The organism is Sunxiuqinia indica (genome assembly GCF_009847015.1).
Taxonomy (GTDB): domain Bacteria; phylum Bacteroidota; class Bacteroidia; order Bacteroidales; family Prolixibacteraceae; genus Sunxiuqinia; species Sunxiuqinia indica.
The window spans coordinates 1-57,671 of record NZ_WVEM01000018.1; the positions used below are offsets into that span (position 1 = coordinate 1).

At 39.6% G+C, this 57,671-nt stretch carries 46 protein-coding genes and 4 tRNA genes (1 of these 50 running past the window's edge); 18 read left to right on the forward strand and 32 right to left on the reverse strand.

The genetic code is table 11. The features are described from left to right. Window positions 1–118 precede the first annotated feature (118 nt). The 4 genes from GR929_RS19630 to GR929_RS19645 form a co-directional block, all read right to left on the reverse strand. Window positions 119–1,048, reverse strand: a complete 930-nt coding sequence (locus tag GR929_RS19630) for an AMP-binding protein (RefSeq protein WP_201301068.1) — start codon at window positions 1,046–1,048, stop codon at window positions 119–121. Window positions 1,049–1,441: 393 nt separating this feature from the next. Then, window positions 1,442–2,653 carry a sodium ion-translocating decarboxylase subunit beta gene (locus GR929_RS19635; protein WP_159523093.1) on the reverse strand — a complete coding sequence of 404 codons (1,212 nt, stop codon included), beginning with the start codon at window positions 2,651–2,653 and terminating at the stop codon, window positions 1,442–1,444. Between the two features lie 15 nt (window positions 2,654–2,668). Continuing rightward, window positions 2,669–4,576, reverse strand: coding sequence for a biotin/lipoyl-containing protein (locus tag GR929_RS19640; protein ID WP_159523095.1), 1,908 nt, complete (start codon window positions 4,574–4,576; stop codon window positions 2,669–2,671). Window positions 4,577–4,639: 63 nt separating this feature from the next. Continuing rightward, window positions 4,640–4,900 (reverse strand): OadG family protein, encoded by a 261-nt coding sequence (locus GR929_RS19645; RefSeq protein ID WP_159523097.1) that lies wholly within the window; start codon window positions 4,898–4,900, stop codon window positions 4,640–4,642. 637 nt (window positions 4,901–5,537) lie between these two features. Between GR929_RS19645 and GR929_RS19650 the strand changes: the two genes are divergently transcribed. Together GR929_RS19650 and GR929_RS19655 are read left to right on the forward strand one after the other, a co-directional pair. Beyond that, entirely contained in the window at window positions 5,538–6,686 is a 1,149-nt protein-coding gene (locus GR929_RS19650) for a Gfo/Idh/MocA family protein (RefSeq protein ID WP_235934499.1), read from the forward strand. A gap of 159 nt (window positions 6,687–6,845) precedes the next feature. Further along, complete coding sequence (locus GR929_RS19655) at window positions 6,846–7,061, forward strand: dodecin family protein (protein ID WP_159523099.1); 216 nt, start codon at window positions 6,846–6,848, stop codon at window positions 7,059–7,061. Between the two features lie 328 nt (window positions 7,062–7,389). Here the strand turns inward: GR929_RS19655 and GR929_RS19660 are convergent, their stop codons facing one another. From GR929_RS19660 to tamL, 21 genes are all read right to left on the reverse strand, one after another. Continuing rightward, window positions 7,390–7,707, reverse strand: a complete 318-nt coding sequence (locus GR929_RS19660; protein WP_159523101.1) for a DUF3467 domain-containing protein — start codon at window positions 7,705–7,707, stop codon at window positions 7,390–7,392. Window positions 7,708–7,718: 11 nt separating this feature from the next. After that, a complete protein-coding gene (rpoC, locus tag GR929_RS19665; protein ID WP_159523103.1) occupies window positions 7,719–11,987 on the reverse strand; it encodes a DNA-directed RNA polymerase subunit beta' in 4,269 nt (1,422 codons plus the stop codon). Between the two features lie 55 nt (window positions 11,988–12,042). Then, window positions 12,043–15,855 carry a DNA-directed RNA polymerase subunit beta gene (gene rpoB, locus GR929_RS19670; RefSeq protein WP_159523105.1) on the reverse strand — a complete coding sequence of 1,271 codons (3,813 nt, stop codon included), beginning with the start codon at window positions 15,853–15,855 and terminating at the stop codon, window positions 12,043–12,045. A 112-nt stretch (window positions 15,856–15,967) separates the two neighbouring features. After that, on the reverse strand, window positions 15,968–16,348 hold the full coding sequence (gene rplL, locus GR929_RS19675) for a 50S ribosomal protein L7/L12 (protein ID WP_159523107.1): 381 nt from the start codon (window positions 16,346–16,348) through the stop codon (window positions 15,968–15,970). 38 nt (window positions 16,349–16,386) lie between these two features. Then, a complete protein-coding gene (rplJ, locus tag GR929_RS19680; protein WP_159523109.1) occupies window positions 16,387–16,905 on the reverse strand; it encodes a 50S ribosomal protein L10 in 519 nt (172 codons plus the stop codon). 14 nt (window positions 16,906–16,919) lie between these two features. Continuing rightward, entirely contained in the window at window positions 16,920–17,615 is a 696-nt protein-coding gene (gene rplA / locus GR929_RS19685; protein ID WP_159523111.1) for a 50S ribosomal protein L1, read from the reverse strand. Between the two features lie 14 nt (window positions 17,616–17,629). Beyond that, entirely contained in the window at window positions 17,630–18,073 is a 444-nt protein-coding gene (gene rplK / locus GR929_RS19690; protein ID WP_159523113.1) for a 50S ribosomal protein L11, read from the reverse strand. A 22-nt stretch (window positions 18,074–18,095) separates the two neighbouring features. Further along, a complete protein-coding gene (nusG, locus tag GR929_RS19695; protein ID WP_159523115.1) occupies window positions 18,096–18,644 on the reverse strand; it encodes a transcription termination/antitermination protein NusG in 549 nt (182 codons plus the stop codon). 18 nt (window positions 18,645–18,662) lie between these two features. After that, window positions 18,663–18,854, reverse strand: a complete 192-nt coding sequence (secE, locus tag GR929_RS19700; RefSeq protein WP_235934501.1) for a preprotein translocase subunit SecE — start codon at window positions 18,852–18,854, stop codon at window positions 18,663–18,665. 140 nt (window positions 18,855–18,994) lie between these two features. Then, window positions 18,995–20,182 carry an elongation factor Tu gene (gene tuf, locus GR929_RS19705; RefSeq protein WP_159523119.1) on the reverse strand — a complete coding sequence of 396 codons (1,188 nt, stop codon included), beginning with the start codon at window positions 20,180–20,182 and terminating at the stop codon, window positions 18,995–18,997. Between the two features lie 44 nt (window positions 20,183–20,226). Continuing rightward, window positions 20,227–20,298: transfer RNA gene (locus tag GR929_RS19710), tRNA-Thr, on the reverse strand. Window positions 20,299–20,324: 26 nt separating this feature from the next. Further along, window positions 20,325–20,397, reverse strand: a tRNA-Gly gene (locus tag GR929_RS19715). Between the two features lie 83 nt (window positions 20,398–20,480). Further along, a tRNA-Tyr gene (locus GR929_RS19720) sits at window positions 20,481–20,563 on the reverse strand. Between the two features lie 23 nt (window positions 20,564–20,586). Further along, window positions 20,587–20,660 (reverse strand) — tRNA-Thr (locus GR929_RS19725). 175 nt (window positions 20,661–20,835) lie between these two features. Beyond that, a complete protein-coding gene (gene hpf / locus GR929_RS19730) occupies window positions 20,836–21,138 on the reverse strand; it encodes a ribosome hibernation-promoting factor, HPF/YfiA family (RefSeq protein ID WP_159523121.1) in 303 nt (100 codons plus the stop codon). Window positions 21,139–21,156: 18 nt separating this feature from the next. After that, on the reverse strand, window positions 21,157–22,041 hold the full coding sequence (locus tag GR929_RS19735) for a tyrosine-type recombinase/integrase (protein ID WP_159523123.1): 885 nt from the start codon (window positions 22,039–22,041) through the stop codon (window positions 21,157–21,159). Between the two features lie 48 nt (window positions 22,042–22,089). After that, the gene (gene rpsU, locus GR929_RS19740; protein ID WP_159523125.1) at window positions 22,090–22,281 is read right to left on the reverse strand and encodes a 30S ribosomal protein S21; all 192 of its coding nucleotides are present in this window, start codon (window positions 22,279–22,281) and stop codon (window positions 22,090–22,092) included. A gap of 136 nt (window positions 22,282–22,417) precedes the next feature. Beyond that, window positions 22,418–23,329, reverse strand: coding sequence for a helix-hairpin-helix domain-containing protein (locus GR929_RS19745; protein ID WP_159523127.1), 912 nt, complete (start codon window positions 23,327–23,329; stop codon window positions 22,418–22,420). 89 nt (window positions 23,330–23,418) lie between these two features. Continuing rightward, window positions 23,419–24,783: a sodium-dependent transporter gene (locus GR929_RS19750; RefSeq protein ID WP_159523129.1), complete on the reverse strand. Its 1,365-nt coding sequence runs from the start codon at window positions 24,781–24,783 to the stop codon at window positions 23,419–23,421. Window positions 24,784–24,947: 164 nt separating this feature from the next. Then, window positions 24,948–26,027, reverse strand: coding sequence for a class II fructose-bisphosphate aldolase (gene fbaA, locus GR929_RS19755; RefSeq protein WP_159523131.1), 1,080 nt, complete (start codon window positions 26,025–26,027; stop codon window positions 24,948–24,950). Window positions 26,028–26,146: 119 nt separating this feature from the next. After that, a complete protein-coding gene (gene tamL / locus GR929_RS19760; protein WP_159523133.1) occupies window positions 26,147–28,483 on the reverse strand; it encodes a translocation and assembly module lipoprotein TamL in 2,337 nt (778 codons plus the stop codon). A gap of 188 nt (window positions 28,484–28,671) precedes the next feature. Between tamL and GR929_RS19765 the strand changes: the two genes are divergently transcribed. From GR929_RS19765 to GR929_RS19780, 4 genes are all read left to right on the forward strand, one after another. After that, the gene (locus GR929_RS19765; protein ID WP_159523135.1) at window positions 28,672–29,439 is read left to right on the forward strand and encodes a TrmH family RNA methyltransferase; all 768 of its coding nucleotides are present in this window, start codon (window positions 28,672–28,674) and stop codon (window positions 29,437–29,439) included. A 1,388-nt stretch (window positions 29,440–30,827) separates the two neighbouring features. Further along, window positions 30,828–32,102 carry an SIR2 family protein gene (locus tag GR929_RS19770; RefSeq protein ID WP_159523137.1) on the forward strand — a complete coding sequence of 425 codons (1,275 nt, stop codon included), beginning with the start codon at window positions 30,828–30,830 and terminating at the stop codon, window positions 32,100–32,102. After that, entirely contained in the window at window positions 32,099–33,115 is a 1,017-nt protein-coding gene (locus GR929_RS19775; protein WP_159523139.1) for a virulence RhuM family protein, read from the forward strand. Before GR929_RS19770 ends, GR929_RS19775 begins: the two co-directional genes overlap by 4 nt. 407 nt (window positions 33,116–33,522) lie before the next feature. After that, window positions 33,523–34,476 carry a calcium/sodium antiporter gene (locus tag GR929_RS19780; RefSeq protein WP_159523141.1) on the forward strand — a complete coding sequence of 318 codons (954 nt, stop codon included), beginning with the start codon at window positions 33,523–33,525 and terminating at the stop codon, window positions 34,474–34,476. Window positions 34,477–34,633: 157 nt separating this feature from the next. Here the strand turns inward: GR929_RS19780 and GR929_RS19785 are convergent, their stop codons facing one another. From GR929_RS19785 to GR929_RS19800, 4 genes are all read right to left on the reverse strand, one after another. Beyond that, window positions 34,634–36,190, reverse strand: coding sequence for an NAD(P)/FAD-dependent oxidoreductase (locus GR929_RS19785; RefSeq protein WP_159523144.1), 1,557 nt, complete (start codon window positions 36,188–36,190; stop codon window positions 34,634–34,636). 92 nt (window positions 36,191–36,282) lie between these two features. Then, on the reverse strand, window positions 36,283–37,053 hold the full coding sequence (porT, locus tag GR929_RS19790) for a type IX secretion/gliding motility protein PorT/SprT (RefSeq protein ID WP_159523146.1): 771 nt from the start codon (window positions 37,051–37,053) through the stop codon (window positions 36,283–36,285). An 83-nt stretch (window positions 37,054–37,136) separates the two neighbouring features. Then, complete coding sequence (gene ubiE, locus GR929_RS19795) at window positions 37,137–37,859, reverse strand: bifunctional demethylmenaquinone methyltransferase/2-methoxy-6-polyprenyl-1,4-benzoquinol methylase UbiE (RefSeq protein ID WP_159523148.1); 723 nt, start codon at window positions 37,857–37,859, stop codon at window positions 37,137–37,139. Further along, window positions 37,856–38,896 carry an AIR synthase-related protein gene (locus GR929_RS19800; protein WP_159523150.1) on the reverse strand — a complete coding sequence of 347 codons (1,041 nt, stop codon included), beginning with the start codon at window positions 38,894–38,896 and terminating at the stop codon, window positions 37,856–37,858. The genes ubiE and GR929_RS19800 overlap by 4 nt, the downstream gene beginning before the upstream one ends. Before the next feature lie 106 nt (window positions 38,897–39,002). Between GR929_RS19800 and GR929_RS19805 the strand changes: the two genes are divergently transcribed. The 5 genes from GR929_RS19805 to GR929_RS19825 are packed head-to-tail and all read left to right on the forward strand — an operon-like array spanning window position 39,003 to window position 43,303. Beyond that, entirely contained in the window at window positions 39,003–39,761 is a 759-nt protein-coding gene (locus tag GR929_RS19805) for an SDR family NAD(P)-dependent oxidoreductase (RefSeq protein WP_159523152.1), read from the forward strand. 6 nt (window positions 39,762–39,767) lie between these two features. Beyond that, window positions 39,768–40,856 (forward strand): Ldh family oxidoreductase, encoded by a 1,089-nt coding sequence (locus tag GR929_RS19810; protein ID WP_159523154.1) that lies wholly within the window; start codon window positions 39,768–39,770, stop codon window positions 40,854–40,856. Beyond that, complete coding sequence (locus tag GR929_RS19815) at window positions 40,849–41,559, forward strand: glycosyltransferase family A protein (RefSeq protein ID WP_159523156.1); 711 nt, start codon at window positions 40,849–40,851, stop codon at window positions 41,557–41,559. Before GR929_RS19810 ends, GR929_RS19815 begins: the two co-directional genes overlap by 8 nt. Beyond that, window positions 41,559–42,599 carry a sensor histidine kinase gene (locus GR929_RS19820; protein ID WP_159523158.1) on the forward strand — a complete coding sequence of 347 codons (1,041 nt, stop codon included), beginning with the start codon at window positions 41,559–41,561 and terminating at the stop codon, window positions 42,597–42,599. The genes GR929_RS19815 and GR929_RS19820 overlap by 1 nt, the downstream gene beginning before the upstream one ends. Next, window positions 42,596–43,303 (forward strand): LytR/AlgR family response regulator transcription factor, encoded by a 708-nt coding sequence (locus GR929_RS19825; RefSeq protein WP_159523160.1) that lies wholly within the window; start codon window positions 42,596–42,598, stop codon window positions 43,301–43,303. The genes GR929_RS19820 and GR929_RS19825 overlap by 4 nt, the downstream gene beginning before the upstream one ends. A gap of 8 nt (window positions 43,304–43,311) precedes the next feature. Here GR929_RS19825 and GR929_RS19830 read toward each other — a convergent pair whose 3' ends face one another. Together GR929_RS19830 and GR929_RS19835 are read right to left on the reverse strand one after the other, a co-directional pair. Then, on the reverse strand, window positions 43,312–44,052 hold the full coding sequence (locus GR929_RS19830) for a nitroreductase family protein (protein ID WP_235934504.1): 741 nt from the start codon (window positions 44,050–44,052) through the stop codon (window positions 43,312–43,314). Window positions 44,053–44,133: 81 nt separating this feature from the next. Next, on the reverse strand, window positions 44,134–50,463 hold the full coding sequence (locus GR929_RS19835; protein ID WP_159523162.1) for an Ig-like domain-containing protein: 6,330 nt from the start codon (window positions 50,461–50,463) through the stop codon (window positions 44,134–44,136). Between the two features lie 385 nt (window positions 50,464–50,848). Here GR929_RS19835 and GR929_RS19840 point away from each other — a divergent pair, with 385 nt between their 5' ends. Both GR929_RS19840 and gap read left to right on the forward strand, forming a co-directional pair. Next, window positions 50,849–51,070, forward strand: coding sequence for a hypothetical protein (locus GR929_RS19840; RefSeq protein ID WP_159523164.1), 222 nt, complete (start codon window positions 50,849–50,851; stop codon window positions 51,068–51,070). 702 nt (window positions 51,071–51,772) lie between these two features. Then, window positions 51,773–52,780 (forward strand): type I glyceraldehyde-3-phosphate dehydrogenase, encoded by a 1,008-nt coding sequence (gene gap, locus GR929_RS19845; RefSeq protein ID WP_159523166.1) that lies wholly within the window; start codon window positions 51,773–51,775, stop codon window positions 52,778–52,780. A gap of 109 nt (window positions 52,781–52,889) precedes the next feature. On the opposite strand, the gene GR929_RS19850 is transcribed toward gap, so the two are convergent. Beyond that, window positions 52,890–54,137, reverse strand: a complete 1,248-nt coding sequence (locus tag GR929_RS19850) for an ABC transporter permease (RefSeq protein ID WP_159523168.1) — start codon at window positions 54,135–54,137, stop codon at window positions 52,890–52,892. Window positions 54,138–54,458: 321 nt separating this feature from the next. Here GR929_RS19850 and GR929_RS19855 point away from each other — a divergent pair, with 321 nt between their 5' ends. The 5 genes from GR929_RS19855 to GR929_RS19875 form a co-directional block, all read left to right on the forward strand. Further along, window positions 54,459–54,986, forward strand: coding sequence for an IS1096 element passenger TnpR family protein (locus tag GR929_RS19855; RefSeq protein WP_159523170.1), 528 nt, complete (start codon window positions 54,459–54,461; stop codon window positions 54,984–54,986). Window positions 54,987–55,045: 59 nt separating this feature from the next. Next, window positions 55,046–55,951 carry a tRNA (adenosine(37)-N6)-dimethylallyltransferase MiaA gene (gene miaA / locus GR929_RS19860; RefSeq protein WP_159523172.1) on the forward strand — a complete coding sequence of 302 codons (906 nt, stop codon included), beginning with the start codon at window positions 55,046–55,048 and terminating at the stop codon, window positions 55,949–55,951. Beyond that, window positions 55,948–56,412 (forward strand): NUDIX domain-containing protein, encoded by a 465-nt coding sequence (locus tag GR929_RS19865; RefSeq protein WP_159523174.1) that lies wholly within the window; start codon window positions 55,948–55,950, stop codon window positions 56,410–56,412. The genes miaA and GR929_RS19865 overlap by 4 nt, the downstream gene beginning before the upstream one ends. 106 nt (window positions 56,413–56,518) lie before the next feature. Then, the gene (locus tag GR929_RS19870) at window positions 56,519–57,667 is read left to right on the forward strand and encodes a glycosyltransferase (RefSeq protein WP_159523176.1); all 1,149 of its coding nucleotides are present in this window, start codon (window positions 56,519–56,521) and stop codon (window positions 57,665–57,667) included. Continuing rightward, window positions 57,664–57,671, forward strand: the start of a protein-coding gene (locus GR929_RS19875) for a D-sedoheptulose-7-phosphate isomerase (protein WP_159523178.1). It continues 580 nt past the right edge of the window; 8 of the gene's 588 nt are visible here — the first part of the coding sequence; the start codon lies at window positions 57,664–57,666; the stop codon falls past the right edge of the window. Before GR929_RS19870 ends, GR929_RS19875 begins: the two co-directional genes overlap by 4 nt.

Genomic DNA, 57,671 nt, shown 5'->3' on the forward strand with positions numbered 1-57,671 from the left:
AACTTCAAAGGATTACTTCGGAAAATCAAAGAAGAAGTTCTTTGGCTTAAAATTTTACTGGAAATAATCATTAGACAAAAACAATTATTTCCAGTAAATATTAGTTCATAAGGATTAACTATTTAGAAAAATCTTCACGGATCATATATCGATAAACCGTTGGGGGTGCGCAAAACGTATTAATTTTATACTCACTAATCACCCTCAGCATATCCGCTGGGCTAAACTTTTCGTGATCGTAAACAAACACGGCTCCACCTGCCAACCATTGTCCGTAGAGTTTCCCCCAAACAGCTTTTCCCCATCCGGTATCAGCCACGGTCAGGTGCAAATCATTTTCTTCGATACAGTGCCAATACGATGCGGTAGTGATATGACCCAAAGGATAGGTAAAATCATGTGCCACCATTTTCGGATTACCGGTAGTTCCCGATGTAAAATAGAGCAATGAAATATCCGTATTTTTTGAAGGGCATTCCGCTGGTTGAAACGGAGAAGCCTGCTCAATCCCTGTTGTAAAGTTCTTCCACCCCTCTCCGCCTTGAGGCCCAATAGAGATTCGCGTTTCCACCGTTGGAGATTCGTTCATGGCCAGATCAACTTCTTTTAGAACACCTTTATCATCAACAGCCACAATCGCCTTAATCCCGGCTGCATTATTTCGATAAACAATATCTTTCTTTTTTAACAGGTGAGTTGCTGGAATGCAGGTTGCTCCCAGCTTATGCAATGCAATAATCGAAAACCAAAACTCAAATCTTCGTTTCAAAATCAGCATCACCTTGTCGCCAGGCCCAATACCCTGAGATTGGAAATAAGAAGCTGTCTGATCGCTATATTCTTTCAAATCTGCAAACGTAAAATTCCGGTGTTCACCCCCATCGTTTGTCCATACCAAAGCTATTTTGTTTGGCTCAATGCGGGCGTATTCGTCAACAACGTCATATCCAAAGTTAAAATTAACCGGAATTTGAATTTCCAGATTATTGTTAAAGTCTGAGAGCGTGTCGAAGCCTGTTTTTTTTAAAAATTTCTCACTCAATATCATACTAACGTATTAAAAGGCACTACAATGGATTCCTCTACCCTCCCTTTTCAAATCTCAAAATCACACACACGCGCGTGAAATCAATTTCAGCAAAAATAACACATTAAAACACCTGTCAAATGCACAATTACTGGCAATATCTTGATATTCTCAGTTCATCAAATTCTACGAAAGGGAAAGTCGAGAAATCATTTACTTTAAGGTTGCCCAAATTTAACAATTATATCCAGAATTAAACCTCGAAATTATCTACTGTAAAGGAAGCCAATAAGAACAAAAGTGTTAATCACTCAAATTCAATCCCTTAAAATAAACTTGCTACTTTTTAGACTAAATAAAAGAGGCTGTCCAAAAACAAATGGGCAGCCTCTTCTCTTCGTTCAGTAATTATTTCTATCCCAAAAACGAGATCAAAACTCCAGCAGCAACGGCCGAACCAATTACTCCTGAAATATTACTGGCCATACAATATTGTAGAACGTGATTCTTTGAATCGTACTTCAGTGCAATTTCATTGGCTACACGAGATGCCATTGGAACAGCACTTAATCCGGTAGCTCCAATTAGCGGATTAATCTTTTTCTTTGCAATCAGGTTATAAACTTTGACAGCAAAGATTCCTCCTGCAATTGAGATCGCAAAAGCAATAAAGCCACCTACGATGATCATAATCGTCTGCGTATTCAAGAATACCTCAGCCGACATCGTCGCTCCCACAGTAAGCCCAAGGAAGATGGTTGCTGTGTTCATAATCGAACCTGTTGCTGCATCTGACAAACGAGCAACAGTTACCCCGACTTCTTTTATTAGGTTACCAAAAAGCAACATGCCGAGCAGTGGCACGGAGGATGGCACAAATATGGAGATCACAATTCCCAACACAATAGGGAACGCGATTTTCACGGATTTTAAGTTCTTAATCTTCTGCTTGGCAGGATATAATTTATCCATTTCCTTCATGTTTATTCGCAATTCCTTTTCGGAACATAATACCCGGGTAACCAGAGGAACAATTACGGGCACTAAAGCCATGTACGAATACGCGGCAATTGCAATAGGCCCCAATAAGTGAGGCGCAAGCATAATTGTTGTATAGATTGCCGTTGGGCCATCAGCACCACCAATAATACCCAGCGAAGCTGCTTCAGCAGGAGTAAACCCAATCGCAATGGCAGTGATTAATACTGAAAAAATTCCTATTTGAGCTGCAGCTCCAAAGAAAGCCAGACGCAGGTTTCTCAACATCGGCCCAAAGTCGGTTAAAGCGCCGACTCCCATAAAAATAATAGGTGGTAAAAATCCCGTTTTTATCAGCGAATAATACAGGAAATTCATAATTCCATGATCGTGGGCAATCTCAAAAAGGTTTTTATAGTGATGTTCATCAATTTGGATATTCTCTGCTGAAACAACTGCCATACCTCCTCCAGGAAGGTTTGCTAAAATTAATCCGAACGCAATTGGTATTAACAACAGAGGCTCATACTTTTTCTTTATACCCAGGTATAAAAGCAAAGCTCCGATTACTAACATCAAGATTGTTCCGGGTCCATTAACAATCTCCTGGATGGCAGTCATTTGATAGAGTTTCTCTATTATAGACATATTCAGGATTTTCTGTTATTGGATTTTTATTAAAACGTCGTCTTCTTCAACTTCGGAACCAGTGGCAAATGCAACTTCAACTACTTTACCTGACACATCTGATTTTATAGCGTTGAAAGTCTTCATTGCTTCAACGTAACCAACCAAATCACCGACTTTAATCTCATCGCCGACTTTAATAGCCGTTTCCGAGCTTTCTTTTGTCAGATAGAATTTGCCTTCAAGTGGTGCCAAAATCTCTTTTGCGTTTCCATTAACGGTTGGTGCGGGCGCCGAAGCAGGTGCTTTTTCGGTCGACGCAGGCGCAGCCGATTCAACTGTTCCATTCTCCCCATAGGCAACTGACACTTTGAATTTCTCACCGTCAACGTCCACAATCATTGATGATGGATTAAAATTAGTCGGAGCTGCCGCAGCAGGTACTTCTTCTTTTTTCGTTCCTTCCAACAAGCCTGCTCCTTCTTCACGTTTTTTAGCCAAATCAGCTTCAAAAGCCTTTTTAGCTTCACCTGACTTATAAGCACGATATTGCTCCGGATGCATAGCTAATTCGAATAACTCTTCGTCGTCCTGACCGTAATCCCATCCCTTTTCATCCATTTCCTTGCGGAATGTATCTAGTGCATCAGGATATAAGCTTTGTGGTTTATCTGTAAATTCTTCTTTGCCATTTTCTTTAGCCAGGGCTTTCAACTCAGGAGCAAGTTTCCCAGGTAATTTTCCTCCTCTACCCATCAACATATCCCAAATATTATCAGCAATCATACTCCAGCGTTCTTTGCCTTTTTCCAATTGCATAACATTCATCATGGCCAAATTCTTCACATACTGGCTATATGGAGTTACCAACGGTGGATATCCAACCATTGGCCAAATATGCTCAACTTCGTGAAACAGTTTAACTAACAAGTCATCCTGTGTCAACGTAGGTTTATTATTCTTTGTTTTCCACTTGTTGATGCTCGATAGGTTGCTTTCCAAATCGGCCATTAACGATCCCATCATTCCTCCCGGCAAACCAGGGCCAATAAGCAAGGAGTTCATGAAGCGATTCTTTGGATTGATGTAGTATCCCAGGAAATCCTCGATGAAACTCTGAGTTAAACCTCTAACTTTCATGTAAGCGTCCATGTTAATTTTGGGAACATCAAATCCTGCATCTTCCAACATCGCATGAACGGCCAACAAGTCAACGTGCCCGGTACCCCATGAAAGTGGCTCCATGGCAACATCAACATATTCAACACCGGCACGACAAACTTCAAGAATAGAAGCCAGTGCGAAACCTGGACCTGAATGAGAGTGATATTGAAGCGGAGTATCTGGATGAAGTTTTTTAATTCCTGTAACAATTTTACCTAACCATGCCGGACGTCCGATACCTGCCATATCTTTCAAACAGATTTCATCAGCTCCACCTTTAATTAAGGTATCGGCAAGCTTCACGTAGTATTCAACTGTGTGTACTTTCGAATAGGTTAAACTCAACGCTGCCTGCGCTATCATCCCGCCTTCTTTGGCATACTTGATCGAGTCTAAAATATTACGAGGATCATTTAAACCACAAAACGGACGGGTAATATCTGTGCCCTGTGCTTTTTTCACCTTGTACATCATTTTTCGAACATCAGCCGGAACAGGGCTCATTCGAAGACCGTTCAACGAACGATCTAACATGTGAGTTTGAATACCGGCATCGTTGAAAGGTTGTGTCCATTTGCGGACAGCATTATTTGGGTTTTCACCAAAAAGCAGGTTGATTTGCTCAAAGCCACCACCATTTGTCTCCACTCGGTCAAAACATCCCATTTCAATAATGTGTGGTGCTACTTTTACTAATTGATCTACGCGTGGCAGGTATTTTCCTGACGACTGCCACATATCGCGATAAACCAATGAAAATTTGATTTTTCTCTTTTCCATAAGGCTATAATAATTTTATATGGTTTTTTATTGGGTTGCTAGAAAGTTTGGATTGAAAAACGCTTAAAGCTTTTCAATTTTTGTAACGTGTCCTTTCCCTTCGGTAACTGTCTTTACAGCTGAAACAATAGCTACGACTTTTTTGCGATTGAAGTCAGTAGCCTGGCTGGCTACTTGTTGAACTTTCTTACTTACTTCTTCGGGGAGGTATTTATTGACAAAACGTATAATCAAATTACCGATTAAAACAACTAACGACAGAATTAGAAACACAGTAATCATTCCTATTCCCATCAATTGCAATGCAAATCCTAAGTCACTCATCTTTTCAATATTTTTTTAAAAAATTCTTCCCATGATATGGATCGATAACAATGATACCAATTTTTTAACCGAACAAAAATGTTTAAAAATATATGCGAAATACAATTATTAATTAATTAACATTGATTTTTATCATTTCGAAATCCATCAATACATGTAGACATACAACCAAACAACAAACATTCTCAAATCCCAATAGCAAAGCCGAAACCAAGGGATTTTATCATTTAATAGATTTCAGAAAATAATAGTTTTTTATCGCTTTTTAGACCTGTTTTTTTCAGCCTCCATAAAGTTAAACTTATCCACGACAAATACATTGAATATCGTCACTCTTCTTTTAGGACTGTTCTTGCTTTACGAACCAAAATGCTTTATTCTTATGATTTAATCTCTATTTTTAGAGAACTTAAAACTTAACTATTCACTATCAATCTAATTAAATACTCTATTTGAAAAATCAGACGAAACGTTCGATTTCACGAAGACGTTTTCTTAACACGGCAGCCATTGGAATGGCCGGCATTACTTTTTTTCTTCAATAAATGCGTGTACATCACAAACTGCGGCAGATGACAGTATTCGCCTTGGCTTTATTGGTATGGGACGACAATCTATATTCCTTTTAAATGGATTCATGCAAGTTCCGAAAGTTCGTGTTGTTGCAGGGTGCGACGTTTACGGACGCAAACGTCAGCGTTTTGAAAACATCGTAAATGAATTCAACACAAATAATAGCATTGAAGAGGAAGTAAAAACCTACGAGAGATACGAAGATTTACTTCAGCGTGACGACATTGATGCCGTTGTAATTGCTGTACCCGACCATGCCCATGCAATGATAGCCATTGCTGCTTGCCAAGCAGGAAAAGATGTTTATTTGGAAAAGCCAATGACCTTTACCATTAAAGAAGGACAGGAGCTAAAACGAGTAGTTCGCGAAACGAACCGGATCTTAGGCATTGGAAGCCAGCAACGGTCAGACCCTAGATTTCAGCATGCTGTTAAAATGGTTCAGTCCGGCAGGTTAGGAAAAATGCAAAAAGTAAATGCCTATGTTGGTGCTCCGCCAACACCTTACGATCTACCGAAGGAATCTGTTCCGGAAGATTTAAATTGGAATCGTTGGTTGGGACCACTACCTGACGATATTCATTTCAATAATGAGTTGAATCCACCAATTTCGCTTGATCCGGTCGAAAATGAAAAAATATGGGGTGCTTGGCGCTGGTACAAAGAAATGGGTGGCGGCTTCACAACCGACTGGGGAGCTCATATGTTTGACATTGCTCAATGGGGACTCGGAATGGATCGAAGCGGACCGATAGAAATATCTCCGATAGGTGATGGCACTGAATTCATGATGTTTAAATATGCAGATGGGGTTGTTATGACCTCGGAACCATTTGATGAGAAATTAACCAAAGGGGTGAAGTTTTGGGGTGAAGATGGGTGGATTGAGGTATCACGTGGTCACTATTTGGCTTCTGATGACTCATTATTACCTCCCGAATCAGCAAGCGCCGTTGATGATGACACTCCCTATGAGACTAAAATTCCTCATCAAATCAACTTCATCGAAGCTGTCAAAAACCGGGTTGACCCAATCGTTCCGGTAGAAATTGGACACAGTTCGTGTACCGTTTGTACATTAGGCAATATTGCCTGTGACCTAAAACGCACAATTAAATGGAATCCCGAAACTGAAACCTTTGTAGATGATGAAGATGGAGAGGCAACTGCTAAATTGCATTACCATTATCGTGATGGATGGAATTTACTGTAGTGTTTAAATATTTCTTTCTTGAAGCTGTCTTGCATAAGGCAGCTTTTTTTTACGCAAAAAAAAAAAAATCGAACCTATTATCAAGCACAAAGTTTTACGAAACCACAGGTCATAATTGAGAGTACATAAAAGAAAACCACAAATAAAAAGGAGGTAATTATGTCTGAAAGCGTTTATAAAATTGTAGAACTGGTTGGCACCAGCAGTGAATCATGGGAAAAAGCAGCTGCAAATGCTATTTCCAAAGCAGCTGGATCGCTACGTGAATTGCGTATAGCAGAGGTATCCGCTATGGATATGCACATCAACGACGGCAAAATTGAAAGCTATCGTACTAAAGTGAAGGTGTCGTTCAAGTTTGACGGACATCATTAAAAATCACAACAGATCTAAAAATCTGCTTACAGGATGGAAGAACAACTTTCATCCTGTAAGCATACGGAGAGAAAAATGAAGCTAAAAATCAGTTCTCAACCATCCACAAGTAGTGCGAATAATTTAGTGTCATGTTTCGAGTCTTTAACAATTTGTGATAGAAGCGAAACCGAATATATCAAATAGGTCCGTGACCTTAAGCCTTTAATGTAATTCCGTATTGCAGATCTTGTCAAAGATTAACAAAAGCCCTCGATTTCCAACAGTTAAAGGCAAAAAAAAGCCGCTTCGAAAAAATCGAAACGGCTTTAAATATTATAAGTAAGAATTAAGCTTCAGCTGTTGGTCCTCCAAAGTTCATCGGTGGAACCATTGGATTGCCACCGCTAACTTTTATTGACCCATGTTGTTTCTCAAACTTGTCAACATTGTCCTGCAAAGCTAACAAAAGACGTTTTGCATGTTCCGGAGTGAGAATCACCCTGGATTTAACGTTCGCCTTTGGAACTCCCGGCATTATGCGTACAAAGTCGAGAACAAACTCTGAACTGGAGTGAGTAATAATAGCCAGGTTCGAGTATGTTCCCTGAGCCACTTCTTCACTCAACTCAATGTTCATCTGATTTTTATTCTTATTTTCTGACATAATTAATTCTCCTAATTTTGACGTTCAGTTTCCTTCACATCAACGATTCGATCATACTCTTCGCGAGATCCAACTACCAAATTCTTGTATTCTTTCAATCCAGTACCTGCAGGAATCAGGTGACCACAAATAACGTTTTCTTTCAATCCGTCTAAGTAATCAACTTTTCCCTGAATAGCTGCCTCGTTCAATACTTTGGTTGTTTCCTGGAATGATGCAGCAGACAACCAACTGCGTGTTTGAAGTGCGGCACGTGTAATACCTTGGAGAATTTGACTTGATGTTGCTGGAATCGCATCACGAGATTCAACTATTTTCTTGTCTTTACGACGTAGAACTGAGTTTTCATCTCGTAAACGACGTGCAGTAACAATCTGCCCAGCACGCAACTCCGAATCACCCGGATCAACGACAACTTTCTTGGCGTAAATCCAGTCATTTTCATGAGCGAATTCGTTCTTGTCAACAATTTGTTTCTCGAGGAAGCGAGTATCACCAGAATCAATGATTTCAACTTTACGCATCATTTGACGAATAATCACCTCATAGTGCTTATCGTTAATACGCACACCCTGCATCCGGTAAACGTCCTGTACTTCGTTCAAAATATAATCCTGAACAGCAGTAGGTCCTTTAATCGCCAGGATGTCAGAAGGCGTAATTGCACCATCAGACAATGAAATACCAGCTCGAATGTAATCATTCTCTTGCACCAGAATCTGTTTAGAGAGTGGTACCAGATATTTTTTCACTTCGCCGCCTCGTGATGTTACGATAATTTCGCGGTTACCACGTTTAATTTTACCGAATGAGATCTCTCCATCAATTTCAGAAACAACAGCTGGGTTAGATGGGTTACGAGCCTCAAACAACTCGGTTACACGTGGAAGACCACCGGTAATATCACCTGCTTTTCCAGAAGCGCGAGGTATTTTAACCAATACCTGACCGGCTGTAATGGTATCTCCATCACTTACTGAAATGTGTCCGCCTACCGGCAAGTTATAAGTACGAATCACGTCACCACTTTCGTCAAGGACTTTTAATGATGGGTTTTTCGTTTTATCACGGGTTTCAATAATTACTTTCTCTTTATAACCGGTTTGTTCATCCGACTCTTCGCGGAAAGTAACTCCGTCGATCAAAGCTTCGAATGCAACTTTACCTTTAAATTCAGAAATAATCACCCCGTTATATGGATCCCATTCACAAATCTTTTGTCCTTTAGTTACTTCTTGTCCATTCTCGATGTACAATTTCGAACCATAAGGAATGCTATGATTTGACAGTGGGATTCGAGTATTTTTATCAATAATTTTCAATTCTGCCAAACGTCCGATCACGATTGAGGTCTTATCTCCGGTTTCGTCCTTCGTTTCCACTGTACGAAGCTCTTCGATTTCAGCAATACCGTCGTAACGAGATTCAACCATCGACTGAGATGAGATGTTACCAGCAATACCACCAACGTGGAAGGTACGAAGCGTCAGCTGAGTACCAGGCTCGCCGATCGACTGTGCAGCAATTACACCGACAGCTTCACCGCGTTGAGCAAGATTACCTGTTGCCAAATTTCGTCCGTAACATTTACTACAGACACCATTTTTGGCCTCACATGTTAATACTGAACGAATTTCAACACTCTCAATTGGTGAGTCTTCAATTTTCTGCGAAATTTCTTCAGATATTATCTCTCCTGAAGAAATAATTAAATCTCCGGTAAGAGGATGATAAACATCGTGAACCGTAGTCCGACCGATAACACGCTCAGAAAGCGATGCGACAATTTCTTCGTTATTCTTGATAGCAGAAGCGATCAGTCCACGCAACGTGCCACAATCTTCATCGGCCACAATCACATCCTGCGAAACATCGACCAAACGACGAGTCAGATACCCTGCATCGGCTGTTTTCAGGGCGGTATCCGCCAAACCTTTACGAGCACCGTGAGTAGAAATAAAGTACTCCAATACGGAAAGGCCTTCTTTGAAGTTTGCCAAAATCGGATTCTCAATAATCTGCGCTCCTGTAGAACCGGACTTTTGAGGTTTTGCCATCAATCCACGCATTCCACAAAGCTGACGAATCTGCTCTTTAGAACCACGGGCACCGGAGTCAAGCATCATATACACAGAGTTGAAACCCTGTCTATCGGTACTCAACGTTTTCATTACCGAGCTAGTCAGCTTGGCATTGGCATGGGTCCAGACATCAATCACCTGATTGTATCTTTCATTATTGGTAATGAATCCCATGTTATAGTTGGCCATCACTTCTTCGACTTCCTGATAACCGGCTTCAACAATACCAACTTTATCTTCCGGAATAATAACGTCGTTTAGGTTGAACGACAGACCACCATGATAAGCAGCCTTATAACCCAAATCTTTCATATCATCCAGAAATCGCACAGTAGTCGCGTTTCCAGCTTTTTTGAAAATATCGGAAATAATTGTACGTAATGACTTCTTTGTCAACAACTCGTTGATATAACCAGCTTCACGAGGAACCACCTGATTAAATAACACACGTCCTACAGTGGTTTCAACGATATGTTTGAAGTACTCACCATTATCATCAACATCTTCCACTTTTACTTTAATAATGGTGTGCTTTTCTAAACGGCCTTCGTTGTAGGCAATAATAACTTCCTCTGATGAGTAAAAAGTCATTCCTTCACCGATAGCACCCTCACGTGGTTTTGTCATATAATACAGACCCAAAACCATATCCTGAGAAGGTACGGTAATCGGAGCACCATTCGCAGGGTTTAGTAAGTTATGAGAAGCCAACATCAACAATTGTGTTTCCAAAATTGCAGCATTTCCCAATGGCAAGTGAACCGCCATCTGGTCACCATCGAAGTCGGCATTGAAACCGCTACAAACCAATGGGTGTAGCTGAATCGCCTTTCCTTCGATCAATACAGGTTGGAATGCCTGTATTGACAAACGGTGAAGGGTGGGTGCACGGTTAAGCATTACCGGGTGTCCTTTCAATACGTTTTCAAGGATATCCCAAACCACCGGATCTTTACGATCGACAATCTTTTTAGCAGACTTAACGGTTTTTACAATGCCACGTTCAATCAACTTACGAATAATGAACGGTTTGTAAAGCTCTGCAGCCATATCTTTTGGAAGACCACACTCATGCAATTTCAACGTTGGTCCTACAACGATTACTGAACGAGCAGAATAGTCAACACGCTTACCCAACAAGTTTTGACGGAAACGCCCTTGCTTACCTTTCAACGAATCAGAAAGTGATTTCAAGGCACGGTTATTTTCCGTTTTAACGGCGTTCGATTTACGCGAGTTGTCAAATAATGAATCAACTGCTTCCTGAAGCATCCTTTTCTCATTACGAAGAATTACTTCGGGCGCTTTAATTTCGATTAATCGTTTCAACCGGTTATTACGGATAATAACACGACGGTATAGGTCATTCAAATCGGAAGTAGCAAAACGGCCACCATCCAATGGCACCAACGGACGTAAATCCGGTGGAATTACTGGAACAACTTTTACAATCATCCATTCCGGACGGTTGATATTTTTGCTCGCACGGAAAGCTTCAACAACCTGCAAACGTTTTAATGCTTCGTTTTTACGTTGTTGTGATGTTTCGGTGCTGGCTTTATGTCTTAAATCATACGAAAGTTCATCCAGCTCGATACGCTCAAGCAAACCATAAAGGGCTTCAGCTCCCATTTTGGCAATGAACTTATTTGGATCGTCATCATCCAAATATTGATTTTCTTTTGGAAGCGTATCCAAAATATCCAGATACTCTTCTTCCGTTAAGAAATCCAATTTTTTAATTCCATCCTGGCCTTTTATACCCGGTTGGATGACAACATATCTTTCGTAATAAATAATCGTATCTAGCTTCTTAGTTGGTAATCCAAGTAAGTAACCAATTTTGTTTGGTAATGATTTGAAGTACCAGATATGCGCCACAGGAACAACTAATGAGATGTGCCCCATGCGCTCGCGTCGTACTTTCTTTTCAGTTACTTCAACTCCACAACGGTCACATACGATCCCCTTGTAACGAATACGCTTATATTTACCACAATGACACTCATAGTCTTTTACGGGCCCGAAAATCCGCTCGCAGAACAAACCATCTCTCTCTGGTTTATAAGTTCTGTAGTTAATGGTTTCAGGTTTTAGTACCTCTCCGTGCGAACGTTCTAAGATCTCTTCAGGAGAAGAAAGACTAATCGCTATTTTGGCAAAATTACTTTTAACTTTATTGTCTTTTCTGAATGCCATATATCGATGTATATTTAAATCAAGTTAATAATAGGACTGCGGTGTAACCCAGAAATTAATCCAAGGTAACACTCAAACCAAGTCCACGTAATTCGTGGAGCAATACATTCAATGACTCAGGAATACCTGCTTGTGGCATTGGTTCTCCTTTTACAATTGATTCGTATGCTTTAGCACGACCCAGTACATCATCCGACTTCACGGTCAGAATTTCCTGAAGGATATGAGAAGCACCAAATGCTTCAAGTGCCCAGACTTCCATCTCTCCAAAACGCTGCCCTCCAAATTGTGCTTTACCACCAAGAGGCTGCTGCGTAATTAATGAGTATGGTCCAATAGAACGGGCATGCATTTTATCTTCAACCATGTGCCCCAGTTTCAACATATAGATAATTCCTACAGTTGCTGGCTGGTCGAATCGTTCTCCGGTTTCCCCATCATGCAAATATGCTTTTCCGTAAGCTGGCACACCTGCTTTGTCGGTATATGCAGTAACTTCTTCAAGACTTGCACCATCGAAAATCGGCGTGGCAAATTTCAATCCTAGTTCTTTTCCCGCCCATCCAAGAACAGTTTCGTAAATCTGTCCAAGGTTCATCCGCGATGGTACACCTAATGGATTCAGAACAATATCAACAGGAGTACCATCAGCAAGGAAAGGCATATCTTCATCACGAACAATACGTGATACAATCCCCTTGTTACCATGTCGTCCTGCCATTTTATCTCCAATTTGCAGTTTACGTTTTTTCGCAACGTACACTTTTGCCAATTGAATAATTCCGGCTGGAAGCTCATCTCCAATGGTTACGTTGTAACGTTTACGACGAGCAACGGCCTCATGCTCCTTATATTTTTGGATATAATTAACAATTAGTCTGAAAATCAAATCATTTTTCGACTGATCGGTAGTCCACTTGCTTGGGTTAACTGTCAAGAAGTCTATTTCCTGAATTTGTTTCAAGGTGAACTTAACACCTTTCGCAATAATATCACCACCGTAATAATCTTTTACACCCTGGCTGGTTTTACCATTCACCATGCTGAAAAGCTTATCTTCCAGTTTCGCTCGCAATGCACTTACTGCGCGTTCAAGTTCTTCATCAATTTGATCAAGCAATGGCTTAGTAGCCGCTTTACCTTTTTTATCTTTTACAACTCGCGAGAATAGTTTTTTATCGATAACAACGCCTTTTAATGACGGAGAAGCTTTCAACGAAGCATCTTTTACGTCACCGGCTTTGTCTCCGAAGATAGCACGAAGCAATTTTTCTTCGGGTGAAGGATCTGATTCTCCTTTTGGAGTAATCTTACCAATCATGATATCTCCCGGCTTAACATTCGCACCAACACGAATCAAACCAGCTTCATCCAGGTTGCGAGTGGCCTCTTCGCTAACATTTGGTATATCGGAAGTAAATTCTTCAACACCACGTTTTGTATCACGAACTTCAAGGGAATACTCATCTACGTGAATTGAAGTAAAAATATCTTCGCGAACTACTCGCTCCGAAATCACAATTGCATCCTCGTAGTTATATCCCTGCCATGGCATAAAGGCAACTTTCAGGTTACGTCCTAAAGCTAATTCACCACCTTGGGTAGCATATCCTTCAGTTAGTACCTGGCCTTTAGTTACACGCTGTCCTTTACCTACAATTGGCTTAAGATCAAGCGTTGATCCCTGGTTCGTTTTTTGATATTTTGGTAATTTGTAAGAAACGACTTCCGGCTCGAAACTAACGAACTTCTCATCATCGCTCATATCATACCGAACAATCACTTCATTCGCATCAACATACTCAATTACTCCTTCACCTTTAGCTGAAACGAGAACGCGTGAATCCCGAGCAGCACTACCTTCCAAACCTGTTCCTACAATAGGAGCTTCAGGTCTCAATAATGGCACTGCCTGGCGCATCATATTCGATCCCATCAATGCACGGTTCGCATCATCATGCTCCAGGAAAGTAATCAACGAAGCTGCAACTGATGCAATCTGGTTAGGGCCAACGTCCATCAACTGAACTTCTTCTTTTTCAACAACAGGATAGTCACCTTCAAGACGTGATTTTACTTTCTGATTGACAAAGTAACCTTCGTCATCAATCGGTGCATTCGCCTGTGCAATTACTTTTCCTTCTTCCTCTTCCGCTGTCAGGTAAACAACACCATCTTCTGATAAATCAACTTGTCCGTTCTCGACCTTACGATACGGAGTAGAAATAAATCCGAGGTCAGTTACTTTAGCAAAAACGCATAATGAAGAAATCAAACCGATGTTTGGTCCCTCTGGAGTTTCAATCGGACAAAGACGTCCGTAGTGAGTAAAGTGAACGTCACGCACCTCGAAACCTGCACGCTCACGCGACAGACCTCCAGGTCCCAGAGCAGACATACGACGTTTGTGTGTCATCTCCGCCAATGGATTCGTTTGATCCATAAACTGAGAAAGGGCATTGGTTCCGAAAAATGAATTAATAACCGATGACAAGGTTTTTGAATTGATCAAATCAATTGGAGTAAAAACCTCATTATCTCGAACATTCATTCGCTCACGAATAGTCCGGGCCATACGTGCTAATCCAACACCAAATTGGTTATACATCTGTTCGCCAACTGTACGAACACGACGGTTACTCAAGTGGTCAATATCATCAACATCCGTTTTAGCATTAACCAGCTTGATTAAATATTTGATAATCTCTATAATATCTTCCTTGGTCAGTACCTGAGTATCCATCTCAATATTCAAGCCCAACTTCTTGTTGATACGGTAACGTCCTACTTCTCCTAAGTCGTAACGCTTTTCAGAGAAAAATAATTTATCAATTACATCGCGTGCAGTCGCTTCGTCTGGTGGTTCAGCGTTACGCAACTGGCGATAAATATGCAAAACAGCTTCTTTCTCCGAGTTACACGGATCTTTTTGAAGCGTATTATATATAATTGCAAAGTCTTGCAGATTCTGATCTTCTTTATGCAACAAAATTGTTTTGGTGCCTGAATCCAGAATTTCTTCAATATGATCATTTTCAATGACGGTTTCGCGGTCGATGACCACTTCATTCCGCTCGATCGAAACAACCTCTCCGGTATCTTCATCAACAAAGTCTTCAACCCAGGTTTTCAAAACACGGGCGGCTAACTTTCTTCCTACTACTTTCTTTACACCGGATTTGGATACCTTAATTTCATCAGCCAATCCGAATATTTCAAGAATATCTTTATCGCTTTCGTATCCAATGGCCCGCAACAATGTAGTTACAGGTAATTTCTTTTTACGGTCGATATAAGCAAACATCACCGAATTGATGTCGGTTGCAAACTCGATCCATGACCCTTTAAATGGAATAATACGTGCCGAATAAAGCTTTGTACCGTTAGCGTGCAAACTTTGCCCGAAGAAAACCCCCGGAGAACGATGTAGCTGTGAAACAACAACACGTTCGGCTCCGTTAATAACGAAAGTTCCTCTTTCTGTCATGTAAGGAACAGTTCCCAAATACACATCCTGAATAACCGTGTCGAAATCTTCGTGTTCAGGATCAGTACAGTACAACTTTAATTTTGCCTTAAGCGGAACGCTAAAGGTTAAACCTCGTTCAATACATTCTTCAATCGCGTACCTTGGCGGGTCAACCTGGTAGTCTAGAAATTCAAGAACGAAATTATTTCGAGTATCCGTGATTGGAAAGTTTTCTTCGAAAACCTTGTATAGGCCTTCAACGGTTCTGTTTTCAGGAGTTGTTACCAACTGAAAGAAATCGATGAATGACTTTACTTGAACTTCCAGGAAATCAGGATAATCAAATTTAGTTTTTGTGGAAGAGAAACTAATTCTCTGATTTTCAGTATTTAACGACATGTATCAACAAAATTAAGTGAACTTAATACATCAATATACAAAAAGGCTTAGAACCCCACTTATGTGAGGTTCTAAACCATTATTCAGACCATTCTTAAAGGTCTTAAGTCTCTTATTTAAGTTCAACTTCAGCTCCAGCTTCTTCTAACTGACTTTTTAATGCTTCTGCTTCGTCTTTTGAAACTTTTTCTTTGATTGCTTTAGGTGCTTCGTCTACAACAGCTTTCGCTTCCTTAAGACCTAAGCCTGTCAATTCTTTAACTAACTTCACAACTGCAAGTTTTGAACCACCAGCTGCTTTTAAGATTACGTCGAATTCTGTTTGCTCTGCAGCTCCAGCTTCTTCACCACCACCAGCGGCAGGTCCAGCTACAGCTACAGCAGCTGCTGCAGGTTCGATTCCATATTCTTCTTTTAAAATGTCAGCTAATTCATTGACGTCTTTTACAGTCAAGTTTACTAACTCTTCTGCAAGTGCTTTTAAATCTGCCATTTCTTCTTAATTTTTATGCTATAAAATTGTAACTAAATTTATTCTTTTTCTGAAAGTGTCTGAAGGATTCCATGAATTTTGTTTCCTCCTGATTGCAATTGACCAATAACTGTTTTCATTGGTGATTGTAACAGGGCAACCAAATCTCCAAGTAATTCATCCTTAGACTTAATTGTTGATAATGCTTCTAATTGGTTTTCGCCAACATAAACTGATTCTTCAACATAAGCCGCCTTCAATAATGGCTTTTTATGTACTTTTGAAAATTCTTTGATCAGTTTAGCGGGAGTATTTCCAACTTCACAAAACATGATTGAAGTACTACCTTTGAGAGAGTCGAAAAGCTCGTCTGTATTCTTCTCAGAATTTTCTAACGCTTTTCTTAATAGTGTATTCTTAACTACAACCAGCTTTACATCTTTGGTAAAACATAGGCGCCTTAAACTACTAGAGTCTTCTGCATTAAGGTCAGCAATATCCGCCAGGTAAAAGTGATTGTAAGAATTGATCTGCTCAGTCAGATTGTCAATAATCGTTAATTTTTCTGATCTTTTCATCTTGCAATATTTTACTAGTCAGTAACTGACTTTAATTCGACTTGAATTCCAGGACTCATTGTGCTTGACAGGGAAATACTTTTTACGTAAGTACCTTTCGCTGCAGTCGGTTTCAATTTGATAATGGTGTTGATAAACTCATGGGCATTTTCAACAATTTTATCAGCAGTAAAGGAAACTTTACCAATTGAAGTGTGAATAATACCAAATTTATCTACTTTAAAATCAATTTTACCTTGTTTAACTTCACCGACAGCTTTGCCAATATCCATAGTCACGGTTCCGCTCTTTGGATTAGGCATCAAGCCTCTGGGTCCTAAAACCCGACCTAACGGGCCAACCTTTCCCATAACTGGAGGCATGGTAATTACCACATCGAAATCAGTCCATCCGCCTTTGATTTTCTCGATGTACTCATCAAGACCAACAAAGTCAGCACCAGCTTCTTTGGCTTCTGCCTCTTTGTCAGGCGTAACCAACGCTAATACACGGACTTCTTTACCAGTTCCATGGGGTAAGGATACAACGCCTCGAACCATCTGATTGGCTTTTCTCGGGTCTACTCCTAAACGGACATCAATATCAACTGACGCATCAAACTTTGTAAAAGTAATTTCCTTCAGCAAAGATGCAGCATCAGATAGTGAATATATTTTATCCTTTTCAAGTTTCTCCTGAGCAAGCTTTCTATTTTTTGTAATTCTGCCCATTTTTAAAATTTTAATTAGTTATTTGATGGAAATTGACCTGTTACGTTAATTCCCATGCTTCTGGCAGTACCAGCAACCATTTTCATAGCAGATTCCACTGTGAAACAGTTTAAATCAGACATTTTAGATTCTGCAATCTTTTTTACCTGATCCCAGCTTACTTTACCCACTTTTTTAACATGTGGTTCAGCTGATCCTGATTTCAATTTAGCGGCTTCTAGCAATTGAATGGCCACTGGGGGTTGTTTAATTACAAAATCAAACGATTTATCCGCATAAACAGTAATAATTACAGGAAGCACCTTACCAGCCTGGTCTTGTGTCCGCCCGTTAAACTGTTTGCAGAACTGCATGATATTAACCCCTTTGGCACCTAATGCTGGTCCTACCGGAGGTGAAGGGTTAGCTGCACCCCCCTTAATTTGTAACTTAATTAATCCAGCAACTTCTTTAGCCATAATAAAATCAATAAAAATTTAACTACTCCTTTTCAACTTGCATAAAGCTAAGTTCCAAGGGTGTTTTACGTCCAAAAATTTTGACCATCACTTTCAACTTCTTCTTCTCCTCATTGATTTCTTCAATGATTCCGTTGAATCCGTTAAAAGGACCATCAGTAACTTTCACAGTTTCACCAACAACATAAGGAATGTTCATTTCCTCATCATTTTCAGCCATTTCATCAACCCTTCCTAAGATACGGTTAACTTCAGTCTGACGCATTGGTACAGGATCTCCTCCTTTGGTGTCACCTAAGAATCCGATCACGTTGGTAATACTTTTCAACATGTGTGGAATCTCACCTACCAGAGCAGCCTCTAACAAAAGATAACCAGGAAAGAAGTTACGCTCTTTGCTCACCTTTTTCCCGTTACGGATTTGATAGACCTTTTCAGTTGGAATTAGTACCTGTGAAACATACTCTTGAAGCCCAGCATTTGCAATTTCGCTTTCGATATATTCTTTTACCTTCTTTTCTTTCCCACCAATAGTCCTAAGAACATACCATTTTTTTACAATTTCGCTCATGTAGATTCTCCAATCGTATTAATAAAATAAACTGTACACAAAGTTCATAATGTTCTCAAAAGAGATGTCCATTACGAATACAACAAGTGCTATAATAAAGGAAGCAACCATAACGATAAATGCACTGTTTTGCAACTCTTTCCAAGTTGGCCAAGAAACTTTATGAACAAGCTCATTATAAGCTTCTTCTAAGTATAATTTAAGTTTCATCAATATTGTGTTTTAAGTTGTCAGATGGCAGGAAATCGAACCTACTTTATAAAAGCATAAAAAACTCCCTATTGAGTTTCATCCGTAAAGAGTCCCGAACCCTTCGGTCCGGGACATCCTACTCTTATTTCTTTCTTGTATTATTCTACAATTTCAGTTACCTGACCGGCACCTACAGTACGTCCACCTTCGCGGATTGCAAAACGTAGACCAGTATTCAATGCCACTGGGTAAATCAAGCTTACGTTGATTGTTACGTTATCGCCAGGCATTACCATTTCACGTCCTTCTTCCAAGGTAATCTCTCCAGTTACGTCAAGCGTACGCAAGTAAAATTGAGGACGGTATTTATTATGAAATGGAGTGTGACGTCCACCTTCTTCTTTTTTCAATACATAAACCTCAGCTTTAAACTTTGTGTGAGGAGTGATTGAACCTGGTTTAGCCAAAATCTGTCCACGTTTGATTTCTTTTTTGTCAACACCACGAAGCAACAAACCAACGTTGTCACCAGCTTGACCATCATCCAAAATCTTACGAAACATCTCAACACCAGTACAAACAGTTTTACGACCTTCAGCACCTAAACCAATCAACTGAAGCTCATCACCAGTATGAACAACACCTGTTTCGATACGGCCGGTAGCTACAGTACCACGACCTGTAATTGAGAATACATCCTCAACCGGCATCAAAAATGGCTTATCAATATCACGAGGAGGAAGCGGAATCCAAGTATCACAAGCATCCATCAATTCAAGAACTTTTTCTTCCCATTGTGGTTCTCCATTAAGAGCACCAAGAGCAGAACCTTGGATAACAGGAGCGTTGTCACCGTCGAATTCATAGAAATCCAATAATTCACGAATCTCCATTTCAACTAATTCCAACAATTCTGGGTCTTCCACCATGTCAACTTTGTTCATGAAAACAACCAATCTTGGCACGTTTACCTGACGAGCTAACAAAATGTGTTCGCGTGTTTGTGGCATAGGACCATCAGTTGCAGCTACTACAATAATAGCTCCGTCCATCTGAGCAGCACCAGTTACCATATTCTTAACGTAATCGGCGTGACCCGGACAATCTACGTGTGCATAGTGACGCGTAGCAGTTTGATACTCAACGTGAGCAGTATTAATAGTAATACCACGTTCTTTTTCTTCAGGAGCACTGTCGATTGAATCAAATGATTTAATCTCAGAAAAACCTTTTTTTGCTAATACTGTTGTAATAGCAGCTGTCAGGGTAGTTTTACCATGGTCAACGTGGCCAATAGTACCAATGTTCACATGGTCTTTATCCCTATTAAAATGTTCTTTAGCCATAACTCGTAATTATTAATTATCTTTTTTCTATTTATTTATCAGTGAGCCGAGGACGAGAATTGAACTCGTGACCTCATCCTTACCAAGGATGCGCTCTACCCCTGAGCTACCCCGGCAACGAATAATTTCGTTTTAAAAATTGAGCGGGAGACGAGATTCAAACTCGCGACCCTTAGCTTGGAAGGCTAATGCTCTATCAGCTGAGCTACTCCCGCAAAAAACCCCGTAAATATCAGCTTCCTATTTCAGAATTCCAAATTAAAACCACTGTTATTCGGAAACTATATTAAAAGAGTTGTGGGGAGAGCAGGATTCGAACCTACGAAGACATAAGTCAGCAGAGTTACAGTCTGCCCCAGTTGGCCGCTTTGGTATCTCCCCAACAATATTTTTAGAACGTTATGAGCCGAATCTCAGATTCGAACTGAGGACCCCGAGATTACAAATCACGTGCTCTGGCCAACTGAGCTAATTCGGCAACATTTTCTCCCCATTTTTTTGGTCAAATCAAAACCCCGGCAAACGATCAATTTCGTATGTTTACTGAGGTTTATCATATCCAAGCTCTGACTAACCAGAGACTTGCCCAAAAAGGGTTTGCAAATGTATGAATATTTTTAAAAAACTCACAAGAATTAAAGCTTTTTTTGAAATTATTTTTCCTTCTTCTTTTCTTTGAATTTAGTAAGTTGTTTACGAATGGCATCAGCAGCTAAATCAATAGCTTCCTCAAAAGTCGCAGCTTCTTTTTTAGCAAACAAATATCCATTAGAAGGTATCGAAAGCTTGATCTCTGCCATCTTATTATCGACCGCCTCAGGTTTGGTCACCTTCAAAATTAATTCTGCTGATATAATTCCCTCAAAAAAGGTGTCCAGTTTATTTAGCTTTTTATTCGCAAAACTGACTAATTTCTGATCTGGTGTAAAATGAACTGCATTCAAATTAATGTTCATGTTTTTTCCTCCTTTAATTTAGGCTCTCGGATGAGCTTGTTTGTAAATGCTTTGAAGTTTGTCCGTTGTTGTATGAGTATAAACCTGGGTCGCAGCAAGATTACTATGTCCCAGCAGCTCTTTAACGGCATTCAGATCCGCTCCCCGATTCAACAAATGCGTTGCAAAGCTGTGTCGAAGTACGTGCGGACTCTTTTTTTCAAGTGTTGTTACCAATGTTAGGTACTTTTTTACGACTCGATAGACCAATTTCTCATAAACCTTCTTCCCCTTTTTCGTTGCAAAAAAATATGGCATTCCTTCGCCGAACTCCAATTCCCTCAAAACTAAATACTCTTCAATCAAAGTATTCAAGCTTCTTGGATAGGGTACAATTCTTTCCTTGTTGTTTTTTCCCAACACCTTTATCAGGTATTCCGAAAGAAAAATCTGCCCACGGGTTAAATTAACCAATTCTGAAAGTCGAATCCCAGTTCCATAAAACAGGCTCAGGATAAGCTTATCGCGAACTCCCTCAAAGTCTTTCGAAAAATAACCGTCATCCAACAAATGGTGCAAGCTATTCTCGTCAACAAAAATCGGGAGCTTTTTGGGAATCCGAGGTGTTATCACTCCATCAACAGGGCTTACCGGAATTATCTCTTGCCGAAGCAAGTATTTGTAAAAAGCTTTAAGCGAAGTAACTTTTCGAGTTACCGTTTTTGCTGTTAGCCCTTGACTCATTTGATAAACGACCCAGCTTCTGATCAATTTTGTATCTACCGTTTTAACATCAAAATCCCCGACCGTACTGAAGACAAACTCTTCAAACTGATCGAGGTCTTTCTCATATGCTACAACGGTATTCTTTGAACACCTTTTCTCGAATTTCAAGTATTTCAGAAATGATTCCCGATTTGACATTTAAAAACGTCTTTTTATTTATTGCAAAGGGAATCAGGCTAAAGTAATCTAGTCTTCTTCGCGTTGCAATTGTTCAATATAGATAGCCTTTTTCACTTCAGCTCTTCTTTCTACTGAAGGCTTCACATAGGCCTGTCTTCCACGTAACTCTTTGATTACGCCAGTTTTTTCAAACTTTCTCTTGAATCTCTTAAGGGCTCTTTCGATATTTTCGCCTTCTTTAACAGGAATAACGATCATATAATTTTAATTTTAAGCTGTTTAAATTTCGAGCCGCAAATTTATGAATTCTATGATAGTATTCAAATTAATCTAATAAAAAAATAAACATTTAAATCGTACTGCTCATAATCGGCTAGTAATTAAACAACTTCAATCAGTTTTTAGTTCTCAAATAGGGGGTGATTTTTTTGAAGTCTTCCTCATTCATCAAATTGTTTGATCGTATGGTTCTAACATCTTTAATAAATCCGTTTCTCGAACGGAAGTCTACAATGGCGTTTGCCTGATCCCAGCTTACGTATGGGTGTCCTGCAATCTCAGCAGCATCAGCAAAATTAACGTTTATCTTTCGAATGGTCGCGGTGTCTATTTTCAGATACGGAAGTATGTTATCAATAGTTTCCGGTTTCAAGCCATAAACTTCGTGAAGTTGCTCCAACGTATAAAAACCACCAAGAAGTTCACGGTACTTTACAATTCGTTTCGACAATACACTGCCAATACCACTTAACAATTTGAGGTCTTTTGCTGTTGCCGAATTTATTTCAAATGTTCTTTCAATCTCAACATTAGCTGGTGCTTCTTTTTCGACTATGCGGACCTCAGACTTCTCAGAAAAAAAGGAATTCGCATTCTCTTTTTTTGCAATTTGTTTCTTTTTAATGGAGACATAAGGATAAACTGCTTCAAAAATAGAATCATTCATCCCATATATTTTCCGGATATCTTCAGCTCGATAAAGGCGCCCTCCTTTTTTCCGATATTTCAGTAAATTCTGCCTAACTCTATTTGGTAAACGCAAACTATCCAACTGAATAGAATCGATCGTATTGGGATCAAACAGAAAAAGCTTTCCCGTTTCCGGTACTTCATATTTCTCCTTTTCCTCCAGCATCGCGATGAGCTGCTTAAACTTTTCAGGATCGGCTTCCCCGGGACTTTCGAAATAAAAGATAAGTTGATTGGCCAGTAGAAAAAATAAAATCAAAAATAGAAGGACAAACAAGCCACGTCGCTCATTTTTGGTAAACGTAAAATATTCCAGAATTATACGGTGTAGTTTCACTAGGATATTCTTTTGATCAGACTTTAGCGTTCTTCAGCTGAATAACAAAATCTTTTCAAAAGTTACAATAAAAATATTTAGAATAAAAGCTATATTTTCAGCAATCCTATTCCACTAAGAAACACAATGGCAATCGCAATGGGCGCAATAAACTTCACGAGAAAGATAAAACCAGAAAGCATTAATTCAGAGATGCTTCCTCCATTTTCAATCTCAGCTCGTATCTTTTTACGCCCAAATTTCCAGCCGATGAACAGCGAAATAAAAAGACCACCCAAGGGCAAAAGTAAGTTAGCCGAAATCCAATCCAACAGGTCGAAAAAGTTCAGATCGTAAAATGTATAATCTTTGAAAATACCCATCGACAAAGAACAAATGACACCCAACAAAGCAACTAGTGCTGTGGCAAAAATCGTTGCAATCTTTCTCTTCAATTTCAGTTCTTCGTGAAAATAAGCCACAACAACCTCTAAAATAGAAATTGATGACGTTAAGGCAGCAACCGTCAACAATAAAAAGAAAAGAATTGCAAAAATGTAACCGCCTGGCATTTGCTGAAAAACATTGGGAAGAGTTATAAACACAAGTCCCGGTCCGCTGCTGGGTTCAATCCCGAATGCAAACACCGCAGGGAAAATAGCCACGCCTGCTAAAATTGCAATCAGGGTATCAGCTATCGTAACTTTAACCGCAGTGTTGAGTAGATTATTCTTCTTGTCAATATAAGATCCATACGTGATGAGGGTTCCCATTCCTAAACTGAGTGAAAAGAATGCATGTCCTAATGCACTTAAAACCCCTTCGCCCGTTAATTTTGAGAAATCCGGATGAAACAAGAAACGTAAGCCTTCTCCTGCTCCCGGCAAAGTGACTGCCCGAATATTTAAAATGATGATAATTACCACTAAAACAGGCATCATTACTTTCACATTGCGCTCGATCCCATCTTTAATCCCGAGCATCACAATAGCGCCGGTTAGCACCATAAAGAGAAGTTGATACAAAACAGGCTGTACTGGAGATTCGATGAAGCTCGTAAACATGACAGCCAATTGATCCGGACTTTGATCTGCAAACCCATTTGAAAGCGCTGTGACGACATAATCAACACTCCAGCCGGCAACCACCCCATAAAATGCCAGAATCATAAAAGCAGCCCCAACACCTAGTATTCCAATATATTGCCAAAGAGATTTTGGAGCCAGCTTTTTAAAGGCTCCGAATGCATTGCGATGTGATTTACGTCCAATGATGAACTCGGAAAGCATGACTGGCAAGCCAATTGCTAAAATAAACCCGAGATAAACAAACAAAAAGGCCGCTCCACCATAAACTCCGGTTATGTAAGGAAATTTCCAAATATTACCCAGGCCTACAGCCGAACCCGCCGCTGCTGCTATTACTCCAAATGAACTAGAAAACTCTGCCCGACCTTTTTTCGACTGCTTTGACATAAACGATAAATAAAATGGAAGTATGTGTTTACTAATCTGATTAGCGGTAAAAATGCGAAATATTTCCTTTCACACAAAAAAAACAAGTGTATTGGCGATGGAAATTAATGATATAAAAAAAGACCCTCCAAAAATGAAGGGTCTTTACAACTATCTAATAAAAATTAGTTTCTTCCAATGCAGTTCAAATCTTCGAAAGCACTTTTCAATCGTGCAATCTCTGCCTCTTCGCCTTTACGAAGCCATACGCGTGGATCGTAATACTTTTTGTTTGGCTTTTCTTCCCCTTCAGGATTACCAATTTGAGCTTGCAAGTACGGACGATTAGCAGCTTCGAATTCACGAACGCCATCCCAATATGCCCACTGCGTATCAGTATCGATATTCATTTTGATTACACCGTATGAAATAGCTTCACGGATTTCGGCATTTGATGAACCAGATCCACCGTGGAAAACAAAATTCACAGGTTTTTCGCCCAAGCCTAATTTCTCAGAAATGTATTTTTGAGAAGCATCCAAAATAGCTGGTTTCAAAACTACATTACCAGGTTTGTAAACACCATGTACATTACCAAATGAAGCAGCAATAGTGAAATTAGGCGACACCTCGCTCAACTGCTCGTAAGCATAACAAACTTCTTCGGGCTGCGTGTAAAGCAATGCGTTATCAACATCAGAGTTATCAACTCCATCCTCTTCGCCACCAGTAATACCTAGTTCAATTTCCAGGGTCATACCGATTTTGCTCATTCTTTTCAAATACTCTTTACAGATTGCGATATTTTCTTCAAGAGGCTCTTCTGAAAGATCAAGCATGTGAGAAGAAAATAAAGGTTTACCTGTTTCAGCAAAATGCTTTTCACCGGCATCCAACAACCCATCAATCCAAGGAAGTAATTTTTTTGCAGCGTGGTCTGTGTGTAAAACAACTTTTACACCATAGGCTTCGGCCAACAGGTGAATTGCTTTAGCTCCGGCAACAGCTCCGGCAATTGGTGCTGCTTGTCCTTCTAATTTTAAACCTTTACCGGCAAAAAATTGTGCGCCACCATTCGAGAATTGAATAATTACCGGAGAGTCAACAACCTTAGCAGACTCTAACACTGCACTAATCGTACTTGACGTAGTTACATTAACTGCAGGCATTGCAAATTGCTTTTCTTTTGCAACTTTAAATAAATATTGCAAGTCGTCTCCGGTTACTACACCTGGCTTGATGTTATCAAAAAGTTTTTCGCTCATAGCTATTATTTTATTAAAAAATTAAACGGGATAATTTCAATTTGAAATCTTAATTATTTGATCGGCTGCAAATTTAAGAATAAAAAAACAAAAAACGGAGCGGCTATATTAATTGCAGGTTAAAACGGATAGCCAATAGCAAAGGTCAGGTTGAAATGCTCAGAAGAGATTGGATAATTCCCAATAATGGAACGTTTACCTGCTGGCAACGAAGGATCGCGAAGCTTCATTCCCAAGTCTAATCTGAAAATGAAATAGGTAAAGTCGAACCGAAGCCCCATTCCTGTTCCAACGGCAATTTGCTTATAAAAACTATCAAAATAAAACTGAGCGCCGGGGCGGTTATCCTTTTTATTGATGGCCCAAATATTTCCGGCATCCAGAAAGAATGCACCTTCAATTCGCCATACAAAGCGATAACGATATTCCAGATTGGCTTCCAGTTTAATATCTCCCGACTGGTTCGGATAAGCATTTCTCGGTGCATCGTAGGTTCCCGGGCCCAACGAACGAACCTGCCAAGCCCTAATACTGTTGGCTCCACCCGAAAAATACTTTTTCTCAAAAGGCAACACATCAAAATTGCCGTAAGGCATAGCAACTCCTATAAATGCACGTCCAACAACGGTATTGTAATCATCAATCATGTGCCCATACCGATACTCAAAATCACCTTTCAGATATTGAGCGTATCTCACTCCGAGCATTTCGTGATAGCTTGTTTCCACACCAAAAATGGTATCTACTGAAGTTTCTTTGGTGCGATTTAATAAATTCGAATAAGCAGAAAGCATATTACCGGCAGATTCAAACGACCATTTCATATAGTTGTAATCAGACCTTCGTTTCAGGTTTTGATTGTTGTTGACCTGCGTGTAGTTTAGTGCGAAAATCAGGTGGTCGGTAAAACTACTTTTGATGTATAAATCCCTAATCGAATTGATGAAGTCGTCGTTGAATTCGTATAAGTTTACAAAGTTGAAATCAAGAACATTCAGAAAATGCGACCGTACAGGCGACGACTTCCAGTTGTAGCCATATTTCAAATTAGTAATGGTTCGTGTATAGTCAGGCCGCCGTTGGTAATTAAACCCCAGGCTAAAAATTGTTTGAGGAACCTGATAGCTAAACAAACGACTGCGTTTAAGCGGATTTAAGAACTTCGGGAGTGTTAACGATCCTTCCAAACCAAATTCCCGGGTGTTAAAGTCCAGGTTTCCATCATCGCCAAAGCGTTGTTGTCTCTCAACCGCGCCCTTTAAATTTAGGTTAAATATCTCGGCACCCCGAAATAAATTACGGTGTTGGTAATTCAAATTTCCGGCTACTCCTAAATTTCCCGACGAGTTCGTACCTTCCAAGTCAACCGAAAAACCTTGCCGGGGTAGTGCAGTTAACTGAAAATTACTTTTCAATATGCCGACGGTATCATTCACAAGCGTATCAACCTCTTCGAAGCTAAGGTTCACAACCCGAAACTGCCGAAGCTGAACCAACGAGCGATAGGTTTTTTCGACGTTAGACAGCGAGTAGTAAGGATCATCCTCAATTCGATTGACATTGTAAAAAAGCTCGGGCTTGTGCTTCAGTTTATCGCGATATAAAAAAGTATAAGGTGGATCAAGCAAAGTATCCTGATCGGTTGTTTCTTTTGAACCGCCCAATGGTACCGACACAAAGTCAGGAGTAATCGAATATGATTCGACCCGATACTTTTTATGTGGTTGAATCGAGTCGACCTCATCCTCCAAATCGTTGTCGGCAACCTCAATAAGCAGATCTACCAACTTAGGGTTTCCTGTCAAACTCGTATCAGCCAGGTAAGTAATATAATTTTCTGAAAAATAGTAATAGCCAAAGTTCTTTAAGTGGTTGGCAATGCGGGTCCGTTCGTTGTTCAACACATCAACATCAAAAATATTCCCGCCGCCAATCAGCTGATCTGTCGTATCTCTTAAAATCAGGGACTCAATATTTTTATCCTGAATTTGATAGGTATAGTTTCGAATCCGGTAAGGAACTCCCGGTTCAATGTGGTAAGTAACGTTAACCTTTTGCTTTCTCTCTTTGTAACGAACGCTCGAGCTAACTTCAGCATCGTAATACCCTTTATTCTTTAAATAAAGTTTGAGCTGCTTTTTCGAACGCTCCATCATAAACTCGTCGTAAATTACCGGAGCTTCACCAATTCGCTTAAACCACCCTTCCTCTTTCTTTTCAGATGATAAATTATACAGACCAAGGTGAAATTTTATGAATCCTAATATTTTGAGGTTTTCCTTTTGACGAATCTGAGTCCGTAATTCTTCTTTATTGATTGACCGATTGTCAATTTCAACGTCGGTATCATTCAGTAAATACTTGCCGTCGGGAACAAATTTGGTGGAAGAACAAGAAAAGAAAGAGACTGTAATCAACAGTTCAATCAAAAATAAAAACAATTTTTCCTTTCTCATTTTTTCTATCTAAGTAGTGCGAATAATTTAGTGTCATGTTTCGAGTCTTTAACAATTTGTGATAGAAGCGAAACCGAAAACATCAAATAGGTCCGTGACCTTAACGCAGTTTACACAAAAATAAACACTATCGAACGCAAACAAATCGATTAGGCTTTTTATTTTTACAAAAATGTTTGCCAATCGCGATGCTAAGTAAAAACAAAATAAAATTCATCCACTCGCTCAACCGTAAAAAAACGAGAGAAAACGAAAAGTTATTTCTGGTTGAAGGAAATAAATTGGTTCTGGAAGCCATTAGCTCCAAGCTACCCCTAAAATTATTGATTGCTACTCCCGATTTTTATGCGCGCAACGAGCTGGACAGCAACTTAGCGGAGGAAGTCATTGAATGCTCAGCAGAGGAACTTAAGAAGGCCAGCATGCTTCAAACTCCTCAGCAAGCAATGGCTGTCGTGCACATGCCAAACAATGCCTTGCATATCGATCAACTTACCAACCAGCTTTCTATTGCTCTCGACTTTATTCAAGACCCGGGCAACCTGGGAACCATTATTCGAATGGCCGATTGGTTTGGAATCCGGAACATCCTTTGTTCAACAGACACGGTAGACTGCTACAACCCAAAGGTCATTCAGGCAAGCATGGGCGCTGTTTTACGGGTAAACGTTCATTACCTTGATTTGGAAGAATGGCTTGAAAAAGCCAACCATGCTCAACTACCTGTTTATGGCACTTTCCTGGAAGGTGAAGACATCTACCGATCAACGCTTTCAACCAAGGGCGTTTTAGTTATGGGGAATGAAGGGAATGGAATTTCTCCTGCTATTGCCGGAAAAATTAAACACAAAATTCATATCCCGGCTTTTGCTTCAGGTGGCGATGGCTCCGAATCGTTGAATGTGGCTACCGCTACAGCAATTTGCTGTTCGGAGTTTAAACGGAGAACTTATTGATTGACCAAGGATTTTTTAAACTCACTAAGCTTTTCAGGAATCAATCAAATTGATTCGTAAACGTTCGGTCACCGTCTGCCAAATCTATTGACCCGGTTGAATGTTCGTCATCGGGAACTTGTTTCAGGATCTATCAGCGGATTACGGTATCTTATCTTGACTCTTGGTTTTACTATCTAGCGTCTTGTTCTCATTGCTGTTGTTGGGGCGTTGCCCCAAACCCCAATTACTTTTTTGTCTTGATACCAAAAAGTAATCAAAAAAGATCAAGTCAAAGTTGTCTTTCCAGACGGGACCTGATTTTTGTCTTGACACAAAAACCAGGAAAAAAAGTCAAGGCTGACGATGCTTTTGAACGAAAACTACGGGTCAGTCACTGCCCGAAAACCAAACTCCTCCTTGCAGTCGTCAAACAAGGTTTTCTTAGCGAGTGCCATCGCTGTTTCCCTCCCTTGTTTTCCATTTCAAAACCCTCGTAGACCGGGCTTTTCGCCTTTCGGCGAAGCGGGGGACTTGGCTGTCCCAAGCTATGCGCTGGTCATCCTGAACTCGTTTCAGGAACCAGTCTACCCGAACAGAACTGCAGTTTAGTTAAACATGATCCGAGTTTGTTTAACAGCGACTGGAGTCACCATTTTCCTGACTCGACTTAGCCTTTAACCGACTGCAGTTACCTTTTTACCGACTCGAGTCGGTTTTGAATAGAATGAGTTCTGCATAAAACCGCTTTCGTTTATCTTTTTACCGAATGAATTCACTTCAAAGGTGAACCAGTTCGGTTTGGAACTGCTTTAATTCACCTTTTTACCAAACTCGCGCATCTCCGGGCTGAGTGAATGCTATATTGAACTCCGCGAGTTCGGTTTTGAAGTGGGGGGGGTACTTCGGAAGTGGGGTACCCCACTTCCGAAGTACCCCATGGCCTGTTAAATAGACCTTATTTTGAATGAAACTAAATTATCGCTACCAAAATTAATTATTCTGTAAAGTTAGCTATCTTGTTCCGCTGGATAACAATCCCTTTAAAACTGATAGAAGAAAATATAACAACCATCGTTGATGCTCACTAGTTGGGCACAAGCTTGAAAAGAGAAAAAATAAGAAACACCAACGCACAAAGCATAAGTTTTCCAGCCCTTCCCTACAACCGTCCCTTCACTGTCAAGCACATGCTTTTTTGCCGACGCACACTTTTGTGCTGATTGATTAAATTGTGCTAACAGAAAATAGTATTTTAGTAATTTAAACTAAAAACACAACGAACCCCAAAATATGAGCATAATTAACTTCATTCTGAAATCGAAAAAACCGACAAAGAAATTGACCAAATGGGTTACGAGTTTTTGTAATTTGACAAAGAAGGAAGTTGAGATTGTTGAGGAGAAATAATGAAAAAAAATCGAGAAATCTTTTTATTTGGTGCTGGAGCAGTTATTGATTGGAATGCTCCTCCGACTTCAGAAATAACAAAATTAATTCGTGAGTCTGGTTTTACATTAAAAGGTTCTAATATTAAGATAACGGAGTTTATTTACCAGCGCCTAAGAAAATGTGGTTATTCGGATTCTGAAGTGAATTTTGAAACCATTATAAATGTTATTGAAGAACTGATTGTTTATAATTCAGAATTTAATACAGAAAAATGTACACCTTCTTTATTAAAATCTTTTCTATCAGAAAATGACCTTTGTAACATTTACAATTACTCAATAAGAGGTGGAAAAAGGGAACATGGATATGAAATTCAAGTCACTAATGGACAAGATTTTTACTATTCCAGACCTGCCTATTTTGGGGAAAATACGAATCAATATTTTTTACAATTTTTATTGGCTGAACTGTTATCTCAAATTTGTAATAAAGTTGCACAATACTCCTGGAATACACCAAGTTGTTCCCATATTGACAAGGATTGTGATAATAGCAAGAATTTCAGAAATTGGCTTAAAAAAATCCACAAAACAAGTATTCTCCGGCTTTATACTTTGAATTATGATAATCTTTTTAAAAGCCTTTTAGAATCAGATGATATCCAATGTTTTGATGGATTCTTTAAGAATAAAGACGTTTATTCAAGAACTGATGTTTTAAAAATTTCCTCCGATACAGAATCAAACATCCATTATAATTTGCATGGTTCTGCCTATTGGAAAGTTCTTTCGGCTAGTAATGACCAAATGCCAAATCCTGAAATTGTACAACTTAAAGGAATCCATTTGCAAATGAATGATAGTGTAGCTACCATGCAAATTGAGAAAGGTAAAACTCTTCAAGTTTCAAATATTATAACAGGTTATCAAAAATCCCAAAAAGCAAAACTTACACCTTTCAGACAGTTTCATTCAGCTTTTGATAAAGACTGCTATACTGCGGATAGAATAACAATTGTGGGATATTCATTTAATGTTGAACATGTAAATGAAACACTGAAGATTGCATTACGATATAATACAAATCTTAAGATTGAAATCGTTGACCTTTCATTTAAAGAGAACTCAATGGATAAAATTTTTGCATCAAGATTTTTCACATTCAATGAATCTGATGACATGAATCCAAAAACGATTTCTGACAATATTGATAGTTATTTTGATGATAAAATCACAGCGTATAACATGCGTTTTTCAGATTTCTTAAAATATCGGCAAATAATAAAAAAATGAGCGATTCAGAAATACTACTTTATCAAACCGAAGACGGACAAACCAAAATTGATGTCCGGTTAGAAGATGAAACTGTTTGGCTTTCGCAGGTTCAAATGGCAGAGCTTTTTCAGACTACAAAACAAAACATCAGCCTGCACATAAAAAACGTTTTTGAGGAAGGCGAATTGCAGGAAAATGCAACTGTCAAGGATTACTTGACAGTTCAAACCGAGGGCAAACGCAAGGTTCAGCGTAATTTGAAGATTTACAACCTCGATGTAATTATTTCGGTTGGTTACCGTGTAAAGTCGCACCGTGGAACTCAATTCCGTATTTGGGCGACAACTCAACTTCGCGAATACTTGATAAAAGGTTTTGTACTCAATGATGAGCGTTTAAAAGAAACCGGGCACACCAACAAATACTTCGATGAACTGCTGGAAAGAATCCGGGACATCCGTAGCTCGGAGAAAATTTTCTATGCAAAAATCAAAGACATTTATACCACTGCTATCGATTACGACCCGGCAACAGAAGAAAGCCAGTTGTTTTTCAAATCGGTACAAAACAAAATGCACTGGGCAATTCACGGACACACAGCATCGGAAATCATTTACAAACGTGTTGATTCCGAAAAACAAAATATGGGGTTAACAACCTGGAAAAATGCGCCTCATGGAAAAATCAGGAAAACCGATGTTTCGATTGCAAAAAACTACCTGTCTGAAGATGAATTAAAAGACCTGAATTTAATTGTTGACCAGTATCTTTCGTTTGCCGAGTTGCAAGCAAGAAACCGGAAACCAATGTACATGAAAGACTGGATTCGTAAACTCAATGATTTTATGACATTGAACGACAGGGAAATTTTGGAACACGCCGGGACAATTTCGGCAAAAATAGCAAAAGAACTGGCAGAATCGGAATATGAAAAATATCGAAAAAACCAGATTAAGATTGAAGATGTACAGGAGATGAAGGAGCTAGAAGAAGGGCTAAAGAAACTGGAAAACAAAAAGAAAAGAAAGTAATAGGTGCCAACACACACCATCCCTTCGCTTTCAGGCACATTAAACCTCCCTATCGAATTTTGAGCAACGTATCGTTCAGCCCTTCAGCTTTTCGGTGAGTCCTCCGCCTTTTCGGTGACGGATCGTTTCCAAAGCCTACTATGACCTCTGCTGACTTCTCAACTATCCTTTCAGAAAAGTTGAGACCTCCCCAGGTAAGGGCATCTTCCTTCAGTGCTGACCTCGCGGTCAACCACCTTGCAGCTTACTAACGGTTCGGAGCGGTCCCCCGTCCGTAAGGGACTTACACCCTTTGGAATAATTTCACACAACACCTTATTATTTGCAAAAGAAAATTTGTATTTTAAGCATTTCTTCAGAGCTTTCGGTAAAGTAGTGCATCGAAATGACACATTGAAAATAAAAATATGATCATATCTTCCATCTTAATAATAAGCGGATTTGCAAGCCTAATTTTTGGAGCGAACTGGCTTGTTGACGGAGCGTCGTCATTAGCGAAAAAGAACAATATTTCTGATTTAGTTATCGGATTGACTATCGTTGCTTTTGGAACATCCGCACCCGAATTAGTTGTAAATTCCGTAGCTTCATTTAACGGACTTTCCGATATCGTTTTTGGCAACATCATTGGCAGTAATAATTTCAACTTGTTTGTCATACTCGGAATAGCAGGTTTAATTTACCCGATTACGGTTCAATCTTCAACTGCCTGGAGAGAAATTCCAATATCTCTTGTCGTAACAATATTGTTATTCCTGCTTGCCAATAATTTTTTCGTTACTCAAAATCCTGAAATCTCAAGACTTGACGGAGTTTTCTTACTCGGTTGCTTTTGTTGCTTCATATACTATGTATTCAATCAACTCAAGCAAGAAAAAACAGAAGTGTTAGCTTATAAAAACAAATCCAATTACAAGATTTGGGGATTAATAATAATTGGAATAGCCGGACTAATAACAGGCGGAAAATTAGTGGTTGACAATAGTGTAAATATTGCGACTGAATTGGGGATTAGTCAAAAAATAATTGGACTAACTATCATTGCCGCTGGAACTTCCTTACCTGAATTAGTTACATCAATAGTAGCTGCTTTAAAGAAGAACAGCGACATCGCAATTGGAAACGTAATCGGTTCAAATATTTTCAATATTCTGTTAATACTTTCTATTAGCTCGTTTGTGAATCCGATACCGTATAGTCCAATTTTTAACCAAGACTTATTGATCGTGAGTGGCGGAACGCTTTTTTTGCTAATTGCCATGTTTACTGGAAAAAGAAAAAAACTTGACCGATGGGAAGCTTTAATCCTGTTAGCCTTTTATTTGATTTATACCACTTACTTAGTTTGGAAAGAACTATAAACACGCACCAGAGTTGAGTAAGCCAGGGGAGTCTCACCATTAACTTCTCACAAAACCGTAAGTGAAGCTCCCATTCATACGGCTCTTATTCTGCAGTAAATTTCATTTCGTTAGTTGATAGCCAAATATCCAGACAATCACCAGTAGTTCAATTAAATTAGTGGTTGCAAATTTCGGCTACAGCCTCGGCACACCGCTCCCCATCAATGGCTGACGAAGCGATACCTCCGGCATAACCGGCCCCTTCGCCACATGGAAACAAGCCTTTAATGCGGATGTGTTGCAAGTCGTTTTCATTTCGGGGAATGCGAACCGGGGACGAAGTACGCGATTCAACGCCAACTGCCGTGGCTTCCTTTGAAAGAAAGCCTTTCGCTTTTTGATCAATTTGCTGAATACCTTCGCGCAAGCGGCCGGCAATTCGTTTCGGCAATTTATCGTGTAAAGCAGCAGCCATCAGTCCGGGACGATACGACGACTCCGGTAAATCAGTAGATTTCTTACCGGCAACAAAGTCGGTCAACCGCTGAGCCGGGGCAAACTGGGTATTTCCATTAATCATGAAACAAAGCTTTTCGACTTGCTTCTGAAACTCCAATCCGGCAAAAACACCATGCTGCTGATATTCGCGTAAATCCTCTGGTCGAACTTCAACCACTAAACCAGAATTGGCAAATGGTGAATTGCGCTTCGAAGCCGACATGCCATTAACAACCAATTCACCGGGAGAGGTCGCTGCCGGAACGATGAAACCGCCCGGGCACATACAAAATGAGTAAACACCCCGATCTTTCACCTGCTCGACAAACGAATACGTTGCAGCAGGCAAAAAAGGTCCTCGTTGAGCTTGGTGATATTGAATCGTGTCAATCAATGCTTGTGGATGTTCTACACGCACACCCATTGCGAAGGTTTTAGCTTCTAAATTGATCCCTTTGCGGTACAACAACTCATAAATATCGCGGGCAGAATGGCCGGTTGCCAAAATTAAAGCCTCAAAATCGTAGGAGCTGCCGTTGGCCAATTTGATCCCGGTGCATTGGTCACCTTTCAGAATAAAATCGGTCACCCGACTATTAAAATGAATTTCTCCTCCCGATGCGATAATTTGCTCACGGATTCCTCGTATCACGCCGGGAAGCTTATCGGTACCGACATGCGGATGGGCATCAATTAGAATTTCCGGATCGGCACCAAACTGAACCAAAACCTCCAGCACCTTCAGCACACTTCCGCGCTTTTTTGACCGCGTGTAGAGTTTCCCATCCGAAAAAGTACCGGCTCCTCCCTCACCAAATCCGTAATTGGAGTCGGGGTCAATGATATGCTCCCGGTGGATCAGTGCGATGTCACGCTTTCGGTCGCTTACATTTTTTCCTCGTTCAAAAACGATGGGTTTCAGGCCCATTTCAATTAAACGCAAGGCCGCGAACAAACCGGCCGGACCTGCACCTACAATGCCAATAGGTTGTTTATGCTCAACATTTTGATAGTGATATTTTACAGAAGAAACTTCAGGCTCTTCACCCAAATAAACGGTCACGCCCAAATTAATTCGGATCTGCCGTTGTCTGGCATCAATGGATCGCCGGCGAACAACAATGGAAGTGATATCGCTATCGGATGCACCCAACTTCTGGCAAATCACAGGACGATAAAACTGTTCATCCGACGCCTGTTTGGGAGTCAGTGATATATTGAGGTCTTTTTTCATGTGTTTATAATTGTTTATTTTTTGCAACACATGGAACTCGCTTTAAATAATCATGCTTCTGTGTGCGAATATTTTTACAGGCTCGTTTCAATTTATTCGAAATGGAAGCTTAAAGTGAATACGTTCGAACTCAGCTTTTCTATTGCTGAAGTATAATACTGACGCTGCGTTTCATCGGGTCCGCTATTCAATATATTTCCGACTCCCAGACTCACTTTCAGCTCGGTTGACAAGCGGAAAAAGCGCAAATAACTATCCCAGCCAATTCCGGCTTCAAGATAAAAACCGCCTCTTTTTACCCGTACTAAATCTTCAACCCCGGTTTTCGAAATATCTACTCTGAAAGCCGGCCCGGCAATCAGGTAAGGGCGTTGATTATTCAATCGGCTTGATTTGTATTTCACCAATAATGGCAAATCGATGTAAGTTGATTTAATTGAATAATACTCCTGCCGAGCAGAGCTTGGGGCATTGATATCGTATATCGGGACATTGTATATCAAGCGACGTTCCCCGAATGACAGGCCGGGCAAAAACCGCAAATCAAAGTACTCTCCCAGGCGCAGACTGGTTACAATTCCAACAGTCAGCCCGGGAACCTGCTCAGCAATATCAGCATGAACCGTATCGCCATAGGTAATTTCATTTCCGTCGATGTTGTTCCATTGCTTTGGCACAAAATCGGGATTTTCTCCAATTGGCCGGTAATGTTGAAACCGAAAATCCAGGGTATTAATTGCAATGGTAAACCCAAAGTGCAATTGCTTCTCATCAAAGGTTGTCAGGTTCTTCACCCGTTGAATTTGAGCGAATGAACTAACCGTCAAATAAAGAAGCGCTATGCTAATGAAGAGTTTTTTCACTGATTCTGATGAATTTATTGTCCTAAATCAAAAACCATCTAATTCTCAAAATATTGTCTGTTTCAGCATGTGAATCATCACATTTATTTTTGAGCGATGTATATTGTTGCAATTCCCATGGTCAATCTTCGTTGCCGAACCTGACGAAAACCGGTATCCGATAAAATATTCAACATATCCTGATCATCAGGGAAAGCCATCACCGACTCGGGTAAATACGTATAAGCTGAAGAATCTTTGGAAACCAATCCACCGACAAACGGCAAAATATGGAAGAAATAAAACTTATACAACTGTTTGAACGGGAAATATTTGGGTTTCGAGAACTCCAGAATAATGGCTACCCCATTATGATGGAGCACCCGATAAAACTCGTCCAACCCACTCTGTAAGGTTTCAAAGTTACGAACCCCAAAAGCTACTGTGATGGCATCGATCGAATCATCTTCAAAAGGCATACTTTCCGAATCTCCTTTCTGAAAGCGAATGAGAGAATCCAGTCCTAGCTTTTTAACCTTTTCCTCTCCTACCCTAATCATTTCACCCGATAAATCGTAGCCAATAATCTCATCAACATCCAATTTGGAAGTAGCGATAGCGAAATCGCCGGTGCCTGTAGCCACATCTAAAACCCGCTTTGGATGATATTCACGGAGAATTTTAACGGCCTTTTTACGCCATAACCGATCGATTCCCAGACTTAAAAAATGATTTAAAAAATCGTATTTTGCCGCGATATTGTCGAACATCTGCTCGACTTGTTGCTTTTTATTTTTATCAGAATTTTGATAGGGAGCTACTGTCATTCAGCTTGTGGTATCATTTTATCAATATAACCCAACGACTCATCATCAATACGAATTTCGCCTTTCGTAACATGCCCAAGTGTAAAAAACGGTAATTTCGTACTTTGCATAAAATCAACGAAATCATCTTCACTCTCCTGAGGAACACCAACAATTAAACGTCCCATTGATTCGCCAAACAAAAAGGCATCGCTTCGAATCTCGGCATCGGTTGTAATATCAAATCCAAGTCCGGCTGGCATTCCGGCTCTCATCAGGGAAAAGAAAAGTCCACCTTTTCCGACAGGGCTGGCAGAGGTTATCAATTGTTTTGAGATTAACGCTTTCATCGCTTCCTGTAAACGAACTTCTACATCAATATTAAACTGAGGAAGCGGCGAATCATACACTTCGTGGTAAAACTCAAGATATTCTGATGAATTGATATCATCGTAAGATTTTCCGATTACAAAAATATTGTTCCCCTTATTCTTCAGGTTATGCGTAATCACTTTGTCTTTATCTTCCACACTACCCATCATACTAATAATGATTGTAGGTGTTAAATCACCATGTCCGGTAAAATAGTCGAACCTGATTTTGCGATCAGCAACTTTTATATTGAATTTTTGGCAAGCATTCTCCAAACCCTGTTTTGCACCCGAAGCAATAAACTGCCCATTCGGATGAGCAATATTAATGTGGTACAAAAAAGCACTCACAGCTTCAGGTTTCACTCCGTAACAAGCCATTCTTCGAGCCGCCCGACTAATCAAAATTTCAATCGCTTTTTGAGGATCAGTGGCTAAATGATGGTGAAAGGCATGCGTTGTCATGGCCATCATCTGCCCATTGTCAGCAGTAAAAATACCAGTTTCATCCGAATCTCCATTGGCCACATTTTCAAGCTCCAATCCTTCCTCACTAAAATCATTAAAGTAGTTAACCGGGGCCAGGTTTGGATTGACCATTAGGTTAAAAACAATTTCATTAATATCTTTGGGCTCTTCAATCTGATCAATAGAGAACACCTCTTGGTTTTCAACTGTTTCAGCCATAACTTTTAATTCTTTACTTCTTATAAGAAAACAAAAATAGTCAAGTAGTTGATTTTTTCATAAAAAAAAGGGAATTTTAATTTCTCTGAAAAGACAGAAAAATACCATGAAACAAAAGATTGCGTTAATTACCGGAGCAACATCCGGCATCGGACTGGAAACCGCTAGAATACTCTCAGAAAATAATTTTAACCTTATCATAACCGGACGAAGAAAAAATCGATTGGAAGATTTAAGGCAAGAACTTGAACATGATCATTGTGTTGTCCTCTCCCTTTGCTTTGATATTCAATCAAAAGAAGAAGTTGACCAAGCACTTTTGTCTTTATCCGAAGAATGGAGAAAAGTTGACGTTCTGATCAACAATGCCGGGCTTGCAGCGGGCTTTGATCCGATTGACAAAGCTAAAACGGAAGATTGGGAAAGCATGATTGACACCAACATTAAAGGTTTACTTTATGTAACACATGAGGTGTCGAACTGGATGATAAAACGAAACGAAGGTCACATTTTAAATATTGGGTCGATTGCTGGAATTGAACCTTACCCAAACGGAACGGTCTATTGCGGAACCAAGCATGCGGTAATTGCGATCAGCAAAGCCATGCGCATCGAGTTGGCTCCCTACAACATCAAAGTGAGTACGGTGAGTCCGGGAGCTGTTGAAACCGAGTTTTCGCTTGTTCGTTTTAAGGGTGAAAAGGAAAAAGCCCAAAAAGTGTATGAAGGTTTTACTCCTCTTAATGGCCGTGACATTGCAGAAAGTATTTACTTTGTGGTGTCAAGACCGGCGCATGTTAATATTGATGACCTTTTGATCATGCCTACGGCGCAGTCTTCGGCAAGGGATATTTTCAGAAAATAACAGAAAATGACGATAAGCTCAACATATCTTAAAGAATTTACCCAACAGGTTTTTGAAAAAATAGGATGCTCTCCGGCAGAAGCCGAGTTAGCAGCGGATTGCTTAAATCAAGCTGATTTGCGTGGTGTTGATTCGCACGGAGTTGCCCGCCTGAGTGGCTACATCAGATTGTGGGAAAAGAAGAGGCTAAATGCAAAACCCGATATGAAAGTGGTTCATGAAACACCATCGACCGCGGTGTTGGATGCTGATTTGGCATTGGGACTGGTTGCCGGCCCCAAAGCCATGCAAATAGCTATCGACAAAGCCAAACAAGTTGGCAGTGGCTGGGTGGCTGTAAAAAACTCGAATCACTACGGAATTGCAGCCTACCATGCCATGATGGCGCTGGAGGAAGACATGATCGGCATCTCAATGACCAATGCCAGTCCGCTTGTTTCTCCTACTTTTTCGAAAAGTCGTTTTTTGGGAACTAATCCAATTGCCGTTGCCATTCCGGCCAAAACCGAACCTCCATTTATAATGGATATGGCTACCACAACCGTAGCAAATGGGAAACTGGAAGTTTTACAACGCAAAGGCGAAGATGCCCCATTGGGCTGGGCACAGGATAAAGAAGGGCAACCAACAACAGATGCTTTTACGCTGAAGAAAGGTGGAGCCATGCTTCCGCTTGGTGGCGACCGGCAACACGGAAGCCACAAAGGCTATTGCCTGGGCGCTATGGTCGATATTTTCTCCGCCGTTTTATCAGGAGCCAATTATGGGCCCTGGGTTCCACCGTTTGTATCCTTTCTCGATCCTCCAGCAGATCCGGTTGGTGATGGCATCGGCCATTTCTTCGGTGCATTTCGGATTGATGCGTTCCGACCTGCTGAAGATTTTAAAAGTCACATGGATAATTGGATTAAAACTTTTCGTAATGCTGAAACGGTAAATCCTAACGATCAGGTTTTAATTCCCGGTGATCCGGAAAGAGAATTAACCGCTGAACGTCAACAAAAAGGCATACCTTTGCAACAAGCTGTTGTTGAAGATTTAAAACAATTAGCTGCCAGCCTGGACTTAACTTTTAATCCGAAACAACATGCCTAAAACACTGGTCATAACTCCGGTTAAAGACTCGATTGAAACTACGCTTCAAACAATCGAAGCAATTCATGCGGCAGATGGTGATCATCTGCACTATGTTTATAATGATTTTAGCACGCCCGAGACAAAAAAGATACTTGAAAAGAAAAAGAAAAAGTTTGGATTTGAGCTGATCAACCTCGAAGAAATTACAAATACTCCATCGCCCAATTACAACCTGGTGCTTCAAATGGCACAGAAAAAAGCAATTGACTTAAAAGTGCCTTTGGTGATCGTTGAATCAGATGTAATTATCAAGCGCGACACCTTAGACAACATGTACGACCTCAGCCTGAGTACGCAAAATTGTGGCATGCTGGGAGCAATTACGACAGATGAATCAGGACAAGTTAATTTTCCGTATCTTAATTTCAAAGGAGAAAAAAAGGAGATTACAGATACATCACACAGTTTGAGTTTTTGTTGTACACTACTTAGTTTAAAACTTCTGGAAAGCTTTTCGTTTAAAGAGCTGTCCAGTGAAAAACATTGGTACGATGTATTTATCTCAAGAAAGTCGAAGTTACTCGGATTTAAAAATTACCTGGTTACAAATCTTCCGGTGGTTCATAAACCACATAGCAGCCGCCCCTGGAAGCAACTCAAATATACCAACCCGCTAAAATACTATTTCAATAAGCTGATTAAACGGAAAGATCGTATTTGATGGCTCTCATAAAAAACTACCAACGTTTCAAAGTATTGCTGCAGCTACTTTTTTGGCTTAGCAGTTTCACTTTTGCGTTGGCTTCCTTTTATGTTGCTTCCGATTTTCATTTCAACCTGGCTAAAGATACCCTGCGAGCATTAATTCTTAACACGGGCTTTGCTGTTGGAGTATACGTCAATCTCCGAATTCTTATTCCCAGATTACTGAAAAAGAAATTCTATATTTTTTATGCGTTTTGGTTGATTATTACCCTGGCTGTCTCGTCCTTAGTCATTCTGACCCTTTTCTACTTCTTGCTTCACTTTAACCGTCCGCGGTTGTTTTCCTCTTACTTCTTCACCACGGCTTTCTATGTTGGAGTAACGTCGCTGGTCAAGTTTCTGCACGAATGGATCGAAATGCAGGACATTTCGCTACGTTACAATCAGGTAGAACGTGAAAAACTGGAAGCAGAACTAAACACTCTGAAAGCCCAGATCAACCCGCACTTTTTGTTTAACTCGCTGAATAACATCTACTCTCTTTCGCTAACAAACTCCAAAGAAACACCCGGTATGATTTTGAAGTTGTCGGATTTAATGCGCCATGTATTATATGAGTCCCGGGAAAATTTCATTAGTCTAAAAAAAGAAATTGAATTTATTCAAAACTTTATCGAACTGCAACGTATCCGGTTATCGGGTAAAACAGATATCAAATTTCAGCTAAGCGGAGAACCGAATAACAAACTCATTATTCCTTTGATTTTTGAGCCCTTTGTAGATAACGCTTTTAAGCATGGGAGTAAGTCGATTCAGGAAAATCCCTTTATTCATATTGAAATAGAGATCAAAGAGCATTGGCTGCATTTTAAGGCAACAAACAGCTTTGATGAGACGAGCACCCATGCAAATCCAAAAGCGTCCGGCATTGGTCTTAAAAACGTACAAAAGCGACTCGATTATTTGTATAAAAAGGATGAATACGATTTAAAAATCAGTAAAAAAGAAAATATCTTTAGCGTGGAATTACAACTGACTTTAAAAACAATAAAATGATCAGAGCAATAGTAGTTGATGACGAACCGTTGGCGCAAAATGTAATTAAGCAGTTTGCCAAGGATATTCCGGAACTTGAAATAGTATGCTACTGTAACAATGCTTTAGAGGCCAACAGCCTTTTAAAAGAAGAACATGCTGATTTAATGTTTCTGGATGTTAATATGCCAAGATTAAGCGGCTTAGATTTTTTGAAAAACCTTACAAATCCTCCATTGGTCATTTTAACAACGGCCTATGCTGACTATGCTATGGAAGGATATGAACTTAACATACTCGACTACCTGAAAAAGCCCTTTTCATTTGAACGCTTTTATAAAGCTGTACAAAAAGCTGAAGAACAGTTACTATTAATGGCTGCTCACGACCACGAAGAAAACAATCAGGATTATATTTACATAAAGGCCAACAAAAAGGCGATCCGGGTTGAATTCAAATCAATAATTTACATCGAAGGTCTGGGTGATTACATTAAAATTCATTTGAAAGATAAACACCTGGTGACCAATCTATCTATGAAAAAGATGGAAGAGCTACTTCCTGCAACCGAGTTTTTCAGAACTCACAAATCATACATCATCCGACTTGATCAAATCCAATGCATTGAGGGTAATCAGCTTGAAATTAATGGCCGGAAATTGCCCATTGGTAATAACTTCAGACACGATTTTCAAGAATTGATCAACAAACATATTATCAAATAGCTGATTAGCTATATATTAAATCCCTGCTCTCTTAAGGTTGCCAGCAGCTTTTTAGAGAAGAATTCACTTTCAACCTTTTTATAGCGTACATCGGTAAATACCTGTGCCAGATTATCTTTCTCATTCTCTTTCACAAACTGTTTTGAACTTGCTAAATTCTCTTTTTCTTCATGCAACTCATTAATTCTTTCAGGCATATAATCCTCATATTTTTCGGAATGAATCACTCCATCCAGCGGCAAACGATCTGTTAACTCAGGTTTGTGATCAGGATAGCCAACAACAACCGCAGTAATCGGAACAACGCCTTTGGGAAGCTCAAGAACATCAATAAACTCTTTCGCATTGTATAGTGCTGTTCCCAGGTAACAGATACCCAATCCGTGAGACTCCGCTTCGACACACAAATTCTGAGCAAATAATGAAGCGTCTATCGTTGAATTCATCAACCACAATAAGTTATTATACCCAGCATCCGCATTTCGTTCTTCGCACCATAAATTAAACCGGTTAATATCAGCACAAACAGTTAGTAAAACGGGCGCTTGCTTCACCATTGGTTGATTAAAGTGTAAAGGAGCGAGCTTCTCCTTCGCTTTAATGTCTTTAGTGATGACAACGCTATAAAGCTGCATATTCCCCGTATTTGATGCTCTGGTTCCAGCCTCAATAATCTGGTTCAACACTTCATCCTCAATCGGCGTTGATTTATACTGACGAATAGATCGGTGTTTAAAAAGTATGTCCATAATTGTTGATCTTTTTTTTTACAAAAGTACAAAAAAAGGGGAAGCCAACCGGCTCCCCCTTCTTAATCAATCAATTCGGCATTACTTTTTAACAAGCCTTTCAGTTTTGGCAACTACATCATCTTTAGTAATTAAAGTCATGAGGTAGATACCACTGCGTAAGTCACCCAAGTCAATGTTAGTGTCAGGGCTAACAATGTCTTTCACACGTTGACCAGCAACGTTTGTAACAATGATTCGTGAAAGTTTATCAGCATTATCAACAGTAACAAATCCATCAAATGGGTTCGGATACACTTTGAACTCGAGAGAACCATTTATCTCTTCAGCACCAGTAGCAAAATCACCAGTAGTGAAGTTCCATACTGTATCGTCAGTCAATCCAGCGCTTTCATTACCTGCAGCATCAGCTACAAGACCAGCGTCGAACGTCACAGAGTATTCTGTATTTTTATTCAATCCACCTACTTCAGGATCGTAAGTATAGTCTACAGTAACTGTTGCACCGTCAACCATACCCGCAGTTAATGGGATAGTAAGAACAGGAGTTGTTCCACCAACTTTAGTAATGTAAACATTACCGCTTCCTGCCACAACATCTTCATCAAATGTTACAACAAGTGTTGGGTGGTTATCAGCGATTGTAGCTCCATCCTCTGGAGAATAAGTGGCAGGCATTGGACCAGTGTTATCACCTACTGTGTAAGTAAACGTAGTTTCGGTCAATGCATTTCCTCCCATATCCATGATAGTAGAACCTGCAGTCAGAGTCAAGTCATCTCCATCAGCACCTGTCATCGCAACTGTAAATTCAGTTCCGGTTCCAGGAGTTACAGTACCACCAGTGATATCACCTTCCATGATTGTTACTTCACGGTTGAATGTCAATACAACATCGAACGTTTGTTCCATATCATCACCTGAAGCAGGATCAGCAGTAACCATTAGTTCTTCAAGAGTAACAGATGTGTCGGCTACACATTCGTGAGAATCCATAATTGTAATAACATTCGCTCCTACAACTAAAGAATCAACCACTACTTCTCCGGCAACTGCACCCATATCAACTCCGTCAACCATTAACATGTAAGGAGCAATACCACCTTCGATATCAGAAATAGTCAACACAGTTCCTTCAACAGAGAACGAAGCAGTTAACTCATTCTGTACAGGAACAAACGTTTCAAATACAACTTCAGAGATACATCCAAATTCATCTTTCACCTGGAAGTTATAGTGACCATCACTTTCGTTGTCATCACCATAGGTTAATCCAGAACTATATACATGTGTTGCTGTTCCATCTTCCTCATTGAATGCCATCCATGAGCTCCATGCTCCAACGGTGCTGGCACCTTCAACTTTTTGGTAACGAACCATCAAGTCACGTCCTTCTTCTGACGTGGCAGTAATACGTACCGTAGGAGATACTTCACCATAACAAGTCAAATCCTTAATATCAGCAATTACAACTGGTTCAGGAGTTTCAATCATGATGGTGTCACGGGCTTCACAGCCTTCTGCGTCAGTAGCAACAACGACATACTCATGTCCTGATGAAACTACGTGTGAGTTAATAGGAGTCTGAGAACGAACCATATCACCATCACGATAAAGATCATAAAGCACACTTCCGTTACCACCTTCAACTGTCACAATATCAATAATACCAGAAAGGTCATTTGCACAGATGAAAGCATCTTCATCAACAACAATGTCGATGACAAACTCTTCTGGTTGGTGAACAGCGATGTAGAATGACTCAGCTGGACATCCTTTCACATCATATGCAGTAACTTCATACTTATCTTCCATTCCGATATACATACTTGTATCATCAACAGAAGCAAATACATTTTCTAATACATCATTTACGCCTGTAAAATCATCTCCTTCACTATCAACTTCAAATAGATAAGAAACAGATGTACCATCATATTTAGTTCCTTCAACGGTGTAAGTAAATGGACCACCATTTCCACCAACTACGCTAGCAATTTTGATTGTTCCATCTTCAACACCATAGCAAGTTGCCGGTGTAGTCGTTGTGTCTGTTACTACAATTTCTACCGGCTCATCAATTACAACACGGTGTTGATCGATAACAGCGCCAGACTGACGTACTTCACCTCCAGTAAAACAGCCTTTAGCGTCTTTAACCCATGCAATATAGGTTCCTTGCTCTAAGCCTGTAAAAGAAGCATCTGATTGCCACCCTGCATAAACATTGCTAGGCATTGTATATGGATGAGAAGGAGATGCAAGATCTGATCTTGTTATCGCATACTCATAAGGAGCAGTACCACCTTCAACCTCAATCGTTAATTTTCCATCAGCACCACCGTTACAGGTAACATCTGCTAACCATCTATTTTCTGTAATTTTCAAAGTATCAGGCTGATTAACTTCCCAAGATTCAGGAATCTGACAAGTAGAGAAAGAGAAACCAGTATTATCACGAATATACAGTGTGTAATGACCGTAAGTTAATGTGTCAAATGTGAAAGCTGTCACATACATTGCATCACCTTCGCTGTCTTTAGGTTCCCATAGTGCATCGTCCGATTCATCGTAAGTTGGATTATCGCTACTTACTAATTGGAACTGATATCCTGTACCATTACCACCAGATACATCTGTGATAACCATTTCACCATCATTTCCGCCATAGCAAGAAACATCGTTAATAGCTACTGTATAATCAAATGGTGAAGGCAATGATAAAGATTCAGTTTCCGAACCATTACAAAGTGCGCTTGGGTCAGCACCATTGGCTGTCGCATCAGCTGGCTCAATACGATAATATACAGTATAATTACCGTAATCTAATTCATCAAATAGATAACTATATCCACCAGTCACAGCGGATGCATTATACCAAGATCCGTCATTCAGTTTAACCTGAGGAGCATATCCTGGCCATCCACCAGTTAACGTGATTGTAATTTCTCCATCAGGATCATCCATTTCACAATCTGTAGGTATCTTTGAACTCAATTCTACATCCCACATATCAGGTTGTACAACCTCAATGGTGTCAATAACGGAACAATTATTTCCATCTTCAACTTTAACTACGTATTCGCCTGCTGCAACTTGGAATACTTTGCTATTCACATCATCAGCGAAAGCATACGTACCATAAGACGTACCGCCAGCATCAGTATTGTTAATTGTTACTTTATATCTCTCACCATCGGTGCTGTATTCGTCATCAACTTCCATTCCTCCAAGTCCATAAGAACCGCCAGTACCGCCAGCGATGCTAACAGTAATTGTTCCATCTTCTTCTCCATAACAACTTACATTTAAGCTATCAAGTGTCAAAGTAAGCATATCTGGAGTTTCAACAGTTAAATAAACTGTATCGGCAGGACAAGAAACAGGTTCAGTACTATCATCAACAACAAGTTTATAATCACCAGCTGCTAAATCGTTATAAACAGGTGATTCTTGCTTGGCAGAACCTATCAGTGTAGATCCCAAAGTCAATGTATAACGATAATCTCCATTACCACCTTTAAATGCGCCAGTAGCGTCAATTACACCATCACCAGCTCCATAACATGAAAGTGGACTTGGTGAAATATCATTTTCCTGAGCAATAGACTCGGCACTGGTAATTGTTATTTTCTCACTAACAACAAGATTCTGGCAAGAGTCTTTAACGGCAAAATAATAATCACCAGCTAATAACTGAACAGTAGTTGTACTGTCATTTGCCATATCATCATTAAAGAATGGATACCAAGTCAAAGTAGAACCAGTATTTTCTAATACAGCTACATCATTGGCATAAGTATATTCATAACGATGTGCTGGACCTTCACTTCCGTCCACATCAATACCACTTCCTCCAGTAACCTCAAGAGTTACGCTACCATCCCAAAATTCAGCGCACGAAGCTGCAACAATTGTTGGTTGATTTACCCACTCTAACTCAGGAGCTTGTTCTATTAGCAGTTCAACAGTATTTGACCAACATCCATTAGGACTCATCGCGGTAATATAATATGTTCCAGCAGGGAATTTATCAGGACCTTCAGTAGCAGTAGTACCAGCAGCCTCAAATTCTACACCTACATCTCCAGCAGTAGTACTGATGTACAACTTATAATTTACTCCAGTAAATGATGGATAAGTCTTTGACGTAATAGTTGTATCGATTGCAACTTCATCACCATAACACTGAATAAATGGAGCTGAGGCAGTAATTTCTTCAACTGGAAGGTCAGCTACCGTAAATTCAACGGTATCAGTACATCCAAATGCATCACGTACAACAATCACGTGATCACCTTCAGTAACACCAAAAGTAGGATTCATCACCCAATTTGGAGAATTATCCAATGAATACTGATAGTAAGGGTTGCCATTAATCATGAATGGTTCGCCTTCACCACTGATATATACATCGATACGTCCGTCAGTACGATCTTTACAAGTTGGTTGAATAATGCTGTTGATTGTAGCAGTCTCATCAATTGCTAATGCCTCACTAGGACCATCAACAACAATCGTTTTATCTACTTCACAACGCTCAGTATTATCTGCGTCGCGTGCTGTAATCGTATAAGAACCTGCGGCAAAAGCCATAGCTTCAATTTCAGCTTTAGTATACCAATTAGTTCCACCATCATAGCTAAATTCTGGATTGGTTACATTGGCGAAACTTCCAATCGATATAGTACCGTCAACATCGCCGAAGCAAGTAACGTGAGTACTACTTAAAGTAAAGGTAATCACGGCAGGATCCATTACTGGAACTGAGTTACCACTTTCATCTGTATTTACATATGCGACAGAATCTCCTGGACAAATGTCACCACCTTTTAAATAGACACTATAATAGTTCGGATATAATGACCCAACAGTATCACCAACTGCAGCCTCACCAATGTAGGTTCCATCTTGCTCGGTTACAGAGAATACGTAATCACTGCTAGTAACAGTAATAGCCGTATCAGCCATCATGTCTACCCAAATTTTTCCAGTTGGCGTTGTTCCACAAGGAACATCCTTATAATCAACACTGAACGAAATTGCTTCTGGCTCATCAATAGTAACAGAGAAAGTCTCTGTACAGAATGAATCCATTACAGCAATATTATAAGTACCTTCTTCAAGAGTTGTCCATGGATATGTATCATTCGTATTTACGGAAAATGGAGTTCCATTATTAACAGAAACCATGTAATGATCTCCATCCCAAGGTTTTCCACCATCTGTTGTGGTTAACGTAATACCACCGTCACTACCACCAGTACATTGAACATCCTGATCTTTAGCAACTGATGCACCAATTGGAGCAGGTTCTGTGATGGTTACATCTGTCCAAACAGTTGATCTTAATCCCGAAACATTGTCTGCAAGAACTAAACATCCATTAGCATCCTGAACAGCAATCCAATATGTTCCAGCACCACGCAAAATCTGGAAATTCTGAGTATTATATACATCTAAGTCATCCTCTTGTCCCGCTACCATTTTCGAAACAACATAAGCAGAGTCAACAGCAGGAACAACCCAATAAGTATAAGGCTCAGTACCACCGTTAGCAACGATTGTTATTTCTCCATTTCCTCCATTACAAGTTGGATTATCAACACTTGTTGAATACGTAATCGCTCCTGGTGAGTCAATGTCAAATGTTTTCTCCAAAGAAATACATCCTGAAGCAGTTTTTACAACAACTGTATTCCCTGTTGAAGGAACAGCAACATTACCTTTATTAGAAGACGAAAATGAACTTCCATTAAAAGAATACATATAATTAGCTCCTGTTGGAGTTACAGTAACATCCACATTGGTACCGTGACATAAAGCATCTGCATCTGGTGTTACAGTAATAGTTTGAAGATCAGTCTGAACAGTTGCAGTCAAACTACCATCTTCATATTCTGTAGTCTTAACAGCATCTCCTCCTGCAGCTTGATATAGATATTGGCTGTTTGCCTCATCCCAAACCAAAGTTGTTGTATAACTATTAACAGTACCCAGGACAGCTGCATCAACAGCGAATTGCAAAGTCACAATCTTTGTTGTGTCATTATTTGGCTGAATATCAGTTGCAGTAGCAGAACTCCAATTAAAACTAACAGTACCACCAGTAGCTGAAACTGATAATCCAGAAAGTTCTGAAATAATTGATCCAGACTTAACGCCAACAAAGTCAAATTTTGAATTGTCAAAATCCAACTCCACATCCATTTCTTTGATTTTCACAAAGTCGCGGACATAAATGTCAACTTCATAAAGATTTGACTCACTATAACATTCACTGACAGGCTGTATGTCAGCAAAAGTTTCAAGTGTCGCCTGTGACTCCTGCGCTAAAACCCCTCGAGGCATAGCAAAAGCCAACAAACCCACTAGCATTAAACTAAAGAGCCGAGTAAATGATTTTCTCATAGCATTTGTTTTTTAATTGTACTTAATTGATTGATTGATTGTATTATATCATCCATATTCATAAATCTCTAATACGGCCAAGGCATAACTTTCGCCAAGACTTTACAAACCTATAAAATTTATCAGCAATGTACAAGCGTTTTTTCGCATAAAAACAAAGATTTTTTACACAAATTAACAAATACCAAAAGCCCCCAACTGCGGAGTATATGCAAAGTTCCAACGCTTTCCATTTGAAGATTAACTTAATAATATAACTAGTAATCGGGATTTTACGACTTCAATGAACACCTCAAATCTTCTTTCAAATTCCAGGGATCGATACTCGAAAAAATCTCAATACAATATTTTATAGATATCTTTGTTTTAATAACAAATGACAAACATGAAATTAAAACCAACTGATAGACTGATAGTTACTGTTGCAACAGTTCTCTTATTCTCAATTTCCTCATGCAAAACCTGCAAATGTCCGGCATACAGCCAACAGTTGGATAAGAAAGAAAATATAGAACTCAGCATACCTTCAACGGTTGGCGCAAACAACACGGGGAAATTGATTTTAAACGACATAGCCCAAATTGAAAATGAACAGGCCAATTTATAGGTTTTCAGAAGGCATCCTAAACCATGTTTTAAAACACGTATGCAGTTGATAAAAGTACGGCACAAACTAATTCGTGCATTTTTTTGCTCCATACCCGGATGAGATTATTTCTACAGAACACGGAAAGCCAACCACTATTTCCAATTTTACGACGGAACTCCGCGCCACCCGCACAGTTCTCACTCAAACACGATGGCTAGAAACGGCAATAATTCAATATATTTCAACAACTTAGGTGATTTTAAACCCTCTGAGAATTCAATATTTCAAGCAAACACGTGGAAATACACAGTATTTTTATTTCTAAACCACTTACCAGAAGCCAAATTTGAGCGGGCTATACAATTATATATACACCAAAAAACTTATCGTATAATTTATAACTGCCATTGAGTTCACCTTGAACCGATCAATAACAATCGAATAAAAAAGGAATAACTACTTTCAACTGCTTTAGAGAACTCTATAGGCAAATATGTAGGAAATCATTACGCAAAAAAGAATCAATTATACAATGAACTCAATTTGAAGTTTCAAAAGGAAACATTAACTGAATTTTAAGCTCTCGTGAAAATAAATAAATCAAAATCGAAAAATTTGATCATCTAGATTTTAGTTAGTTATTTTGTGGGGCTTTGAAAAAAATAGATAAAAGCTAATAAATCAAAAGAATAATCTTTCATTAATTTTAAATTATCAACTATGTCAAAAATTAAAATCGGTATCAACGGATTTGGTCGCATCGGTCGCTTTGTTTTCCGTCAAGCTATTGCAAAAGGAACAATTCAAATTGTAGCAATCAACGACTTGATCGATGTAGACTACATGGCTTACATGCTTAAATATGATTCAACTCACGGACAGTTTGACGGTGACGTTACTGTAAAAGACGGAAAATTGATCGTAAATGGTGATGAAATCCGCGTTACAGCAGAAAGAAATCCAGCTGACATTAACTGGGGAGCTGTTGAAGCTGAATACGTTGTTGAATCAACCGGTCTTTTCTTAACGAAAGAATCAGCTCAAGGTCACTTGGACGCAGGTGCTAAAAAAGTAGTCATGTCTGCTCCTTCAAAAGACGATACTCCAATGTTTGTTATGGGTGTTAACAATGCATCTTACTCAAACGACATGAACTTTGTGTCAAACGCTTCTTGTACAACCAACTGTTTGGCTCCTGTTGCTAAAGTATTGAATGACAAATTCGGTATCAAAGAAGGTTTGATGACAACTGTTCACGCAACTACTGCGACTCAAAAAACGGTTGACGGTCCTTCAATGAAAGACTGGAGAGGTGGTCGTGGAGCTGGTCAAAACATCATCCCATCTTCAACTGGTGCCGCTAAAGCTGTTGGTAAAGTAATTCCAGAATTGAACGGAAAATTGACCGGTATGGCTTTCCGTGTTCCTACTCCCGACGTTTCAGTTGTTGACTTAACTGTTACATTAGAAAAAGGAGCTTCATACGAAGAAATTTGCGCTGCCATGAAAGCTGCTTCTGAAGGCGAATTGGCTGGTGTACTTGGTTATACGGAAGACATGGTTGTTTCTAACGACTTCGTTGGCGACACTCGGACTTCTATCTTCGACGCTGGTGCGGGTATCTCTTTGTCTCCAAACTTCGTAAAAGTTGTTTCTTGGTATGACAATGAAATGGGTTACTCAGCAAAAGTTTGCGAATTGATCCAATACATGGACTCAGTAAAATAATTACTGAAACCAATTAGAATATTGAAGGGCATCCGGTTGGGTGCCCTTTTTTGTCATACAGCTTACCAGAATTGACTAGTTGGAACTGTCGTTCGAATTACCAAGAAGACTATTCATACCGAAGACTTTCAATCGGGTCCATACGTGCTGCTTTTTGCGCAGGATAATAACCTGAAATAATTCCAACAGCAAAACACAACAATACCCCGCTAAACATCCACAACCAAGGCACAATAAACTGACTGTCAATCATCATTGAAATGATATTGCCGACCAGAATTCCAAAAACGATACCTACAACACCTCCAATTTGACCAATCACAACAGCTTCAATTAAAAACTGCTGACGAACTAACGAAGAATTCGCCCCGATTGCTTTCCTAATACCGATTTCGCGAGTTCGTTCCGTTACCGAAACCAGCATAATATTCATCAAGCCAACAGCAGCGCCAAAAAGAGTAATGAATCCAATGATAGTCGCTACAAGTGTGATATTTCGAATATTATTCAATAGCATATTAACCAGATTATCGCTCTTCTCAATATTGAAATCCGTTTCATCAGTAGGTCGTAAATTTCTTACGTTGCGAAAATCAGCTTCGGCCTGCCCAATAGCAGCCTCAAGCAATTGAGCATTGTCAACCTTTATCTGAATATCGAAATTCATTTGTGGCCTGGAAAAATAATTCCGCACAGTGTAATACGGTAGAAAACAAATCTCATCCCCACCACTGCCAAAGCCGCCACCTTTTGGCTTGAGTGTGCCGATTACCTCATAACGCCCGGCTCCAATACTTACCTCTTTATGAAGCGGATTTTCATTTTTATCAAACAGCCTTTTAACCAACCCACTACCGAGCAACACTTTATTTAAGCCTGACTCGATATCCGTATTGGAAAAATTACGCCCTCGTTCTATTTCAAACCCTGATGTTGCCAGGTAATTTTCGTCAACTCCACGAACGTTAACATTCGGATTGGATTTCTTTGTCTGAAACTTCACCGTCGCATTTCCGCTACCAGCAACAGAAGTAGAAACGATGGCAGGAAAACTAAAGCGCTCCTTAAATTCCTGTGCCTCATAATAACTAATGTATTGATGATTTTTTTTCCGCATCCGGCTTTCACCTTGCTGAACCTGTATTGTCCGCGAAGTAACTGTAAACGAATTTGCCCCCATAAAGTTAAACTCATTGGTAATAGAAGCCTTGATTGAATCAATAGCAGTTAGTATTCCCACAAGTGCTGTAATTCCAATTGCAATAATCAAAACGGTTAGAATAGTGCGCAATAAATTCGACTGAATGGCATTCAACGAAATTCTCAAATTCTCAAAGACTAATGTTTGATATTGCATAATAATAATTTTCGAACTGGTAAGATCACTAATTAAAAATACTAAAACAATGGATTCATCAACAAATTTTTCGAATTTAAAAGACCATTTTTCATCGAATACACGAAATTTAAGTTCAATTTTTCGTTAATCGTGCCAATCAAAAACAAAAACAAACCAGCTCCAAATTACTATCAACCAAAACAATAAACAAGACAAATCTTCAATTAATCTTTTTTAACATTTATAAACTAACCTTTTGCAACCTCTCACCGTTAAAAACACCTGTGTGCTTAAATAACAACTTTAATTACTGAAGATTTTTTCAGAAAAGAGAACTGCATGGTATATCAGTTTAAAATAACATCTATCGAAAATTCGGAGTTTTTACGCGTAATTGAAATAGATGCGGAAAGAAGTTTTGCTGATCTCCATTGGTGCATTCAAAATTGTTGTCAATTTACTTCAGATCAACTCGCCTCTTTTTTTGTTGCGGGCGACAATTTCGGAGTACAAAAGGAAATTACATTTTTAGATTGTGGCAAAAACGGTTCCCGGATTGAGGTCATGGGAAAAACCCAACTATATGATATCCTCTCTGACACAGGGCAGCGCTTGCTGTATGTGTTCGATTTTTTTAGTGACAGATCTTTTTATATTGAATTAACTGAAATTTACATGAAAAAGAATCTTCAAGAAAACCAAGTCACCGAGATTAAAGGTGATGCCCCTGCACAAGTACTGGAAGAAGAACTCCAGGACCAGGGTCAAGTAATTCTCGAAACGGAGAATGGTTACCAGGATTATGGTGATTTAGATGATTATACCGAAATTTTTGGAGAAATGGAGGATCTAATCGAAGGGGACTAACAGGTCCCCTTCCTGTTTTTAGGTAAAACCTTTACCTTTGCCCTTCAACTATTCAAACAATGCGTAAAACACTAATTGTTATTCAAGGGCCTACCGGTATTGGAAAAACAAAACTAAGCATCGGGCTTGCAAACTATTTCAACACCGAAATAATTTCATCCGATTCCCGTCAACTTTTTAAAGAACTTTCCATTGGGACAGCTGTCCCTTCTCCAGATGAGCTGAATCAAATTCCTCATCACTTTATCCATTCACATTCCATTCACGAAAACTACAATGCGAGCCGCTTCGAAAGCGAGGCCATCAAATTAATCACTGATTTATTTGAAACGCATTCAACTGTGATTCTAAGTGGTGGCTCCATGCTGTATGTTGATGCTGTATGCAACGGGATTGATTTCCAGCCGGATGTTGATCCTGAAATTCGCAAACAATTAACTCGAGAATTCGAGGAAACCGGTTTGGAGCACCTGCGGCTGAAACTGAAGCAACTCGACCCCGCATATTACCAAAAAGTCGATTTAAAGAATCCTAAACGTATTATTCGAGCTCTTGAAATATGCATGATGACTGGCAAAACCTTTACCTCTTTTCGAACTAAAACCGTAAAACAACGCCCATTTAAAATTATTAAAATTGGTCTGAACATGGACCGGGAGCAACTTTACAATCGAATCAACAAACGCGTTGACCAAATGATGGAAGAAGGTTTGGAGGACGAAGTGCGTCGTGTATTTCCTTACAAAAATCTAAACTCATTAAATACAGTTGGATACAAAGAACTATTTGCCTACCTGGATGGCGAGATCACCAAAGAAAAAGCGGTGGAGCTGATCAAACGAAACAGCCGTCACTACGCTCGAAAACAGTTGACCTGGCTACGGAAAGATGAAAACATACATTGGTACGAGCCTCATCAAACAAATGAAATCACTAAATTTATCGAAATTAGTATTGCAGAATGAACCAGCAAGCCAACGCAAAATTTAATATTCGTGTTTACGGACTCTTTGTGAATGAAGATGATGAGGTATTATTAACTGATGAATTTCAACTCAATACAAAAATGACGAAATTTCCCGGCGGCGGGCTTCAATTTGGAGAAGGCACAATTGATTGCCTAAAGCGTGAAATGCAGGAGGAGTGCGATCAGAAAATTGAACAAATAGTGCATTTTTACACCACCGACTTCTATCAGAAAGCATGCTATTTTGAAAATCAACAACTGATCAGTATTTATTACAAGGCCAAACTAAAACCACCAGTCAACTTTAAAATCTCAACCAAAGCTTTTGATTTTACTGAACTAAAAAACGGAAGTCAATCCTTTCGCTGGGTTAAAATAAAAGAGCTAAAAGCTGATGAATTATCTTTCCCAATTGACAAACATGTTGCAAATTTGCTGATCCAGCAAACAGAAGAGTAAGTTTAAATAGTGCAAATAATTTAGTGTCATGTTTCGAGTCTTTAACAATTTGTGACAGAAGCGAAACCGAAAATATCAAACAGGTCCGTGACCTTAGCAAAAAAACATGATCAAAACTGTAAAAATAATTGGCCCAGCCTATCCGTTCCGTGGAGGATTAGCATCCTACAATCAACGCTTGGCAGAGGAGTTTCAATCACAGGGAATGGAAGTTGAAATTGAAACCTTTACGGTTCAATACCCCAATTTGCTGTTCCCCGGGAAGTCGCAATATGTAGATGGTGCTGCTCCCGACAATTTAAACATCAAGCGAACCGTCAACTCTGTAAACCCGATTAATTGGATAAAAGTTGGCACACGTATTCAAAAAGAGAAGCCCGATCTACTAATGGTTCGCTATTGGCTGCCGTTTATGGGCCCGGTTCTGGGTACAATTTGTCGTCTGGTGAGAAAAAATAAACACACCAAAGTTATATGCTTAGCTGACAATATCATTCCGCATGAAAAAAGGCCGGGTGACAAACCATTTACAAGCTATTTCATGAAAAGCATCGATGGGATGGTTGCCATGTCGCAATCTGTCCTCAACGACATAGACACCTTCAATCCCAGACTTCCTCGGGCACTTTGTCCTCATCCGCTATTTGACAATTTTGGAGAGAAAATTGAAAAAGAAAAAGCCAAAGAATTACTTCAACTTGAGCAAGGAGTTAGTTATTTGCTTTTCTTTGGTTTTATTCGGGATTACAAAGGACTAGACCTTCTATTGAACGCAATTTCGGATGAACGAATAAAAAAACTACCGGTCAAGCTAATCATTGCCGGTGAGTTTTACACAAAGCCCGAACCCTATCTGCAAATGATAGAAAGTCTCGGATTGAAAGATCACGTTTTACTACATACTGACTTTATCCCCAACGAAAAAGTCAGTCAATACTTTAGCGCATCAGACCTGGTGGTGCAACCATACAAGCATGCCACACAAAGTGGTGTAACTCAAATTGGCTATCACTTTGAAAAATCGATGCTGGTAACCGATGTTGGTGGCCTTTCCGAAATTATTCCTGACAAGAAAATAGGTTATGTAGTCGCTCCAAACGAAAAAGCAATATCCGATGCACTATTGGATTTTTACGAAAAAAATCGTCAGCCTCTATTCGAAAAAAATATCATTGAAGAGAAGAAAAAGTTTTCGTGGACCAATATGGTAAATGCTTTTATTTCCGTTTACAACAAACTAAACCAGACCAAATGAAGCA

Bases quoted from the DNA above. Each gene is read 5' to 3' on its own strand.
- GR929_RS19630 (WP_201301068.1), bottom strand. From the start codon at position 1,048: ATGATATTGAGTGAGAAATTTTTAAAAAAAACAGGCTTCGACACGCTC.
- GR929_RS19635 (WP_159523093.1), bottom strand. From the start codon at position 2,653: ATGTCTATAATAGAGAAACTCTATCAAATGACTGCCATCCAGGAGATT.
- GR929_RS19640 (WP_159523095.1), bottom strand. From the start codon at position 4,576: ATGGAAAAGAGAAAAATCAAATTTTCATTGGTTTATCGCGATATGTGG.
- GR929_RS19645 (WP_159523097.1), bottom strand. From the start codon at position 4,900: ATGAGTGACTTAGGATTTGCATTGCAATTGATGGGAATAGGAATGATT.
- GR929_RS19650 (WP_235934499.1), top strand. From the start codon at position 5,538: ATGCAAGTTCCGAAAGTTCGTGTTGTTGCAGGGTGCGACGTTTACGGA.
- GR929_RS19655 (WP_159523099.1), top strand. From the start codon at position 6,846: ATGTCTGAAAGCGTTTATAAAATTGTAGAACTGGTTGGCACCAGCAGT.
- GR929_RS19660 (WP_159523101.1), bottom strand. From the start codon at position 7,707: ATGTCAGAAAATAAGAATAAAAATCAGATGAACATTGAGTTGAGTGAA.
- rpoC (WP_159523103.1), bottom strand. From the start codon at position 11,987: ATGGCATTCAGAAAAGACAATAAAGTTAAAAGTAATTTTGCCAAAATA.
- rpoB (WP_159523105.1), bottom strand. From the start codon at position 15,855: ATGTCGTTAAATACTGAAAATCAGAGAATTAGTTTCTCTTCCACAAAA.
- rplL (WP_159523107.1), bottom strand. From the start codon at position 16,348: ATGGCAGATTTAAAAGCACTTGCAGAAGAGTTAGTAAACTTGACTGTA.
- rplJ (WP_159523109.1), bottom strand. From the start codon at position 16,905: ATGAAAAGATCAGAAAAATTAACGATTATTGACAATCTGACTGAGCAG.
- rplA (WP_159523111.1), bottom strand. From the start codon at position 17,615: ATGGGCAGAATTACAAAAAATAGAAAGCTTGCTCAGGAGAAACTTGAA.
- rplK (WP_159523113.1), bottom strand. From the start codon at position 18,073: ATGGCTAAAGAAGTTGCTGGATTAATTAAGTTACAAATTAAGGGGGGT.
- nusG (WP_159523115.1), bottom strand. From the start codon at position 18,644: ATGAGCGAAATTGTAAAAAAATGGTATGTTCTTAGGACTATTGGTGGG.
- secE (WP_235934501.1), bottom strand. From the start codon at position 18,854: ATGAAACTTAAATTATACTTAGAAGAAGCTTATAATGAGCTTGTTCAT.
- tuf (WP_159523119.1), bottom strand. From the start codon at position 20,182: ATGGCTAAAGAACATTTTAATAGGGATAAAGACCATGTGAACATTGGT.
- hpf (WP_159523121.1), bottom strand. From the start codon at position 21,138: ATGAACATTAATTTGAATGCAGTTCATTTTACACCAGATCAGAAATTA.
- GR929_RS19735 (WP_159523123.1), bottom strand. From the start codon at position 22,041: ATGTCAAATCGGGAATCATTTCTGAAATACTTGAAATTCGAGAAAAGG.
- rpsU (WP_159523125.1), bottom strand. From the start codon at position 22,281: ATGATCGTTATTCCTGTTAAAGAAGGCGAAAATATCGAAAGAGCCCTT.
- GR929_RS19750 (WP_159523129.1), bottom strand. From the start codon at position 24,783: ATGTCAAAGCAGTCGAAAAAAGGTCGGGCAGAGTTTTCTAGTTCATTT.
- fbaA (WP_159523131.1), bottom strand. From the start codon at position 26,027: ATGAGCGAAAAACTTTTTGATAACATCAAGCCAGGTGTAGTAACCGGA.
- tamL (WP_159523133.1), bottom strand. From the start codon at position 28,483: ATGAGAAAGGAAAAATTGTTTTTATTTTTGATTGAACTGTTGATTACA.
- GR929_RS19765 (WP_159523135.1), top strand. From the start codon at position 28,672: ATGCTAAGTAAAAACAAAATAAAATTCATCCACTCGCTCAACCGTAAA.
- GR929_RS19770 (WP_159523137.1), top strand. From the start codon at position 30,828: ATGAAAAAAAATCGAGAAATCTTTTTATTTGGTGCTGGAGCAGTTATT.
- GR929_RS19775 (WP_159523139.1), top strand. From the start codon at position 32,099: ATGAGCGATTCAGAAATACTACTTTATCAAACCGAAGACGGACAAACC.
- GR929_RS19780 (WP_159523141.1), top strand. From the start codon at position 33,523: ATGATCATATCTTCCATCTTAATAATAAGCGGATTTGCAAGCCTAATT.
- GR929_RS19785 (WP_159523144.1), bottom strand. From the start codon at position 36,190: ATGAAAAAAGACCTCAATATATCACTGACTCCCAAACAGGCGTCGGAT.
- ubiE (WP_159523148.1), bottom strand. From the start codon at position 37,859: ATGACAGTAGCTCCCTATCAAAATTCTGATAAAAATAAAAAGCAACAA.
- GR929_RS19800 (WP_159523150.1), bottom strand. From the start codon at position 38,896: ATGGCTGAAACAGTTGAAAACCAAGAGGTGTTCTCTATTGATCAGATT.
- GR929_RS19805 (WP_159523152.1), top strand. From the start codon at position 39,003: ATGAAACAAAAGATTGCGTTAATTACCGGAGCAACATCCGGCATCGGA.
- GR929_RS19810 (WP_159523154.1), top strand. From the start codon at position 39,768: ATGACGATAAGCTCAACATATCTTAAAGAATTTACCCAACAGGTTTTT.
- GR929_RS19815 (WP_159523156.1), top strand. From the start codon at position 40,849: ATGCCTAAAACACTGGTCATAACTCCGGTTAAAGACTCGATTGAAACT.
- GR929_RS19820 (WP_159523158.1), top strand. From the start codon at position 41,559: ATGGCTCTCATAAAAAACTACCAACGTTTCAAAGTATTGCTGCAGCTA.
- GR929_RS19825 (WP_159523160.1), top strand. From the start codon at position 42,596: ATGATCAGAGCAATAGTAGTTGATGACGAACCGTTGGCGCAAAATGTA.
- GR929_RS19830 (WP_235934504.1), bottom strand. From the start codon at position 44,052: ATGGACATACTTTTTAAACACCGATCTATTCGTCAGTATAAATCAACG.
- GR929_RS19835 (WP_159523162.1), bottom strand. From the start codon at position 50,463: ATGAGAAAATCATTTACTCGGCTCTTTAGTTTAATGCTAGTGGGTTTG.
- GR929_RS19840 (WP_159523164.1), top strand. From the start codon at position 50,849: ATGAAATTAAAACCAACTGATAGACTGATAGTTACTGTTGCAACAGTT.
- gap (WP_159523166.1), top strand. From the start codon at position 51,773: ATGTCAAAAATTAAAATCGGTATCAACGGATTTGGTCGCATCGGTCGC.
- GR929_RS19850 (WP_159523168.1), bottom strand. From the start codon at position 54,137: ATGCAATATCAAACATTAGTCTTTGAGAATTTGAGAATTTCGTTGAAT.
- GR929_RS19855 (WP_159523170.1), top strand. From the start codon at position 54,459: ATGGTATATCAGTTTAAAATAACATCTATCGAAAATTCGGAGTTTTTA.
- miaA (WP_159523172.1), top strand. From the start codon at position 55,046: ATGCGTAAAACACTAATTGTTATTCAAGGGCCTACCGGTATTGGAAAA.
- GR929_RS19865 (WP_159523174.1), top strand. From the start codon at position 55,948: ATGAACCAGCAAGCCAACGCAAAATTTAATATTCGTGTTTACGGACTC.
- GR929_RS19870 (WP_159523176.1), top strand. From the start codon at position 56,519: ATGATCAAAACTGTAAAAATAATTGGCCCAGCCTATCCGTTCCGTGGA.